Annotated in this window: 38 protein-coding genes and 1 tRNA gene (1 of these 39 cut by a window edge); 9 read left to right on the top strand and 30 right to left on the bottom strand. The window is 50.8% G+C overall.

The genetic code is table 11. The features are described 5' to 3' along the window. Window positions 1-87: 87 nt before the first annotated feature. From JK211_RS06045 to JK211_RS06005, 9 genes are read right to left on the bottom strand one after another with little or no spacing between them, the layout of a single operon-like run. The gene (locus tag JK211_RS06045; protein WP_212707773.1) at window positions 88-939 is read right to left on the bottom strand and encodes a type II secretion system F family protein; all 852 of its coding nucleotides are present in this window, start codon (window positions 937-939) and stop codon (window positions 88-90) included. A 2-nt stretch (window positions 940-941) separates the two neighbouring features. Further along, a complete protein-coding gene (locus JK211_RS06040; protein WP_212707772.1) occupies window positions 942-1,877 on the bottom strand; it encodes a type II secretion system F family protein in 936 nt (311 codons plus the stop codon). 3 nt (window positions 1,878-1,880) lie between these two features. Then, on the bottom strand, window positions 1,881-3,155 hold the full coding sequence (locus JK211_RS06035) for a CpaF family protein (RefSeq protein WP_212707771.1): 1,275 nt from the start codon (window positions 3,153-3,155) through the stop codon (window positions 1,881-1,883). Next, complete coding sequence (locus JK211_RS06030) at window positions 3,155-4,276, bottom strand: hypothetical protein (protein WP_212707770.1); 1,122 nt, start codon at window positions 4,274-4,276, stop codon at window positions 3,155-3,157. Before JK211_RS06030 ends, JK211_RS06035 begins: the two co-directional genes overlap by 1 nt. Window positions 4,277-4,292: 16 nt before the next feature. After that, complete coding sequence (locus JK211_RS06025; RefSeq protein ID WP_212707769.1) at window positions 4,293-4,733, bottom strand: hypothetical protein; 441 nt, start codon at window positions 4,731-4,733, stop codon at window positions 4,293-4,295. A gap of 10 nt (window positions 4,734-4,743) precedes the next feature. Continuing rightward, window positions 4,744-6,102 (bottom strand): type II and III secretion system protein family protein, encoded by a 1,359-nt coding sequence (locus JK211_RS06020; RefSeq protein ID WP_212707768.1) that lies wholly within the window; start codon window positions 6,100-6,102, stop codon window positions 4,744-4,746. Continuing rightward, window positions 6,099-6,866: a hypothetical protein gene (locus JK211_RS06015; RefSeq protein ID WP_212707767.1), complete on the bottom strand. Its 768-nt coding sequence runs from the start codon at window positions 6,864-6,866 to the stop codon at window positions 6,099-6,101. Before JK211_RS06015 ends, JK211_RS06020 begins: the two co-directional genes overlap by 4 nt. A gap of 12 nt (window positions 6,867-6,878) precedes the next feature. Then, window positions 6,879-7,298, bottom strand: a complete 420-nt coding sequence (locus JK211_RS06010) for a prepilin peptidase (RefSeq protein WP_212707766.1) — start codon at window positions 7,296-7,298, stop codon at window positions 6,879-6,881. A gap of 58 nt (window positions 7,299-7,356) precedes the next feature. After that, window positions 7,357-7,599, bottom strand: a complete 243-nt coding sequence (locus JK211_RS06005) for a Flp family type IVb pilin (protein ID WP_212707765.1) — start codon at window positions 7,597-7,599, stop codon at window positions 7,357-7,359. A 473-nt stretch (window positions 7,600-8,072) separates the two neighbouring features. Between JK211_RS06005 and JK211_RS06000 the strand changes: the two genes are divergently transcribed. After that, window positions 8,073-9,455, top strand: a complete 1,383-nt coding sequence (locus JK211_RS06000; RefSeq protein WP_212707764.1) for a PLP-dependent aminotransferase family protein — start codon at window positions 8,073-8,075, stop codon at window positions 9,453-9,455. 71 nt (window positions 9,456-9,526) lie between these two features. Here the strand turns inward: JK211_RS06000 and eno are convergent, their stop codons facing one another. The 9 genes from eno to syd all read right to left on the bottom strand — a co-directional run bounded on the left by eno (window position 9,527) and on the right by syd (window position 20,391). Further along, a complete protein-coding gene (gene eno / locus JK211_RS05995) occupies window positions 9,527-10,828 on the bottom strand; it encodes a phosphopyruvate hydratase (protein ID WP_212707763.1) in 1,302 nt (433 codons plus the stop codon). Window positions 10,829-10,915: 87 nt separating this feature from the next. Then, window positions 10,916-12,553 (bottom strand): glutamine hydrolyzing CTP synthase, encoded by a 1,638-nt coding sequence (gene pyrG, locus JK211_RS05990; protein ID WP_212707762.1) that lies wholly within the window; start codon window positions 12,551-12,553, stop codon window positions 10,916-10,918. Between the two features lie 494 nt (window positions 12,554-13,047). Further along, window positions 13,048-13,461: a MazG nucleotide pyrophosphohydrolase domain-containing protein gene (locus tag JK211_RS05985; protein WP_212707761.1), complete on the bottom strand. Its 414-nt coding sequence runs from the start codon at window positions 13,459-13,461 to the stop codon at window positions 13,048-13,050. A gap of 82 nt (window positions 13,462-13,543) precedes the next feature. Continuing rightward, the gene (gene relA / locus JK211_RS05980; RefSeq protein WP_212707760.1) at window positions 13,544-15,778 is read right to left on the bottom strand and encodes a GTP diphosphokinase; all 2,235 of its coding nucleotides are present in this window, start codon (window positions 15,776-15,778) and stop codon (window positions 13,544-13,546) included. Between the two features lie 32 nt (window positions 15,779-15,810). Beyond that, complete coding sequence (rlmD, locus tag JK211_RS05975; RefSeq protein ID WP_212707759.1) at window positions 15,811-17,127, bottom strand: 23S rRNA (uracil(1939)-C(5))-methyltransferase RlmD; 1,317 nt, start codon at window positions 17,125-17,127, stop codon at window positions 15,811-15,813. A 562-nt stretch (window positions 17,128-17,689) separates the two neighbouring features. Beyond that, window positions 17,690-18,136 carry a flavodoxin gene (locus JK211_RS05970; protein ID WP_212707758.1) on the bottom strand — a complete coding sequence of 149 codons (447 nt, stop codon included), beginning with the start codon at window positions 18,134-18,136 and terminating at the stop codon, window positions 17,690-17,692. Beyond that, the gene (truC, locus tag JK211_RS05965; RefSeq protein WP_212707757.1) at window positions 18,136-18,927 is read right to left on the bottom strand and encodes a tRNA pseudouridine(65) synthase TruC; all 792 of its coding nucleotides are present in this window, start codon (window positions 18,925-18,927) and stop codon (window positions 18,136-18,138) included. The genes JK211_RS05970 and truC overlap by 1 nt, the downstream gene beginning before the upstream one ends. After that, the gene (locus JK211_RS05960; RefSeq protein WP_343876688.1) at window positions 18,927-19,256 is read right to left on the bottom strand and encodes a YqcC family protein; all 330 of its coding nucleotides are present in this window, start codon (window positions 19,254-19,256) and stop codon (window positions 18,927-18,929) included. Before JK211_RS05960 ends, truC begins: the two co-directional genes overlap by 1 nt. A gap of 583 nt (window positions 19,257-19,839) precedes the next feature. Then, window positions 19,840-20,391, bottom strand: a complete 552-nt coding sequence (gene syd / locus JK211_RS05955; RefSeq protein WP_212707755.1) for a SecY-interacting protein — start codon at window positions 20,389-20,391, stop codon at window positions 19,840-19,842. Between the two features lie 61 nt (window positions 20,392-20,452). Between syd and queF the strand changes: the two genes are divergently transcribed. From queF to xni, 3 genes are all read left to right on the top strand, one after another. Beyond that, window positions 20,453-21,298 carry an NADPH-dependent 7-cyano-7-deazaguanine reductase QueF gene (queF, locus tag JK211_RS05950; RefSeq protein ID WP_212707754.1) on the top strand — a complete coding sequence of 282 codons (846 nt, stop codon included), beginning with the start codon at window positions 20,453-20,455 and terminating at the stop codon, window positions 21,296-21,298. A 240-nt stretch (window positions 21,299-21,538) separates the two neighbouring features. After that, window positions 21,539-22,903, top strand: coding sequence for a nucleotide 5'-monophosphate nucleosidase PpnN (gene ppnN, locus JK211_RS05945; protein WP_212707753.1), 1,365 nt, complete (start codon window positions 21,539-21,541; stop codon window positions 22,901-22,903). An 86-nt stretch (window positions 22,904-22,989) separates the two neighbouring features. Further along, window positions 22,990-23,766 carry a flap endonuclease Xni gene (gene xni, locus JK211_RS05940; protein ID WP_212707752.1) on the top strand — a complete coding sequence of 259 codons (777 nt, stop codon included), beginning with the start codon at window positions 22,990-22,992 and terminating at the stop codon, window positions 23,764-23,766. Here xni and rlmM read toward each other — a convergent pair. The 4 genes from rlmM to JK211_RS05920 all read right to left on the bottom strand — a co-directional run bounded on the left by rlmM (window position 23,760) and on the right by JK211_RS05920 (window position 27,026). Then, on the bottom strand, window positions 23,760-24,863 hold the full coding sequence (gene rlmM, locus JK211_RS05935) for a 23S rRNA (cytidine(2498)-2'-O)-methyltransferase RlmM (RefSeq protein ID WP_212707751.1): 1,104 nt from the start codon (window positions 24,861-24,863) through the stop codon (window positions 23,760-23,762). The two genes, xni and rlmM, sit on opposite strands and share 7 nt — an antisense overlap. Beyond that, a complete protein-coding gene (locus JK211_RS05930) occupies window positions 24,856-25,251 on the bottom strand; it encodes a DUF423 domain-containing protein (protein WP_212707750.1) in 396 nt (131 codons plus the stop codon). Before JK211_RS05930 ends, rlmM begins: the two co-directional genes overlap by 8 nt. Next, window positions 25,251-26,207 carry a transcriptional regulator GcvA gene (locus JK211_RS05925; RefSeq protein WP_212707749.1) on the bottom strand — a complete coding sequence of 319 codons (957 nt, stop codon included), beginning with the start codon at window positions 26,205-26,207 and terminating at the stop codon, window positions 25,251-25,253. The genes JK211_RS05930 and JK211_RS05925 overlap by 1 nt, the downstream gene beginning before the upstream one ends. A 591-nt stretch (window positions 26,208-26,798) precedes the next feature. After that, a complete protein-coding gene (locus JK211_RS05920; RefSeq protein ID WP_212707748.1) occupies window positions 26,799-27,026 on the bottom strand; it encodes a YgdI/YgdR family lipoprotein in 228 nt (75 codons plus the stop codon). Window positions 27,027-27,219: 193 nt separating this feature from the next. Here JK211_RS05920 and csdA point away from each other — a divergent pair, with 193 nt between their 5' ends. Next, window positions 27,220-28,422 (top strand): cysteine desulfurase CsdA, encoded by a 1,203-nt coding sequence (gene csdA, locus JK211_RS05915; RefSeq protein WP_212707747.1) that lies wholly within the window; start codon window positions 27,220-27,222, stop codon window positions 28,420-28,422. Between the two features lie 4 nt (window positions 28,423-28,426). Next, window positions 28,427-28,867 carry a cysteine desulfurase sulfur acceptor subunit CsdE gene (csdE, locus tag JK211_RS05910; protein ID WP_212707746.1) on the top strand — a complete coding sequence of 147 codons (441 nt, stop codon included), beginning with the start codon at window positions 28,427-28,429 and terminating at the stop codon, window positions 28,865-28,867. Between the two features lie 7 nt (window positions 28,868-28,874). Here the strand turns inward: csdE and tcdA are convergent, their stop codons facing one another. Beyond that, on the bottom strand, window positions 28,875-29,699 hold the full coding sequence (tcdA, locus tag JK211_RS05905) for a tRNA cyclic N6-threonylcarbamoyladenosine(37) synthase TcdA (protein WP_212707745.1): 825 nt from the start codon (window positions 29,697-29,699) through the stop codon (window positions 28,875-28,877). Between the two features lie 87 nt (window positions 29,700-29,786). Further along, complete coding sequence (gene mltA, locus JK211_RS05900) at window positions 29,787-30,887, bottom strand: murein transglycosylase A (RefSeq protein WP_212707744.1); 1,101 nt, start codon at window positions 30,885-30,887, stop codon at window positions 29,787-29,789. A gap of 200 nt (window positions 30,888-31,087) precedes the next feature. On the opposite strand from mltA, the gene JK211_RS05895 reads away from it, so the two are divergent. Next, window positions 31,088-31,164 (top strand) — tRNA-Met (locus JK211_RS05895). A gap of 84 nt (window positions 31,165-31,248) precedes the next feature. Here the strand turns inward: JK211_RS05895 and argS are convergent. The 3 genes from argS to adiA all read right to left on the bottom strand — a co-directional run bounded on the left by argS (window position 31,249) and on the right by adiA (window position 36,198). Next, window positions 31,249-32,994 (bottom strand): arginine--tRNA ligase, encoded by a 1,746-nt coding sequence (gene argS, locus JK211_RS05890; RefSeq protein WP_212707743.1) that lies wholly within the window; start codon window positions 32,992-32,994, stop codon window positions 31,249-31,251. Between the two features lie 75 nt (window positions 32,995-33,069). Continuing rightward, on the bottom strand, window positions 33,070-33,549 hold the full coding sequence (gene argR / locus JK211_RS05885) for a transcriptional regulator ArgR (protein ID WP_212707742.1): 480 nt from the start codon (window positions 33,547-33,549) through the stop codon (window positions 33,070-33,072). Window positions 33,550-33,912: 363 nt separating this feature from the next. After that, a complete protein-coding gene (gene adiA, locus JK211_RS05880; RefSeq protein ID WP_212707741.1) occupies window positions 33,913-36,198 on the bottom strand; it encodes an arginine decarboxylase in 2,286 nt (761 codons plus the stop codon). A gap of 490 nt (window positions 36,199-36,688) precedes the next feature. On the opposite strand from adiA, the gene potE reads away from it, so the two are divergent. Beyond that, window positions 36,689-38,014 (top strand): putrescine-ornithine antiporter, encoded by a 1,326-nt coding sequence (gene potE / locus JK211_RS05875; protein WP_212707740.1) that lies wholly within the window; start codon window positions 36,689-36,691, stop codon window positions 38,012-38,014. 45 nt (window positions 38,015-38,059) lie between these two features. Here potE and JK211_RS05870 read toward each other — a convergent pair whose 3' ends face one another. Next, the gene (locus JK211_RS05870; protein ID WP_212707739.1) at window positions 38,060-39,277 is read right to left on the bottom strand and encodes an N-acetylmuramoyl-L-alanine amidase; all 1,218 of its coding nucleotides are present in this window, start codon (window positions 39,275-39,277) and stop codon (window positions 38,060-38,062) included. A gap of 229 nt (window positions 39,278-39,506) precedes the next feature. On the opposite strand from JK211_RS05870, the gene argA reads away from it, so the two are divergent. Beyond that, entirely contained in the window at window positions 39,507-40,835 is a 1,329-nt protein-coding gene (gene argA, locus JK211_RS05865; protein WP_212707738.1) for an amino-acid N-acetyltransferase, read from the top strand. Between the two features lie 36 nt (window positions 40,836-40,871). Here argA and recD read toward each other — a convergent pair whose 3' ends face one another. Together recD and recB are read right to left on the bottom strand one after the other, a co-directional pair. Continuing rightward, window positions 40,872-42,728, bottom strand: a complete 1,857-nt coding sequence (gene recD, locus JK211_RS05860) for an exodeoxyribonuclease V subunit alpha (protein WP_212707737.1) — start codon at window positions 42,726-42,728, stop codon at window positions 40,872-40,874. Next, window positions 42,721-45,522 carry the 3' portion of an exodeoxyribonuclease V subunit beta gene (gene recB / locus JK211_RS05855; protein ID WP_212707777.1) on the bottom strand. It continues 783 nt past the right edge of the window, so 2,802 of the gene's 3,585 nt are visible here — the last part of the coding sequence; its start codon lies beyond the right edge, outside the window — the gene reads right to left on this strand; the stop codon is at window positions 42,721-42,723. Before recB ends, recD begins: the two co-directional genes overlap by 8 nt.

Genomic DNA, 45,522 nt, shown 5'->3' with positions numbered 1-45,522 from the left:
TGTTTGGCGATTGATCAGATCGCACAATCCGGGCTGAGTTCCCTTAAAGTGATCTACTATTTGGCGCAGCTATTTAGTTTCACGTTATTAATTCCCCATATTCCCCATCAACCTCATGATCCCCGGTGCTGCAACGATAATAATGACCGGAAACATAAAAAACAGAATCAGTGGCACACTCATCTTCGCTCCGAGCTGACCGATTTTTTCTTCGGTCGCCAGTAACTGAACCTCTCTGATTTCCCTGGCCAGCTCAACCAGCTGTTCATACATTGATGAGCCGTACTGAATACTTTGTTGCAGCATGGCGCAAAACATCCGGGTTTCTGCTGACGGTAATTCACGATAAAAATGCTCCAGAGCAACACTCAGTCCGCTGACCTCGGTACGTCGGACCAGACGACTGATAAAAGGAACAAAGTCAGGATTAATTCCGGACATCTTGTCAGATAAAAATTTGAATGCCTGCTCAATGGTCATACCGCACTGCACACCGATAGCCAGTAATTCGATCATCCAGGGTAGTTCAGCACTGAGTGTTTTGACCCTGCGTTTGACAAACACCGACCTCAGCATGCCCGGCAAAATAATCGTCGATACCAGACTTATCATCGCCGCCATCAGCAAGGATTGCCGGCTGAGAGGCTGTCCGGAAAAAAAGGCCCCGGCCACCACCAGCATAAACATCCCCATGGCCAGCAATCCTTTGTAAGCCATATTGGCATCAAGCTTGCGGTAAATATTCAGCAGCGGATTATTCTGTTCCAGCACTATTTCCGTATGATGGTGTTCTTTCAGTTGCTGAATTTTAAGTTTATGTACACTGGCATCAGCTACAGTTAACGCCTGCTGTAATTTCCGGTTCCGTATTTTTCTCAGTAACAGGTTCCCGGTAATTACCAGCACAATTACTATCATCATTACCAGCATCGGGTTCATGGTTATAATTTCCTCATCAGAAATTTAATGACCAGCAGTCCGGTGACTTCACTGCCTATCAGGTAATACAGCAATACGCGGCCCTGCTGGTCTTCAAGTACAAACTGGAAGTTCTCCGGGCTGATAAACTTGAGTAAAATCAGAAATACGAAGGGAATGGCCCCGGTGATCTTTGATGACATGCGCATTTCTGAGGTCATCGACAGCATTTTTTTCTCCATAGCAATGCCGTTAGAGATAGACCGCTGAAGTTTGCCCAGCACCTCACGCAACCGGCCACCGCTGTTGATATTCAGCAGGATAGCAACAATAAAAAAGTAATATTCGCGATAGGGGTAATTGCGCCACGACTCCATAAATACAACCTCCGCCTGCTCGCCAAAGTTAAGTCGCCGCGAAATAACCGAAAACTCACGTGACAGGCCGTTGTTCCGGCTCTGGCTGTAATCAGACATTGCCTGCAAAAATGTCCGTCCGGAGGTAATTGCTCCGCCAATCGTGGTCAGTGCTTCACTGAAATCGAGTGAAAACTGCTGGTAATGGCGTTTTTTAATAATTTTATAAAACACCAGGTAACAGGCAACCAGACTGGCGGCAGCAACCCAGCTCAGGGGCAGGCCGATATACAGAGCATTAAGCGCCAGTATCGCCATCGCTATTAATAACGGGATAGTCAGATTTTTAATCAGCGCACCGGTACTGCCGGCATAAAAAAGCCGGAAGATCGCGGATAACTTATCCGTAATACCGGTTTTCAGCCGCGAGATAATCGGGGTTTCCTCAGACACCCGGGCGGTTTTCTGGCTGATAATTGAGATCAGCATCTGCTTCCGCTGTCCGGAATAAGATAAGGATTTGCGGGTAAACTGATTACGTTGCAAAACAATCAGCAGACATAACCCCGCCATTATCAGCAGTAACATGAATAACAGATTCATTGCCTACCCAAATACAGTTTTTAGTAAATCATCGCAGCCATATGCTTTGGCCCGCCGATAAACACTGGAACGAACAGAAAATCCGGGGGTAGTAAAACGCCCCACAACTTTGCCCTGGACACTGTCATCCACGGCAAAGCTGAAAATATCCTGCATAACAATCGTGTCGCCTTCGAGGCCCATCACCTCAGTAATATGGGTAATTTTTCTCGACCCGTCGTACAGGCGGTTAGTCTGGACAATAAGATTAATTGCCGAAGTAATATTGCGTCGGATAGCATCCACCGGCAGGTTAAGGTTGGCCATCATTACCATGTTTTCCAGCCTGGCGAGCGCATCACGTGGCGAGTTAGCATGCAGGGTGGTCATAGAACCATCATGGCCGGTATTCATCGCCTGCAACATCTCAAAAGTTTCACCGCCACGGCACTCTCCGACAATAATCCGGTCTGGCCGCATACGCAGGGTGTTAATCATCAGATCACGCATTGTGATCTGGCCGCTATTTTCAGCCCCGGCCATACGAGTTTCCAGCCTCACCACATGCTGTTGTTGCAGTTTCAGTTCTGCCGCATCTTCGAGAGTAATAATTCGCTCATCACTATTGATATGCTGTGATAATGCGTTCAGTAAGGTGGTTTTCCCCGAACCGGTTCCGCCGGAGATAACGATATTGGTCTGACAGCGAACCGCGATCGACAGAAAATTCGCCATCTGTTCACTCATTGCTCCCCAGCTCACCAGATCCCGCAGGGTACGTGACACATTACTGAATTTACGGATGGAGATCGAAGTCCCGTCGAGAGCCACAGGGTTTATCACCACATTCAGCCTGCTGCCATCCGCCATCCTGGCATCGACCAGCGGCTGGGATTCATCAACCCGCCGTCCGACACGACCGACCAGCCGTTTGGCAATTTCCGTCAGCTGCTGGTTATCAATAAAGCGTTTACCGGTGAATACCAGCTTCCCGCTGCGTTCGACAAAAATATTGTCCGGGCCATTGACCAGAATATCGCTGACCGATTCATCTTCCATTAACTCCCGTAATGGTCCGACGCCCAGTATTTCATCAGCCATTGAAGATGCCAGCTCTCTGGTTTCCTCCGAAGGTAAATACTGGTTGTGCTCAACACTGGTGCGGTGGATCACCTGCGATATTTCGCGGATCAGCGCGGTGCGATCATCCCGTAATTTATCGATCAGATCGAGCTCCAGCCGGGGCAGTGCCAGGCTGCGTAACTGGCGGGACAACTCCGCATATTTCGGGTTCACCATTAGTCAGACCTCCCTGTAAGCCGCTGCTTTACTGCTGAAAATAATGATCCTGGTAACTCTTTTTTCTTGCCTAACAACAGGTAACTTATATTTTGTAAAACCCGCCGCTGCTTACCACTAAAGTCGATATTCAGTGACGGATCACCGGACTTCAGCATATAAGGCACCGTGACATCAGCAGGCTGGCCGACGAGGTCACCGGCCTCACGGGCATTCACCTCGCCACTGACTTTGGGGTGATGCTGATTAAAACAGAGGTAAAGGCGTTTAATGCCGTTATGACTGCTTTGCAGGTGGGCATTCGCTTCAAGGATTTTTTTAGCCACCCGTACTGAGGAGAGATTCCGGTCACAGACCAGCAAGACACAATCAGAATGGGTCAGAACATTTTCAATGTCTTCATCAGCAGCGTTATAAGCGCTGAAATCAAAAACCACACACTGGTGACGATCGTAGACCGAATTATTGAAACGCCAGGCATGACTTTTTTCTTCATACATGGCAAAGAAATTATTCTGCAACAACGTCACTTCATTACTGATCGATACCCGGGAAATCAGGTCCAGATTGCGGCTGCCGCCGCTGCCCTGTACCAGCAGAGTCGGTGACTGACGTAACCTGGCGATATCTTCTGCAATATGGTAACTGAGCAAGGAGGTCCCTATACCACCTTTACAGCCAAGAATAGCGATTTTGACGGCGCTGGTCATATCTCTGCCAGGCTGATTTTTTGCTGATATCAGCGAACCAATACGATTCAGCTGTGACGGATAGTGACAGTAAAAAATCCCCTGCTGCAGATAACTGTCTGCCAGTATCAGAGAGTCCTGGGCGCCGACCGCAATCTGTATTGCAGTGCGCGCAATATGTAACTCCATCAGCCGGGCAACAGATTCCGGTGAGTCCTGAGGGGTGACTTCAAAAATCACCACATCAACATTGGCTGATTCCGTGTAATGTTCAAGCTGTGGCACCGTCCCGGTAAAGCGGCGAACTTCGCCACTGTCCCTGATAGCCAGTTGTTCACAGACTTTCTCCATCACGGAAGGCGTGGCGGCGATCACCAGCACGCTTTCTGTCGGTGTATCCTGCCGTTTATCACTGGACGAAAATAACAACATCCGGCCTCCCTGCCAGTCAGTTTATGGTGGTTTCACGCCGCTGTGAGGCTTTAAGATTATTGTCTACTGCACAGCCAATATCCGGATAAGTATCAAAACGATAGGTGCTTTGCTGTGACTGACACAGCGAACCATTTTTTTCTGTATTCAGCATGATACTGACCAGCGCAGCAGTCTCTGCACTATTTTGTGTCGGTTGCTTCTGCAACTGTACATATTCAGGTGAAATTCCCGCACTGATCAGCCGCTGTTTAATCCGTTTCGCCAGTTGATCCGCATCACTGAGATACCACTGCACAGTCAGCCCGCCCCCGAGATACTGATGGAACGAGATAACCTCAGCCACCAGTATTTCCTGGTCAATATCACTGCGCCCTTTCAGGCTAAACTGGTACCCCTGAGCGGCAAGACCAAAGCCGCTCCATAATCCGATTAACAGCAGAATCCATTGCCGCATAACTGCCTCTCTAGTAAATAAAGCCGCCCTGTTCTATAAAACTGATTACACCTTTTTCTGCACTGCTGCCGGTCACATTACTGATATTAAAATAGCGCTCCAGCAGGCTGCTACGCTGCCATGCAGGCAAAGTGACCTGGCTTGAGGAGACAGGCCGGACCAGATTAATGGTCGCCACCACCACCAGCTCTGTTTTTTCCCGGCGCGCTGCTGTCGAACGGAAAAAGGCACCTAATACCGGAATATCACCAATAAAGGGGACTTTTTTCAGAATTTCCTGCTCAGATTCACTGAGTAATCCCGCCAGTACAAAGCTCTCTCCGTCAGCCAGTTCAACCGTCGTTCTGGCTTTACGGGATTTCAGGGCAGGTAAATAATAGGTGGAATCCGTCGAGGTACTTTGGTCATCGACGTTACTCACCTCCTGATAAATCATTAACTTAACTTTCTGACTGTTTTCAACTTTCGCCCCGATAGTCATCCTGACGCCAATCTCTTTATATTCGACACTGGTCCCATTGGAGGAGCTGGTCATAATGGGGATTTCTCCGCCGACCAGAAAATCAGCCGTCTCACCTGACAGTACCGATAAATTTGGTTCAGCAAGTACCCTTGCCACCGATTCATTGCCGAGGGCATGGATCATTGAGGTTAACTCACTGGCGTTAAAGCGGAGTTTATTCAGCACAAAGTTCCCGACATCCAGTGACTGCCCCCATTCAATGCCCAGGGTATCGCTGTAACTTTTATTCAGTTCAACGATGGATATTTTGACATTTACCTGATTGGCCTGCGGAAGTCGCATACGGTTCTGCAATTTTTTGTAGCTGATTTGGGTCAGAGACGGAATTTTGATATCGCCCATATTTTCGGTAGATATCCGCACCACTTCCGTATCGGCTTCCATTCCCAGGGCTTCGCCGACAATCTGATAAATACTGTCTCTGCTTTCTTCATCTACCGCGATACCCGCCAGGATATAGCTGTCCCCGACTTTTTTGAGTTCAATGGTTGAACCGGGAAACTGGTCCTGAATCTGTGCCGCCAGCTTACCGACCAGCGGATCGACCACCACCTGAATTTTGCGCGTCACATCATTCTGTACCAACAGGATCTCGCCAATACCATTCTGAATACCGTAGATCACCACTTCACGATCACTGATCAGGTTATAATCGACAATTTCCGGATCAGTGGTGAAAACCGTATCAATGACCGTATTCATTTTCAGGGTTCTGGCACCCCCTTTCGCCAGGTACAGAGTCTCTGCAGCGGCACTGGCGGACAGTAAGACACTGAGCAGCAGCAGGCCGCTCAGCCAGAAGTACAAACGGGGAATGGGGTTAATCAGTCTGACCAGAAAATTCATTTAGCTGCTCCTTGCTGTTCACTCAACGTCTTCCTCTGAACATTACCGGCCCCCCCGGGAAACAGAATAATGTCGTATTTCCGGGTCACCCTGTATAAACGTTTCAGGTCCGCAGGGCTCAGTTCAAGATCAAGGGACAGACTGCCGGTCACTTCTCCCTTATTACCGCTTTCTATCAATGATTTACGCTCCAGTAATGAAGGCGCTGCTTTTTCAGGGCGGCTGATCACCCTTCGCGATTCAAAAATGCGGAAAAAACTGAGTGATGATTCTCCGTATAACAGGCTTTCGCTGTTTTTACGCCGTGCTTTGGTATTTTCTGAGGAAAACCGCAAATATACATCGACGTAATCACCTGCACGCAGTTGCTGTAACGCACCGGTAAATTCCTCATTAACGACAATGTTGTAACGGATCATATTGGCCGCCGCGAGTTTGTTCTTTGGATCATCAACACTGACATCTGCCGGACTGATCCGCTCTCCTGGCGCTTTATCTGTTACCAGAAACATCCCGCGCAATGATTCAGGAGATTCTTCGGTGGCCTCCCGGCTATCGGCAGGCAGGAACTCGGTTTTAATCACGAAATCCTCATCCCGCAGCAGGCTGCCTGTGGGCAATATCTTTTCGCTGACAAAATAGCTGACCTGCATCAGCGGCTCCGGTGCAGAACTCTGCGGTGGCGGGCCGCTATTCATCAGCAAGCCAAAAGCCCCGACAATAAGTAATAAAACAGCCAGAATTACTAATAGTCTCTGGTTCACTGGTTGTCCTGTTTATCCCAAAAGGTGAAGTAAATAGCCGATACTTATTGCAACCCCGTAAGGCAGGGTCATCGTTTTTCTGGCCGGTAACACCAGCCGCAGTACAACGACAACCAGAATCAGTGGCACCCCGGATAAGGTTATCCATAATATAAATTCGGGTATCTGGCCTGCAGGAACAGAAAGACTGAGTGCCGCAATAAGCTTTATATCTCCCGCACCGATCACATTGACGAACACCAGTAAAAAACCGACGATTAACACTATTAACGGATAGAGTAAATTTAACGAGCCAGTACTGGTGACGGATAATAAAGCTGAAAACAAAGCCACCAGAAAGACAGCCTTGTTTTTTATTTTTCTGTTAGTGATATCTGTATAACAGACGGATAACAGCACTATCCCTAACAGCAAAAGAATAAATACCTTCATACGTATTTCAGAATAAGGAGGATAACTGCTCCTCCTTATAGACAGGTGATGTCATTTATCAAGGATTCGCTTGTTTGATATTATCTGCCAGCAGGGTAAATTTATCGGTAATCGCTTTCAGGAATGGCGCATCCTGAGAACCAAACAGCGTCAGCAACATACCGCTGACCGCCACAGCAATCACTGCATATTCAATGGCCGTCACGCCATCTTCCTTACGCATTACCTGAAATGCACGCCGGCCGCTTTCAGTCACGAAAAGCTGAGCTTTCAGAGATAACGAGGTCAGTTGGTTAATCATTTTCTTCATCCTTAAATATAATATTACCTATTAAATATAATTAATATTAATGCTCCAGACTCTGTGCCCCGGCATCCCGGGTCACCCTAAAATAATACGATCCGACCCCGAATATACAAGTAGCAGAAGTTAAATTAAAAAATGACACTGTTTATATATAAAATATAATCTGACACAAAGCAGTCATATAAACCAGCTATTAGATTTTAGTTATTCTCAAATAACGTAACATGAGCATACGCGACATTTAATTTCATAGGAAAAATTCATAACAAATGAAACTATATCCAGACTATGAATACCTTCCTCCTGATGGAAGGATAAATGAAATGATCAACACTAACAATGCATGGATATTTTAAAACAAAATGATAACAATAGTTTATTTATCTTGCGAAATACTTTCTCATCGTGCTATTTATATCTGCAAATAAAAATAATAACTAAGTGATATTCATAGGGAACATGTATCGATGCAAAGCAAACAAGCGATTAAAAAACAAATTATTGATGATATCAGCCAGATGATTTTTTCAGGTATCCTGAAACGGGGCGACTTTTTACCCTCCATACGGATCATGAGTGATCGATATAACGTCTCCCGCGGGACGGTGCTGGTGGTCTATAAAACTCTGGAGTCTCTTGGCTATATCCAGGGACATGAACGCAGCGGTTATCTGGTGATCAGCGCCCCGGAAGGCCGTGATCCTCAGCCACAAATCGGTAAGACGGCCGAAAAACAGCCACCGCACAGCGAAAAAAAGCCCCCGGTGACCGCAGCCTATCAATCGCTGGAACGCCATAACCGCACACAATTACCTAAGCATTTTATCCGCCGCTGGTGTCTGGGCAGCAGCTCTCCCCAGTTACAAACCGGCTGGAATCGCTGGGAAGTCAGCGATAAACGGCTGAAAAACAGTTTATGTCGCTTTATTCTGATCTCACGGGGTATCTCTCTGCTGCCAGAGAATATGGTGTTATCTTCCGGGATGCAGGAAGCACTGTTACTGATCGGCGCCAGTGTTGCCAGTACCCGCCAGCAACCCACCATTCTGGTAGAAGATCCCTGCCCGCTGCATGTTCGTGAACTGTTCCGCAGCCTCAATTTCCGCGTACTTCCGATAGCTGTCGATCAGCAAGGGATCTGTGTCGCAGATTTCCCTGCGGCTGGCGCTGACCTTATCTTTACCTCACCGGCGCGCCAGTTTCCGATGGGGGTCTCTCTCAGTGACAGCAGACGCCACACCCTGTATGAATGGGCATGTCATCATAATGCATTGATCATAGAAAATGACTGCTTTGCGATGCTGGGCTTTGGCCAGTCCGTGACCCCGGCCCTCAGGCATCAGTACCCTGACCCGCATATCATCTATCTTACCCATCTGGCTGAGCTGACCGGCAGCGGTATTAATGTCTGCTGTATCGCCGCATCTCCGCAATTTATACAGCTGATACGGCAATTTATCCCGTTACTGACCAGTGATACCAATCCGCTGACCAGTGCGCTGCTCAGTTCGTTCCTTGATTCTCCGCACTTTATGAAATACCTGACCGGCCGGTTGCAAGCCCGGCAACAGAAAGTGGCTCTGGCACAGGAAGGAATACAGCAACGATGGCCGGGTATGGATTATGATGGCAGCGAAAATAGTGGATTCCTGACTTTTCATACCGGGATCCGTCAGTTGCCCGAAGGGCTGATTAATCGTTACTTTTTTCCGGTAGATATCTTTCGCCTCGTCCCGCAGGAAAAACGGCAGGCACGGGCCGGGATTATTTATCCGTTTGATTTACTCAGTTTCGCGGAGATAGAGAAAATTAATCTGCAGTTACAGGATGCGTCAGACGTCTGTTATTAAAATCCGCACATAAAAAAGCCCCCGGGCCCTGAAGCGCCGGGGGCTGATAACCTTAGCAGGTGGCAGAAAATTTATGCCTGGCCTTTGATCTCTTTACGTCCGTTAAAGCGGGCTTTCTGGCCCAGTGCTTCTTCGATACGGATCAGCTGGTTATATTTTGCAACGCGGTCAGAACGGCTCATTGAACCGGTTTTGATTTGACCGGCTGCGGTACCTACCGCCAGATCAGCAATCGTGGCATCTTCTGTTTCACCGGAACGGTGAGAAATTACGGCGGTGTAACCGGCATCTTTCGCCATTTTGATCGCAGCCAGAGTTTCGGTCAGAGTACCGATCTGGTTGAACTTGATCAGAATAGAGTTAGCGATACCCTTCTCAATACCTTCTTTCAGGATTTTGGTATTAGTGACAAACAGGTCATCACCGACCAGCTGCAGTTTATCGCCAAGGACTTTCGTCTGGTAAGCAAAACCATCCCAGTCAGACTCGTTGAGACCATCTTCGATAGAAACGATCGGATACTGTTCGGTCAGCTGTTCCAGATAGTGGGTGAACTCCTGAGAAGTGAAGGTCTTACCTTCGCCTTTCAGCTCGTAGTTACCCGTTTCTTTGTTATAAAACTCAGAGGCGGCACAGTCCATCGCCAGAGTAATATCTTTGCCCAGCTCATAACCGGCAGCTTTTACCGCTTCGGCGATAACAGCCAGTGCTTCAGCATTAGAAGCCAGGTTAGGTGCATAGCCACCTTCATCACCGACTGCCGTATTCAGGCCTTTCGCCTTCAGTACTTTTGCCAGATGATGGAAAACTTCTGAACCAATACGGATAGCTTCTTTGACACTGGAAGCGCCAACCGGCTGGATCATAAATTCCTGAATATCTACGTTGTTGTCCGCATGCTCGCCGCCATTGATGATGTTCATCATCGGCAGTGGCATAGAGAACTTACCGGCAGTACCATTCAGTTCAGCAATATGGGCGTACAGAGGCAGACCTTTAGACGCTGCAGCTGCTTTTGCTGCCGCCAGAGAAACGGCCAGAATTGCGTTAGCACCGAACTTAGATTTATTTTCGGTACCATCCAGCTCGATCATGATCTTATCGATATTTGCCTGGTCTTTGGCATCTTTACCGGTTACCGCGTCAGCGATCGGGCCATTAACCGCCGCGACTGCTTTAGTCACGCCTTTACCCAGGAAACGAGATTTATCGCCATCACGCAGTTCCAGCGCTTCACGGGAACCCGTGGAAGCACCTGACGGTGCAGCTGCCAGTCCAACGAAACCACCTTCCAGATGTACTTCTGCTTCAACAGTCGGGTTACCACGTGAATCGATAATTTCACGACCGATGACTTTTACGATTTTGGACATTCGTTTTTCCTCAGTACAAGTTAAGCTGAAACTTCTCAATCTTAAGACAAGCAACGCGCGAAAAGTTCGCGCGTTGCCATGATAAGCTTACTTCGCCAGACTTTTCTGATAATCAACCGATGCTTTGACAAAACCGGCAAACAGCGGATGACCATCACGCGGTGTAGAGGTAAATTCCGGATGGAACTGGCAGGCCACAAACCACGGATGATTCGGGTTTTCGATAATTTCTACCAGCTGGTCATCTCCGGAACGACCCGCAATCCGTAAACCTGCAGCTTCAATAGGTTTCAGCAGCAGATTGTTCACTTCATAGCGGTGACGGTGACGTTCAACAATCGTCTGAGAGCCATACATCTGGCTGACCAGGCTGTCATCAGACAACTGGCAAGCCTGGCTTCCAAGACGCATCGTCCCGCCGAGGTCACTCTTCTCATCACGAACTTCAACATTACCTTCTTCGTCACGCCATTCGGTGATCAGCGCAACAACCGGATATTTACAGTCAGGTTCAAACTCTGTTGAACTGGCTCCGGTCATACCTGCCACATTACGGGCAAATTCGATCAGTGCAACCTGCATTCCCAGGCAAATGCCCAGATACGGAATGTTGTTTTCACGGGCATATTGTGCGGTGATGATTTTACCTTCAATACCACGGGAACCGAAGCCACCAGGGATCAGAATCGCATCCAGGCCACTCAGTAACTCAACACCACGGGTCTCAACATCCTGAGAATCAATCAGTTTAATGTTCACTGTCACGCGGTTTTTCAGTCCGGCATGTTTCAGGGCTTCAATAACTGATTTATAGGCGTCAGGTAATTCAACGTATTTACCGACCATCCCGATGGTTACTTCACCGCCCGGGTTGGCTTCTTCGTAAATAACCTGTTCCCATTCAGACAAATCAGCCTGCGGAGCATTCAGGTTAAAACGTTTACAGATAAAATCATCCAGACCCTGAGACTTCAGCATACCCGGAATTTTATAAATTGAATCAACATCTTTCAGCGAGATAACCGCTTTTTCTGCCACGTTACAGAACAGCGCAATTTTCGCCCGCTCATTGGCCGGTACCGCACGATCTGAACGACAGATTAAAACATCCGGCTGAATACCAATCGACAGCAACTCTTTTACCGAGTGCTGAGTCGGTTTGGTTTTCACTTCACCGGCGGCAGCCAGGTAAGGGACTAAGGTCAGGTGCATATACAGGGTATGTTCACGGCCAACGTCCACCGCCATCTGACGGATAGCTTCGAGGAATGGCAGTGATTCAATATCACCGACCGTACCACCAATTTCCACCAGCACCACATCGTGGCCTTCGCCGCCTTCAATAATGCGTTCTTTAATCGCATTAGTGATATGAGGAATAACCTGGATAGTCGCCCCCAGGTAGTCGCCACGACGTTCTTTACGCAACACTTCGGAGTAAATTCGTCCGGTGGTAAAGTTATTACGACGGGACATACGGGTGCGGATAAAACGCTCGTAGTGTCCTAAGTCAAGATCCGTTTCTGCACCATCATCAGTGACAAATACTTCACCATGTTGGGTTGGGCTCATGGTGCCTGGATCGACGTTAATATAAGGGTCAAGCTTCATAATGGTCACTTTCAGACCACGAGCTTCAAGAATAGCTGCCAGGGAGGCTGCAGCAATGCCTTTACCCAGAGAGGAAACGACCCCGCCGGTCACAAAAATATAGTTCGTTGTCATGCTGAACCTGAGAGTTAAGGTTTAAAGATGGTGGAATCACCAGGACGGGAACACAGTCTACCCGAAAGCCGCATCCGCCACAATTGATGATTCATTTACTCTTCACTCTGCGTAAGTCACACATTACGGCATATGATCAGCACCGGGATTGATTTTAATCACAATTTTATCCCTTTTACGCAAAAAGCTGAAACGAGTTAGCTACGGAATAAAAAGTGTTATTAATCATCTGAGTGGCTGAATCGACGGCCGGATGTACAAAAACACCGGTAATTATAGAACGGACAATCCGTTTCTGCCGGTATTATTCAGTAAAAAAACGTCACCTGATGGCAGGAAAGCATCTCCGGCCCGCTGGCTCCATCGGGGTGGCAGAAAGTTCTGCTGCAGGTGACGGGGCCGGAAACAGACGCTGTCGGGGATTGGAGAGTGACCCGTTTCAGCAGCCAGCCTGCCCGGCGGCAGAGCGGCACTGAAAAACAGATCCGTCGCTGTCAGTTATTCGTTCCCTGACCGTTTTTTTCCTGCTGTTTAACCTGCTGCCAGGCGGCCTCCATCTGCGATAATGTCGCCTCCGGCAGGCTCAGTCCTTGTCCGGCAATAATCTGTTCAACCTGACGAAACCGTTTTTCAAATTTATCATTGGCTTTTTGCAATGCTGTCTCTGCTTTACTGCCAAGATGACGTGACAGATTAACAGTGGCGAACAATAAATCACCGAGTTCTTCACGCAAATCATGGTGATCCTGACGGGAAATCGCATCCAGCACTTCATAAGTCTCTTCGAGGGTATAAGAGGCGATAGTCTCAAAGGTTTGCTGTTTATCCCACGGGCAACCCTGCTGCGGGTCTCGAAGCTGCTGCATAATATCCAGCAGACGTTGCAGTGCGGTATCTGATTGATTCATTGGTCAGTCCGGTAAAAAGAAAGGCTGGCCTGACAGTAACGGCATTCTCCCGCGACAGGCGAATGCCACTACCGCCAGTGGGTTAATGACGACGTTTGGCGTCGATAATATCAGGTACCTGATTCAGGCGGGCCAGAATCCGGCCCAGTACCTGCTGATTATAAATCTCAATATCCATATCAATGGTAGCCAGCTGCTTTTTGGTATCACTGTGGCTGGAGACCCCCAGTACATTCACTTTTTCGTTGGCCAGTATGGTGGTGATATCCCGCAGCAGGCCGCTGCGATCATTGGCAACCACCCGTACCACCAGCGAATAACCACTCGAGTAACTCTCTCCCCACACCGCATCCACAATACGTTCCGGCGCATGATTAATCAGCTCTGCCAGTTGATCACAGTCGGCACGGTGAATAGATATACCGCGCCCCTGGGTGATAAAGCCGACAATATCATCCCCCGGAATCGGCTGGCAGCAACGGGCAATATGATGCATCAGGTTTCCGACCCCTTCCACCACCACCCGGCCACTCTCTTTGCTGCTGTTTTGCTGGCTATGGCTTTTCTGGGTCAGCTGGCGTAACGCGATACGGTCTTCTTCCTCGGCTGTCGGCTTGTTCAGTTTCGCCTGCAGGAAATTAACCATCTGATTCAGACGAATATCGCCGCCCCCAATCGCCGCCAGAATCTCTTCGACAGACGTCATGTTATAGCGCGGCAACAACAGTTTTTCGGCCTCTTTCAGGCTGATATCCAGCTGACTCAATTCACTGTCCAGGATCTGACGTCCGGCCAGTATATTTTTATCCCTGTCCTGTTTGCGGAACCAGGCATGCACTTTCGCCCTGCCGCGGCTGGTAGTAATATAACCGAGGTTAGGATTCAGCCAGTCACGGCTTGGATTTGGCTGTTTCTGGGTTATCACTTCGACCTGATCGCCCATTTGCAGCTGATAGGTAAAAGGCACAATCCGGCCGCCAATTTTGGCACCGATACAGCGGTGACCAATATCACTATGAATATGGTAAGCAAAATCGAGGGGCGTTGATCCGGAAGGCAAGTCAATAACATCCCCTTTCGGGGTAAAGACGTACACCCGGTCATCAAACACCTGACTGCGGACTTCTTCCAGCATTTCGCCACTGTCTGCCATCTCTTCCTGCCAGGCAATCAGTTTGCGCAACCAGGCAATACGCTCTTCATGGCCAGCAGCACCACGGGCACTGGTGATCCCCGGCCCTTCTTTATATTTCCAGTGAGCAGCCACTCCAAGCTCAGCATCTTCATGCATCTGCCGGGTCCGGATCTGTATTTCGACAGTTTTGCCCTGCGGGCCGAGCACTACCGTATGGATTGACTGATAACCGTTCGGTTTCGGATTTGCCACATAGTCATCAAATTCACTGGGTAAATGACGATACAGGGTATGAACAATTCCCAGCGCACCGTAACAGTCCTGCAAACGTTCAGCGACAATCCTCACCGCACGCACATCAAACAGCTCATCGAAAGACAGAGATTTTTTCTGCATTTTTCGCCAGATACTGTAAATATGCTTTGGCCGGCCATACACTTCCGCCCTTACCCCTTCACGGGCAATTTCCTGTCGCAAGCCGTCTACAAAATTTTCGATATACTGTTCACGGTCAATACGCCGTTCATGTAACAGTCTGGCTATCCGCTTATATTCATCCGGATGCAGATAACGGAAACAGTAATCTTCCAGCTCCCATTTTAACTGACCAATACCCAGCCGGTTCGCCAGGGGAGCATATATATTGGTACTCTCTTTGGCCGCCAGTACCCGTTCATCTTCCGGGGCATCTTTCATTTCCCGTAAATGAGCAACCCGTTCGGCCAGTTTGATCACTACGCAGCGGAAATCTTCCACCATCGCCAGTAACATGCGACGAACATTATCCACCTGTTCTGATGCCATCGAATCATTATGTGTGGCTTTCAGCTGGCGAATGGCATCCATATCCCGGACACCATGTACCAGTGAAACAATGCCCGGGCCGAAGCGCTCTTCTAACTGCTCCTCAGTAACCACATTTTCATTTGCCAGCGGAAACAGTAATGCCGCCCGCAATGTGTCGTTATCCATACTGAGTTCAGTCAGAATTTCGACCATTTCAACACCGCGCCACAGTAACATCGGTTGAAGCGGATGGTGGCTGGTTTCCGTTTCGCAATAACGCCAGCAGTCCGCCAGTCGCTGACAGGACTGCTCATTGGCAATCCCCAGGCTGGCAATCCACTGTTCGAGGGCAAATTCTCCCTCCGTATTCATATGCGCACTTCGTACCGCAACCATAACTTCTCCTGCATGACGACCGGTCCGGTCGTTTAGGTTCTGCTAAACAGCACCATTGATTCCAAATGGCTGGTATGCGGGAACATATCCAGCATGGCGACCCGTTTCACGGAATAACCTGCCGCCAGTAAAGGTTCACTGTCGCGGGCAAGGGTTGCCGGATTACAAGACACATAAACAATTCTTTCAGGTGCCAGCGCAATAATATGCGACATAATGCCGGCAGCACCGGCTCTGGCAGGGTCGAGCAGTACTTTACTGAATCCCTGTGCCGCCCAGTGCTGTCCTGCCACATCCTGTTCTAAGTCATGCTGACAAAATGTGACATTCTGCAAATTATTATGCTGCGCATTATACGCTGCCTGACGAACTAATGCTGCAACCCCTTCAACACCCACTACATTTTCTGCCTGCTTACTCAGTGGCAGGGTGAAATTGCCCATGCCACAAAACAGGTCTAATACCCTGTCGTCGGGTTGTAATGCCAGCCAGTCAATCGCGGTAGTCACCATCTGCTGGTTAACCGTATCATTCACCTGAATAAAGTCCTGTGGACTGAAAGTCAGTTTCAGGTTATGCGACTGATAATAAGGCAGTTCTCCGCAAACATGCTGCAGAGTGTCATTCTCAGCAGCAAAAAACAATGTCAGCTGATGACTCTGCGAAAATCGTTCCAGTTTTGCAATATCGCCTGCAGAAAGTGGCTGCAGATGGCGTAACACCAGTACGGCAGTATTATCAGCCTGTACCAGTTCAATATGACCCAGCTGACGAACTGCCTGCAAACCGCCTAAACACTGCCTGAGTGCCGGCAGCAGTTCTGACAAAGATTGCACCAATACGGGGCATTGCCCGATATTGACGATCTCGCTACTGCCATTTTTACGGAACCCCATATCAAGCTGATGCTGCTGTTTATTCCACCGCAAACTCAGCCGGGCACGACGCCGGTAATGCCAGCTATCCCCCCGGATAATTTTCTGCACCTCAATATTACCTCCGGCTGACTGGCTGAGCATACGCTGTAAAGCACGGGCCTTGCTCTGCTGCTGCAGGTCTTCGGCAACATGCTGCTGCTGGCAGCCACCACATACCCCGAAGTGGGGACAAGCAGGTGTCACCCGCTGCGGGCTGCCTGTCAGTATGCGGGTTGCTTTACCGCGCGAGTACTGACGTTTATCTTCCAGTACCCTGACCTGTACTTTTTCACCCGGCAGTGCACCACTGACAAACAATGTTTTTCCCTGATAACGGGCAACCCCCTGACCAAAAGGGTCAAGGTCATCAATAGTAACCACCAGCTCTTTGCGGGGGCCGGGACGTTTCGCGGATGAGTAAAATTGCACCATCAGTTATTTATTCTCTTAATATTGCACATTGCCCGATGGCTGCCGGAAAATTGTCCGGCAAATGTCAGGGAACGAATGGAACCCGTCAGTCGTTTTTATTAAAACCGGGCACGCAGATATCGGTGCTGTCTGACGGCTGGCAGGTTCCTGATGTATAGTTTATGTTTACAATAAACGGTCATAATAGCGACTGCCCGCAACTGCCCCGTTCCCTGCCATTATTGTCAGTGACATCACGGTTTTCGACAATCAAAATCCGCTGTATATGCCCTCAGACAACAATCACACCTTCTGATGCTGAGTCGGCAGTGGCGGCAGATGACGCAGGTCCGCTTAGGATATGCTGTGCGGGACGATGATAACATCCGGCCCGCTGCTGCTTCTGAGATTAATGATACGTAAAAACACGCTAACGTGGCGTTAAAAAATACAAAAATATCTCCGGGCAAATGACAACTCTCCCGGCGTTCAGGCCACTTCCGGCCGGGGGCGGGGCAAAAAGTTCCGTCACCGGCAGCCGGATACAGCATGCCGGTAACCAAAACGGCAGAAAAAGACACGTTTACAACAAAGTAACCCACTGTTCAAGCCAGGGCAGAGCGGCCATTTCCGGCTCAGGATATTCACCGGCATCGATCATCAGAACATCACCGATACGCCGGGCCAGCTGCTGCTGTAATAACTGGTCAAATGCCAGCCCTGCGGCGCAAAAATCCGGGTAACTGCTGTCGCCGAGAGCAATCAGACCGTAACGCACCTCAGGCTGATAACCCTGCTGCTCTTTCATCGCTGAAAACAATCCGCCAATAGTGTCGGGAAAATCGCCCTGTCCGGTGGTCGAAGTAATAATCAGCCTGATTTGGATACTCTCATCCAGCCACTGGCTGAGGGTCGGTTCTTCAAATAACTGTACCCGGTGCCCTGCGGCTGCCAGTAAAGGCTCCGCCTGTTCGCCAATCAGCAAAGCATTCCCGTAGACGGTCCCGATATAAATTCCGATAGTTGCCATCAGCCCTCTCCCGTGTCTGTCGATCGACTGTCATCCCATTCTGCCAGTTCGGCAGCCAGCGGGAAGCGATTCAGTAACTCCTGCCAGCCAAAATGTACAAAGGCCTGTTGCCAGACCCTGTCCAGACCCGCCCGCAACTGTAAAGGCTGCCCGGTTAGCGGATGCGTCAGGGATAAACAGCTGGCATGCAGCATCAGCCGCCGGCAGCCAAAATGCTCGGCTGCCCCCCGGTTCTGCCGTAAATCGCCATGCCTGCTGTCACCGATAATCGGATGCCGTAAATGGGACATATGCCGTCGGAGCTGATGCTTACGCCCCGTATGGGGTGTCAGTTCCATCAGGGTATAACGACAACTGTCATAACGGCCAATCGGCACCGGCAGCCCGGCTTCTGCCAGCGGCTGGTAACCGGTCACGGCTGACTGCGCCTCTCGCGGGGCCTGAGAATGTTTATCGGCGATTTTGTCCAGCTCTTCCATCAGCGGATAGTCAAGGGTCCCGGCGTCTTTCAGCCAGCCACGCACCACCGCATGATAGGTTTTTTGTAACTGATGCTGTTCAAATTGCTGGGATAATAACCGGGCGACATCCGCGGACAATGCAAATAACAACACCCCGGACGTCGGGCGATCCAGCCGGTGAACCGTGAACACATGCTGTCCCAGCTGATCACGTAACGTTTGCATAACGAAGGTCTTTTCATGGCGATCCAGCCAGCTGCGGTGAACCAGCATCCCGGCGGGTTTATTCACCGCCACCAGCCATCGGTCCTGATAAATAATTTCAAGCATTACGGGGATTCTTGTGTGAAAAGGCCATCGAGTTTTCTCAAGGTCACTAACAAAACCGGACGAACACTGAGTTGCGGATCCAGTGCCATTTCAAAATAAGGCGCAATCGCCAGATTATCGGGTAACGGGCCGCCGCTATCGATCATGGCCGTCAGGCGCGGAATAAAAACCCATTGCAGCCATTCAAGGGGATGCAGGGTATCCAGGCAAAAAGGCTGATCACTTTGCATCGCCTGCGGATGAGGTGCATTCTGCTGCCACAGCTGATAGTCACGTAAAATCTGTTCCAGTTGCACGAGGCGCTGAAGGATAATGGGGTGCAAAGCCACAGCTTTTCTCCTTAATACTGATAAAAACCGCGCCAGCATACCATTGCAGAGCTGAAAAGTGATGGAGATAAAAAAGGGAGTACTGTAAAAACAGTACTCCCAATCTGTTTGCAGCAATCCGGCTACGTTGGTGCTCCCTGCGATTCAATGGATTTTTCAGTTGCTACCGTATCATCCTGACGGTCATCTGGTCCATTGAGGTGCCATATATCCACTACAGCTATATTCCCCTCCTGCGGAGGTGTATTTTGCTCTTTTATAAGAGCAGGTTACTTCTTCCTGAAATAACCTTGCGGTGTTCTACATCCTGTAAAAACACCACCATCCCTGGGTTGTTTTCTTCCTGAAAACCTGACTTCCCTGGCATCCTGTCCGTGGAAGCCATTCTGGCAGAGTTGTGGTTTTTCGCAACAAAATTTACACTGAAATAATCTTATTTTTTCATATAATTCAACGACTTTAAAAATAAACCACTTAATAAATAAGGATTTATAAACACTCTTCGTCGATAAATAAAGGGGGACTTTTCCCTGTACTCCGCTCTGTATCGGGGATCTCTCACCATCGAAAACAAACAAACTGCTTAATTTGTTACAACAACATCTAATTCACTAAGAAAATCATCGACAGTTTTCGACAAAACTTCACGTTTTTTAGTGCCGAGTGCTTCTCTGATCACTTCCCCGCTCAGGTTACAGACCGAAATAATCTCAGTGTCCTGATCGGTAGCAGCGATAAACAGTGTCGGCGTCTGTTTCAGACGGCGTTTCATCACCAGGTGACCAATCAGATTCTCCTGTACCCGACTGAAGTCATCTTCATTCCATGCCTGTAACAGGGTCAGAGGTGCTCCCTGCCATGCAGCATGCATATCGCCGGCAAACTGGCTGGTATACCAGCCGGTAACGGCAGGCTGAATCACAATCCCCAGCCCGCGTTCCACTGCATCCAGGGTGGCAGGTAAAGTAAATTCCCGCGGTTGCCAGTAAACACCATGCTGATCGCTGGCGGTAATACAGGGAGAGTCCATGCCATACAATGCTTCACTGTAGGGTAAATGGCCGGTTTGCTGCTGCCACTGGTCGCAATAACGGCGGGTAAAACCCGCCATCGCCTCTGAGATTTGCTGCATCATTCATTTTCTCACTTCTGATCGGGTACACTGAGCACAACTCTATTTTATCAGTGGTACTGTTATGAATCATTATGACCATCATCAGGCGCTCGACGGACTGACTCTGGGTAAACAAACATCCTATACGGAACATTACGCACCGCAGTTATTACAGGCGGTTCCCCGCAGCCTTAACCGTGATGCACTGAATCTGCGGGACGATAACCTGCCATTTCACGGCGAAGACTTGTGGACACTTTATGAACTGTCATGGCTGAATAATCAGGGTGTTCCGCAAGTCGCCATCGGTAATATGGCCCTCAGTGCCGACAGCCGGAATCTGATTGAGTCTAAAAGCTTTAAACTGTATCTCAATAGTTTCAACCAGACAAAATTCGCTGACCGTGACAGCGTAAGGCGTACCCTGGAACAGGATCTCGCCGCCTGTGCGCAAGGCACTGTCCGCATCACCCTGCATGGCCTGAGTGAATACGCCGGCCAGCCGATCGGTGCCTTTGACGGCGAATGTATCGATGACCTGCCGATTAGCGTCGACAATTACCATTTCGACAATACACTACTGGCTGAAGCTACGGACCAGCAACTGGTCGAAGAAACCCTGGTCAGCCATCTGTTAAAATCAAACTGTCTGATCACCTCCCAGCCGGACTGGGGCTCCGTTATGATTCGCTACCGTGGCCCGCGTATTCGTCGGGAAGCCTTGTTACGTTATCTGCTCTCTTTCCGTCAGCACAACGAGTTCCATGAACAATGTGCAGAGCGTATTTTTAATGATTTACTGCACTTCTGTCAGCCACAGGAACTGACGGTCTATGCCCGTTACACAAGGCGTGGCGGGCTGGATATCAACCCGTGGCGCAGTAATGTTCCCTTTGATGCCCCGGACGTACGGCTGGCCCGCCAGTAATACTGTCAGCAAACTGCCCGGTCATTACCGCAATACCCTGTCAGTGACCGGGAAACAGGCCGCAAATCCCTGGCTGCAAACAGAATAGGCACGTAAAAACCTTGTGAAAACTGAGACTACAGCGATACTTTGATAACCCGGTGATCCCTGTGATAACCGGACAGGGAGCCGGCGTCACGGCAAATCAATGTTCAGCCGCTGTGTGATGCAGCAGCCCCTCCGGGGGAGTAAGGAGTTCTCTTGATTACACATATCAGCCCGTTAGGGGCCATGGATCTGCTTTCACAAATGGAAGTCGATATGCTGAAAAGAACAGCCAGCAGCGATTTATATCAGCTGTTCCGTAACTGTTCGCTGGCGGTACTCAATTCAGGCAGTCAGACAGATAACAGCCAGCAATTACTTTCACGCTTCGGCGATTTTGATATTAATGTGTTGCGCCGCGAACGCGGGGTAAAACTGGAACTGATTAATCCGCCGGAAGATGCCTTTGTCGACGGGCAAATCATCCGTTCCTTACAAGCCAACTTATTTGCGGTACTGCGGGATATTCTGTTTGTTACCGGACAACTGAACAACTCCCGGCGCTTCCGTGACCCGCACAGTGAAGATTCAGCATTTATCACCAATATGGTGTTTTCCATTTTACGTAATGCCCGTGCGCTGCATATCGGTGAGTTACCGAATAACGTTGTGTGCTGGGGCGGACATTCGGTCAACCCGGTGGAATATCAGTACTGCCGCGATGTCGGGACTCAGCTTGGCCTGCGGGAACTGAATATCTGTACCGGCTGCGGCCCCGGGGTTATGGAAGCCCCGATGAAAGGTGCCGCCGTCGGCCATGCCCAGCAGCGTTACCGTGACGGTCGTTTTATCGGCCTGACAGAGCCTTCAATTATCGCTGCTGAGCCGCCAAATCCACTGGTCAATGAACTGATCATAATGCCGGATATCGAAAAACGTCTGGAGGCATTTGTCCGTATCGCCCACGGTATTATTATCTTCCCGGGCGGGGTCGGCACTGCCGAAGAATTGCTTTATCTGCTGGGTATTATGATGCACCCGGCTAACAGTCAACAGGTGCTGCCTCTGATCCTGACCGGCCCCGAAGAAAGTGCCGACTATTTCCGGATACTGGATGACTTTATTGTAAATACCCTCGGTAAAGAGGCGACCCGCCATTACAAAATCATTATCGGCGATGCACCGGCTGTAGCTAAAACTATCAGACAGGCAATGCCCGCCGTCAAAGAGTATCGCCGCGAAACCGGCGATGCTTACAGCTTTAACTGGTCATTACGGATTGAGCCGGATCTGCAACTGCCGTTTCAGCCGACCCATGCCAATATGGCAGCCCTGAACCTGTATAAAGATCAGCCCGGGGATAAACTGGCCGCTGACCTGCGGCGGATGTTTTCCGGTATCGTCGCCGGTAACGTAAAAGACAGCGGGATCCGCGAAATTAACGCCCACGGGCCGTTTAAAATTCATGGCGATGCAGATATCATGCAGCGGATGGATACCCTGTTGCAGGGCTTTATTGCACAGCACCGGATGAAATTACCGGGCAGTGCCTATATTCCCTGCTACGAAATTATCAAATAAGACAGCATGTTTGCCGGCCGGGGATCCCGCCGGCAGACTTTCCGCCACTGGCGGTTTTGGTCCCCTTTAGCGACTCTCCGGCGATTATGACACTCCATTTACTGATTATTGACGCATTAAATCTTATCCGCCGTATTCACGCGGTGCAGGCCGGAAGTTGTGCTGCCGGTACCCGCTCTGCCCTGCGCCAGCTTTTGCAGCATAGTCAGCCGACCCATGTGGTGGCGGTATTTGATAATCCTCACCAGCGCCGCGGCTGGCGTCATCAGCAACTCAGTGGCTATAAAGCCGGTCGCCCGGACATGCCGGATGACTTAAAACAACTGATGCCTTCTCTGCAACAGCTTTTCGAAGCCTCTGGTATTCACTGCTGGCAGGCCGGAGAGGATGAAGCCGATGATCTGGCCGCAACCCTGGCCAGCAAAATGTCTCAGGCCGGACATCAGACCACCATTGTCTCTACGGACAAAGGATACTGTCAGTTACTGGCTCCGGATATCCGGTTACGGGACTACTTTCAGAAACGCTGGCTGGATGTGCCCTTTATCCGCGAAACATACGGTGTCAGTCCGCAGCAGTTGCCTGATTACTGGGGATTATGCGGGATCAGTAGCAGTAAAATTCCGGGGGTTTCCGGTATAGGGCCGAAAAGTGCCAGCGAACTGATTAACCGGTTTAATACTCTTGAACAGCTGTATCAGCAACTCGATCAGGTACCGGAGAAGTGGCAGAAAAAACTGCAGGGGACAGAACAAATCGCCCTGCTGTCACGCCGGGTGGCACGTTTATCCACCGGCCTGAACCTGCAGGGCAATTTAAAAAGTTTACGTTATCTGCCCGCCGGCAGCGACGCTGATCAGTGACGCTCGTCGAGCCGTCCCGGGGTTGCGCTCCAGATACGGCGGATATGCACAGTCACTTCTTCCCTGTCATGATAAAGCTGGCGCGCCTGAATCTGTGCGTTAACCCCGTTTGAAGTCAGCACCTGTTCGATCATCTGCAGATTACTGGTCACTTCTTCATAACGTTTTTTCATCGGTAATTTCAGGTTAAAGATAGCTTCCCGGCACCAGCCGTTTACCAGCCATTCGGTCATCAGTGTCGCTACCCTGACCGGCTTCTCTACCATATCGCAGACCAGCCAGCTGATATTCGATCCTGGTGGCCTGAATTTAAATCCGTCTTCCCGGTGATGCATCACCTGCCCGGTATCCATCAGGGAAGGTGCCATCGGACCATTATCCACGGCGTATACCATCATGCTGCGTTTCACCAGCTGATATGTCCAGCCACCGGGACAGGCACCGAGATCCACCGCGTACATCCCGCTGCCCAGCCGTTCATCCCATTCATCCGCAGGGATAAACACATGAAATGCCTCTTCCAGTTTCAGGGTCGAACGGCTCGGGGCATCAGACGGAAATTTCAGCCGCGGGATCCCCATAAATAATGCCGAGTTATTATCAGGGTAAGAATAACCGACATAACAGGTTCCGGGCGCAATAAAGAACACATGCACCACCGGCCGTTTATTGCTTTCATATTTCAGCAAAATACCGTTCTGCCGTAATGCCGCGCGTAACGGTACGGTAAATTTACGGCAGAACTTCAGTAACTCTTTAGCTTCGTTAGTATCCGGAACTTCAACCCGCAGTTCACCGCCTTTCTCTGTCACACCGGTCAGCATACCGCTGATCGGCGAAATACGGTCTTCCGGCGGTAAATCACGCAGCAGTTCACCGGCGACAATCATCTGCCGGGCAAAAATCAGCGACCGGAAGGGAATTTCGCGGATCAGTTTATCGGCATCTTCATACTGATAACATTCATAGATAACATAACCGGAGTTATCTTTAACTCTGGCAAAACCGTACACTTCTAATGCCGTGGCACGGGCAGTGATTTCAGCCGCACATTCTTTTTCAAAACCGGACCGGCAATATAATAAAACTTTATTCATGGCTGCTCGCCTTTCGTTTCAGACGCAGGGCGCCAATCAACATCAAAAACCATCCTGCCAGGAAGCAAAGACCTCCGACAGGCGTTACAAATACAAAAATTTTCAGGTGAGACAGCGCCAGGCAGTACAGACTGCCGCTGAATAACACCGTGCCCAGAGCCAGCATCGCTGAACTCCAGTAGAACCAGATATTGGCCCGGCGCAGCATCGCCGCCGCCAGACCCAGTATTGCCAGGGTGTGGTACGCCTGATATTCCAGCCCGGTGTGGATCCAGGCCATTTCATTATTTCCCAGAGTGTTACTTAATACATGGGCGCCAAATGCCCCGAATGCCACCAGCAGAAACCCACTGATAGCGACAAAAATAAACATTGTACGGCTGGACATTACCTGTTCCTCATCGTGCCAGCGGGCCACTGCGGGGAGTGTTCATCATACCGGAAACGAAACTTTTCCTGCTCACTGGCGGCTCTTGCCAGAATCCATTGCCGGAAAGCGGCTATTTTACCCAGATCTGCCTGACTGTCATGACAAACCAGATAAAAAGCATTCTGACTGGCTAAAACATCATTAAACGGGCTGATCAGTCGCCCGCTCTCAAGTTCGCTCTGCACCATAACATTATTCGCCAGTGCGATCCCCTGTCCGTGGATCGCGGCCTGTAAAACCATCGATGAATGACTGAAAATTGGCCCCTGCTGCACATTCACCTGTGACAACCCCAGCTGCCGGGTATAAGCCTGCCAGTCGCGCCGTGACGCATCATGTAACAGGGTAAAGTGAATTAAATCAGCGGGACTTTTCAGGGAATGTTCCCCGGTCAGTAACGCCGGAGAGCAGACCGGCAGCAGATATTCTGCATATAATTTCTCCACCCGCAATCCCGGCCAGTTGCCCCGGCCATAAAAAATAGCCACATCCACATCATCCGCCAGTTTATCTTCTTCACGATCGACAGCCTGGATACGGACATCAATCCCCGGACAATCCTGATTGAAGCTGGACAGGCGGGGAACCAGCCACTGAATGGCGAAGCTGGGTAACAGACTGACGGTTAAGGCCCCTTTGGCACTGCGGGCCTGCAACTTACGGGTTGCATCATTCAGGGAAGAAAAAATGTCTTTAATATCCAGCGAGTAACTCTGCCCTTCTTCGGTAAGCAGCAGCGAACGATTGCGGCGGCGAAACAGTTTCAATCCGAGAAAATCCTCCAGCGACTTAATCTGGTGGCTGACAGCGGCCTGAGTCACAAACAGCTCTTCGGCAGCACGGGTGAAACTCAGGTGCCGTGCTGCGGCGTCGAACACTTTCAGGGCATTTAGCGGAGGCAGTCGTTTTGACATAACAATATTCAGACCCAAAGACTAAAGAGACACCCGGGGCAGCAAAGCACCAGGCATTAGTTTTTTTTATCCGAAGCATTATAAATTGTCCATTGAGGAAGCTCCAGCAAATACCTATAGTTGCCGCACTTTCCTGAGCCGGAACGGAAAGCATTCAGTCTCTGTCAGACCGCTTGCTTTTGGCTTTGGGTGGTGATGTTGTGTTTGCATTTGGTCTGTTTTTCAGACCTGTTTATTTCCTGTGATATACCCTGTCTGTCCATAGTTTATATTTTTTACAGCACCGCTTTATGCGGTGTTTTTTTTTGCCTGAAATTCCCCTGGCGGCATATCCCACTGGCAGGCAATAAAAATTCAGTATTTTTGATTGGCCAATCACACAACGACAGATAACAATCGTTTGCGCGGCATGTAAACGCATTTTTGGATAGATTTATTTAATGAATATCCGGACAGTGATTGCTGAAAAAGAGGGGCTGCGCCGGTAATATTCCGAGGAAAAATTCGCGGATAAAAAAGACCGGCGGGGGGAGCGACAGTCTCAGAAAAACAGAGCAGCCGCCGGTGACACCACGGCTGCGACCACCAGGGTTACTGGCCGACCCTGCTCATCTCTTTTACATCAGCACGGTTAATCTGTTGCTGATGACCATTACTGTCTTTATAAACCATCATACCGGTATCATCATCAAGCACCGGTTTCCCCTGAGCCACCAGGGTACGGCCATCACTGGTATGCATAATGTAATTAGAAGAACAACCGGCCAGAGTGAACACAAGCGCTGAAATAACGAAAACTGCTGCGACTGGCTTTTTCATTTATTATCTCCTTAAGAGTATCTTACACTGTCAGCCATTATTTCATGGTACGACCTGACTGTTGATCGCGATCAGCACTGTCATCCTGTAGTGACAACAGTCGGCTACATAAAGCATATGACAAACCGGGCAACTTGCCAGTCAGCGGCCCGGTTTTCAGCCTTATCTTAAATTTATCGGACAAGAGTACGTTATGAATGGTTTTAACCCTGCGGACTTCCGCCGCCAGTTCCCGGCGCTGGACAAAGATGAAATTTATCTGGACAGTGCTGCGACAGCCCTGAAACCACTGGCAATGATCAACGCCAGTACCGCATTTTACCAGAGTGCCGGTACCGTCCATCGCAGCCAGCACAGCGGAGCCCGCAGGATGACCAGGCGCTATGAAAATACCCGCCAGCAGGTTGCAGAGTGGCTGAATGCCGGAGCGACACAACAAATCATCTGGACCCGTGGCACCACAGAATCCATTAATCTGGTCGCAAATAGCTGGCTGGCCGGGCAATTGCAGCCCGGCGACGAAATACTGGTCAGTGAAATGGAACATCACGCGAACCTTATTCCGTGGCTGATGGTGGCCGCAGCCCGCGGCGCAAAAGTGGTCAAATGGCCGGTCACCTCTGCCGGTTTACCCCGTTATGACCTGCTGCCGGCACTGCTGAATGCACGCACCCGGTTACTGGCCGTCAGCCAGATGTCAAATGTCACCGGTGTTATGCCGGATCTGGAAAAAATCACCCGGCTGGCGCAGGCGGCCGGCGTAAAAGTACTGGTTGATGGTGCCCAGGGCGTGGTACATCAGCCCCCTGACTTACAGGCATTGCCGATTGATTTCTATGTTTTTTCTGCCCATAAAATGTACGGCCCGACCGGGCTGGGCGTCCTGTTTGCCAGAGAACAGCGGCTGCAGGAGATGACCCCTTCGGTCGGCGGGGGAAAAATGATCGAGCAGGTCAGTTTTGACGGCTTCACCGCGCGACCGGCCCCCTGGGGCTTCGAAGCAGGCACCCCCAATATTGCGGGGGTGTATGCCTTCGCTGCAACCCTCGATTTCTTATCCGCACTCGACCATCAGGCTGCCGAACACTGGAGCCGTGCACTGGCAGAGGCGGCAGAAACACAGCTGGCAGCGCTGCCGGGATTCCGCAGTTTCCGCCAGCATAACGCACCGCTGCTCTCCTTTACGGTGCAGGGGATCCATGCATCTGATCTGGTCACCTTACTGGCCGAGCAGCAGATTGCCCTGCGTGCCGGCCAGCATTGTGCCGCACCGCTGATGACCGCGCTGCATACTGAAGGTACCGTACGCGCGTCATTTGCCCCTTATAATAATCAGCAGGATGTCAGCGCGCTGGTTCGTGCAGTCAGTACTGCTGTTCAGCTACTAAGTGAGTAACTTTATGTCCCCTGTGATTGCCCCGCATCCGTTTGCCACAGAAATCACCGCCGCACAGTTAGCTGAGCAGTTTTCTGCATTCAGCCACTGGGAAGAACGTTACCGGCAGTTGATCCTGCTGAGTAAAAAATTACCCGCACTACCGGAAGAGCTGAAACAACCTGAGATTGAAATTTCCGGCTGTGAAAACCGTGTCTGGCTCGGCAGCCAGTTACTGGATAATGGCCGCTTTCATTTTTACGGTGACAGTGAGGGGCGGATCGTCAAAGGACTGCTGGCCGTGTTACTGACGGAGTGCGAAGGGAAAACAGCCAGTGAACTGGCTGTGCTTGATCCGTTACAGATATTTGAGCGGCTGGGCCTGAAAAACCAGCTAAGTGCCAGCCGCAGCAGCGGACTGGATGCTCTGGCCGCCGCCATCCGTCTGAGGGCTGCCACCGCCTGATACCCGCTTATTCCTGTGCTGCCACGGCAGCCAGCTGACGCTGTTTACGGGCAATATACTTTTTCAGGGCATGGGAAACAGCAATAAAACCAAAGCTGGCAGTAACCATGGTTGCTGCCCCGAAACCCGAGGCACAATCCATGCGCTTCGGGCCTTCCGCTGTACTGCGCGAGGCACATACGCTGCCGTCCGGTTGCGGGTAGACCAGCGCTTCGGTGGAAAACACACAGTCTATTCCCAGCTTACCCTTGCTGTTTTTGACTATTGAGAAATCAGATTTCAGCCGTTCACGCAGTTTGGCTGCCAGCGGATCCTGAATGGTTTTCGCCAGGTCAGCCACCGCAATCTGTGTCGGGTCAGTCTGGCCGCCCGCACCACCGGTGGTGATCAGCGGTATTTTGTGACGACGGCAATAGGCCAGTAAGGCAGCCTTTGGTCTGACACTGTCAATCGCATCAATGACATAATCAAACCCGTCACCGATTAACTGTGCAACATTGTCCGGCGTCACAAAATCATCCACACACACAACCTCACACTGCGGGTTAATCTGCCGGATACGCTCCGCCATCACCTCCGTTTTAGACTGACCGGTATTACCGCGCAATGCATGAATTTGCCGGTTGGTATTTGTCACACACACATCATCCATATCGATCAATGTCAGGCTGCCGATACCCGTGCGGGCTAATGCCTCAGCCGCCCATGACCCGACGCCACCAATACCGATAACGCAAAAACGAGCCTCAGCAAAAAAATTCAGCGCCTGCTCACCATACAGGCGGCCAGTACCGCCAAAACGCTGGCGCCAGGCCTCGGTAACTTCCGGCATAGATCCTCTTTCTGTTCATTTTACTTTCTGCCGCCGGGCAACACCGCCCGGCGGATAATCGGCTGACCGGCCCCGCAGCGGGATCCGTTACCGGGTCAGCACACCTGTCCCCGGGGCTGATTTTAACACCCAGACGCGGCCATAGTGATTATAAAAACCGGCAAGATGTGCCGCTTCCGGCCCAATCCCCTGATAAATATCGAAATGCTGTCCTTTTATCGCTCCGCCGACATCCAGCGCCACCATCAGCCGCATCTGGTAAGTGCCGTTAAATTTCCCTTTATCATTCAGTTGCGGGATCTCCGCCAGTAACACAGTACCGGGCGGGATAAGGGAGCGGTCGGAAGCCACCGAGGCTTTAGCAATCAACGGTACCGCGCTGGCGCCCCGCACCGGGGTATATTCTTCGGGTTTAAAAAACACAAACGACGGATTTGTTTCAAGCAAAGCACGCACTTGCGGGTAGGAATGGTTCTGAGCCCACTCGCGGATCGCCTGCATCGACATATCTTCACGCTTTACTTCGCCGCGATCGATCAGTTCTTTACCGATACTGTGGTAGCCCCAGCCATTTTTACCGGCATAGCCGAAAAAGGTCAGTGGCCGGCCATCACCGTAATCGACGTAACCACTGCCCTGCACATCCATCATAAAGTTATCAATTAATGAATTACTCCACGCAATCACGTAACGTGAACTGATAGCTCCGTTATAAATTTCAGCACGGCTGGGTAATTTATATCCGCGTTTCCGCGGCGGCATACGATAGATCGGGTACTGGAATTCACCCTGTCGGGTATAACGGGCTTCGATCACTGGCGTATAGTAGCCCGTAAACTGCACGTTACCGTAATTATCCATCCCCTCCATCTGCCAGGCATTTACCCCGAACTGACGTAATTGCCGGGTATTTCCTCCGGCCGCCAGCCAGTTCTCAATCGCCTGGTAAGTCCCGAGATTACGGTTAAATAATCCGCCGGATGCCAGCTGGATCTGCCGGACCTGCTCGGCAAAATCACGGGCATTGACCGGTATCCCTTTGGCATTAGGCTGATTCACTAATGCAAACGGCTGTTCCAGTATTCCGTCTTTATACTGCTGACCTCGATCAGTGGGTTTTGAAGAACATCCGGCTAATATGGCCAGAAATGCCCCTGTCACTGCATATTTCGCCCAGTTTCCTTTCATTACGCTGCCTTCAATAGATAATCTGAGGCGAAGATAGCAGAGGGATGATAATAATTAAATCATCCGTCCGGCCGGTGCCGGGGATTTACATAAAAAAACAAAAAGTGCCGGAAAATTCAGCAGCCCGCGGTTTTTTTTACGGTTTTTCTGCAAAATGGGTTGCATCAGAGGCCATGAAGAGTATAGTGCGCATCCACGGACGCGGGGTGGAGCAGCCTGGTAGCTCGTCGGGCTCATAACCCGAAGGTCGTCGGTTCAAATCCGGCCCCCGCAACCAATACTAAGAAAGCTTATCAAATCATATTTGATAAGCTTTTTTTTGGTCTGCAATATAGCAGGCCTGACGGCCTGCGGTTAAACATTACATTCTTTGCGGCGCTTTTAACCCCAGGGTATCCATCCCCTGACGTAATACCCGCCCGGTAAGCGCGGCCAGCGCCAGACGGCTTTGCCGTTCCGCCGGATGATCATGGCTGAGGATCGGTGAACTGGCATAAAAACCAGAGAACAGCGACGCCAGTTCATACAGGTAATTACACATAATATTCGGCATCCCCTCTTTCGCCACCGCCAGCAGCGCCTCTTCAAACTGCAGCAGTTTCACTGTCAGGGAACGTTCAGTTGCCGAGCTGAACAGCAGATCGCCTGATAAAGTCGTGGCCAGCGGATGACTGCTTTCCGCTTTGCGCAATATCGAACTGATACGTGCACAGGCATACTGAATATAAGGGGCCGTATTTCCTTCAAAGCTGAGCATGGTATCCCAGTCAAACACATAGTCGGTGATACGGTTTTTCGACAGATCAGCGTATTTTACCGCCCCAATTCCAATCACTTCTGAAAGCTCCGTCAGCTCTGCAGCCGATAAATCGGGGGATTTTTCGCTGACCAGTTTATGAGCACGCACCACCGCTTCTTCCAGCAACTCTGCCAGCCGTATGGTTCCCCCTTCACGGGTTTTAAAGGGTTTACCCTCTTTGTCCAGCATCATACCGAACTTATGGTGCTCCAGGCTGACCTGCGGGGGAACATAACCGGCACGGCGCACAATTTCCCAGGCCATCATTAAATGCTGGTGTTGCCGGGCATCAATATAGTAAAGGATCCGGTCAGTGTGCAGGGCCTGATAACGGTATTTGGCACAGGCAATATCCGTGGTGGTGTACAGGTATCCGCCATCCTGCTTACGGACAATAACCCCCATCGGTTCTCCCTGCTTATTACGGTAACTGTCCAGAAAAACCATAACCGTCTCTTGTTCGGCGGTGGCAATCCCCCGCTCCAGCAGATCATCCACAATCTCCGGCAGCATATCGTTATAAGCACTTTCGCCGCGGATATCTTTGCGCTGTAACGATACCCCTAACCGGTCATAGTTCTTCTGGTTCTGGGCCATGGAGATATCCACCAGCTTATGCCACATCCGGCGGCAATATTCATCGCCCTGCTGTAATTTCACCACATAACTGCGGGCTTTCAGGGCAAAGGCCGGATCCTCATCGTAGCGTTTTTTCGCCGCACGATAAAAACCCTCCAGATCAGACAGCGAAATATTTCCGTCGTTTTCGGCCAGTTCCAGATAAGTGATCAGCATCCCGAACTGGGTTCCCCAGTCACCAATATGATTAACCCGGGTCACCTTATGACCGAGAAATTCCAGAGTTCTGACACTGGCATCACCGATAATGGTCGAACGTAAATGCCCGACGTGCATCTCTTTAGCGACATTCGGTGAAGAATAATCCACCACCACATGTTGTGCCGGTTGTCTGGCCACCCCTGAACGCGGATCATTAAATGCCAGCTCTGCCTGCTCCAGTAACCAGCGATCATTAAGAAACAGATTAATAAACCCGGGGTGAACGGCCTCTGCCCGGGCAATAATATGCCGGTACTGTGAATTATTCATCAGCTCGCCGGCAACCCGTTGCGCTAATTTCAGCGGGTCCGTTGCCTGTGATTTGGCAATTGCCATCATACTGTCTATCTGATAATCACCATATTCTGGCCTGGCTGAAGGACGGGCTGAAACCGGCTTATCTGTGGTTATATGACATTGTGTCATTGCCTGTCTGACTTTTTCAGCCAGAATATATTTTATATCCATAAATCACCTTCATATAAGTTGACCACAGAAAATATAATCCATTATTTATTCACTGAATACGGATAGTTATTTCCATTATCCGTCGGAATTAAGAATACTGACCACTGACTGATGTAACTGCTGAGAATTAATACCAATTACAGGAACGACAAAAATAGTATCATCACCGGCAACTGTACCTAATATTCCATCAGATTTACCACAGGAATCAAGTAACCGGGCAATCAGGGGAGCCGCTCCGGGCACCGTATGGGCAACGACCATCCAGTCATTGGTTTCAACACTCAGAACTGAGCTTTTCAGGGTAGTTTTTGCCGTGGGAATACCCCGTTCGGCGGGCAGACAATAAACCATTTCCATCCGCGCATTACGGGTGCGTACCGCGCCATAGCTGGTCAGCATACGGGAAACTTTGGACTGGTTAATATGTTCAAAGCCATTGGCAGTCAGATAATCGACAAATTCGGCCTGAGAGCCAAATCGTTCCTCTCTTAATAGCTGCTGAAATGCTTTATCGAGGTCTAAATGTTTAATGTTTTTTATGATATCGGCCATGGTGTTTCTCTGAATTAATTAATACATAGGGAACATTATTGTTGTGCGCACAGAAATACCATTTCCGGCCAGAATATTCCCGATAAATATTCATATACTAATCATTCATTGACTTTAATCATGTATCTCAGCGGCTATAGCATTATATGTACAGAAGCCGCACAAATAAATACATCCGATAACTTTTAATGACAAACATACTGATCTAAGAAGTTCTTATATAAATAACCCTGAACATTTATAAATGAATAATTATTTTTACGTCCTGAGAATAAAAAGGCAGCAAAGTTTCCCCTGCTGCCCGATGCTAAGTACAGATAATATCGCTGTACTTATAAATACTGAATGCTCAGAACCGTAGCGTTATACTGCCTTGACGCACATGACGTGATAAACACCCTGCTCTTTTTCGGCACCTTCCGTTTCATGTTCAAAGCCCGGGAAGGCATCATCCCATGCCTGTAACGCCTGCAGGTAAGCGATCTGCGGACTGTTTTTATCACCGAAGTTTTCACCGGACATCAGCATCGGAATTCCTGGCGGATAAGGGATTACCGAGTTCGCGGCAGTACGGCCCGCCAGATCATAGATGGATACCAGTTCAGTATTGTCTCTGACCAGCTGGGTATAAGCATCACGTGGCAGCATATCCATCTGCGGCAGAGTTGAATAGGCTTTATTCAGCTGTTCGCTCGGATTATGGGTTTTCAGGAAACTAATCATCCGCTGACCCAGTTGCTGCATGGTCATCGTGCCATACAATTCAGGATCTGTTTCGACCAGTCCCGGTAAAACTTCAGATAACAATGCATCAGCATCATAATGTTTTTTGAACGAAATCAGGCTGTTCATCAGAGTTGCCCATTTACCTTTGGTCACCCCCATAGAGAACAGGAACATGACCTGGAAATCGGTGGTCCGGGTAGGCACAATCCCGAGACTGGACAGATAAGCAGTAACCAGCGCGGCCGGGACACCATTATCCTGCAGGCTGCCATCGCCGTTCAGGCCCGGTGTCAGCAGACTGACTTTCACCGGATCCAGCATCACCCAGTTTTCATCCAGATCATTAAACCCGTGCCAGCTGTCCTGCGGATCCAGGGTCCAGCACGACTGCTCTTTCACCAGTAACTCTTCCGGTGCATCCGCAAACGCATAGCGGTTGCCGGTCCGCGGACAGGTTACCGTCTCAGCGTTCCACGGTTTAAAGAACCAGTCATTATTCTGCTCTGCGTCACGGTAAGCACGGGCCACTGCCTGACGGAACTCAACGGCTTCTTCAATAACTTCGGTGGTTAAATTAACCCCCTGATTACCTTCCATCATCGCTGCTGCCACATCGTTAGACGCCGCAATAGAATACAGCGGTGAGGTGGTGGCATGCATCATATACGCCTGGCTGAACTGAGCCGGTTTCACATTACCGCGCCCTTCACGGATATGAATATAAGACGCCTGAGAAAGTGCATTCAGTAATTTATGGGTCGAGTGAGTGGCAAAAATTGTTGGCTGATCGGCCGTATGTGCCGCTTTATCACCACGCATTGCATGGAAGCTTTTATAAATCGGGTTAAAGCGGGAATAACCGAACCAGGCTTCATCATAGTGAATACGGTCACAGCTCTGCCCCAGCAGGTGCTGAATAGTATCACCGTTATAGATAAGACCGTCGTAGGTACAGTTAGTCACCACACTGTACACCGGACGCGGGTTAGCCGCGTGACTGGCAAACCGGTTCTGTTTAATTTGTGCCTGTAATGCTTGCGGCTGCATCTGTGCTTTCGGGATAGGTCCGATAATGCCGTAAGCATTCCGGGTCGGTGTCATATATACCGGATGAACACCGGTTAACATTAATCCCTGTTCAATGGACTTATGGCTGTTACGGTCACAGATAGCAATATCCTGATCGGTACAGCAAGCCTGCATTATGGTACGGTTAGCCCCGGACGTCCCGACGACCAGTGAATAAGAGCGGTCGGCACCAAATACACCGGCAATATATTTTTCACTGTCACCAAAAGCCCCCGTATGATCCAGCATCGAGCCAAGACACGCCCTTTCAATACCCATATCGGTACGGAAGATATTCTCACCGTAGAAATCAAAGAATTTACGGCCCACCGGCGTTTTACAGAAGCCAATACCGCCCTGATGTCCCGGCGCTGACCATGAATATTCTTTCTCTTTGGCATATTTCATCATTGCCGCCATCAGTGGCGGCATAATGACTTTTTCATAGCGGGCGACGGCGGACTGTAAACGGCCGACAATAAAGTCAGTGGTATCGTCCAGAACCAGGAACGTTTCGCTGACATCACCCATCACTTCCGCTGTGACTGATGCATTATCCTGGTGAGAATTAATCAGCAGAAATGCGGGGGCTTTTTCGTGACGGATACGTAACTGTTTTAAAAATGCAGTAATTTCTGCACTTTTCTCCGGAGCCCACTCCAGCATCACGCAGTCGACCGGGGCGGTGGAGCTGACATAGTTAGTGGCTTCAGCATAGTTGGCAGAGAATCTGACCTGCTCCCCTTTGCTAAACAACGACGTGGTGATTTTTTCGACAGTTTGCTCTATCGGCGTCAGTGGTGTTGTGGTGCTTATAGCCTTATTCACAACCACTAAATAGTTTTTATCACACATAAGATCCTCATTATTATACTTTGTATAAATGATCAGGGCGGATATTACTTATTATAAAAGTAAGCAATAAATGTTCAGATACCTGGTGAAAGAGAGATTATCAATAAACTCACTGACCTGATGAAGAGGAAATTAAACTATAGACTTTATTTTTTCCAGCCTATTTTTTGCCGAAAAAAAATATTTAAATAGTCATTCAAATGGTCTGTTTTTTAATATCAATGATTCGCAGAAGATAGAACAAAAAACACAATAAAAACAAACCATTAGAATATATATTTATCAAAAGATGATATCTGAATATTTATATAAAAATAATTTTTTAGGGTTATTTCTTGATATTGATCAATTTTAATTTCCGGTAATTACCTTTACTTTATAGCCAGCAAAAAGCTAATTAATAAAACAACCATCAATATTTAAATTCACAATAAATGAATTTAAATATTGATAATAAATCTGCCGGATTACATTAAACCAGGAGAATGTTATGGCTTCAAATTCCAGGAAAATGGGGGTCGTTGACCTGACCGTTCTCGTGGCCGTAAATATGATGGGCTCAGGTATTATCATGCTGCCCGCCAGCCTTGCGGAAACGGGTGCAATTTCCATTTTATCGTGGGCAGTTACTGTCGTCGGTGCGATGTGTATCGCCTATACCTTCGCCAAATGTGGTGCACTGTGCCGCCGCTCAGGCGGGATGTCCGCTTATGCCGCAGAAGCCCACGGAAAATCGGCCTTCTTTATTGCCTCTTATACCTACTATATTTGTCTGGTTATCAGTTGTGTGGCTATTGCTGTCTCCGCTGCGGGTTATATGGCTCCGTTTGCCCCCTGGATCAAAAGTTCACCGGTGCATACCTTCCTGACAGTTGTCGCCATCCTGGTCGTCACTATGGTTGCTAACTTTAAAGGGCCTAAAATCACCGGTAAAATCTCGAACATTACTATCTGGGGTATCATTATTCCGGTTGCCGGGCTGTCTGTACTCGGCTGGTTCTGGTTCGATCCGGCTATCTTCAGTGCGGCCTGGAACCCTCATTCCATGTCTACCGGTGGTGCTATCTCTTCAGGTATCTCACTGACTCTGTGGGCTTTCCTCGGTGTTGAATCGGCAGGGGCTAACTCTGATGCGGTAGAAAATCCGGAACGTAATGTCCCGCTGGCATGTCTGTTTGGTACCGGGTTTGCCGCTATTGTTTATATCGCCTCCACCACAGTTATTCAGGGGATTGTCCCGAATGCACAACTGGTAACCTCCGATGCTCCTTTCGGGCTGGTATTCTCAATGATGTTTACCCCGCTGGTAGGTCAGATTATTACCGCACTGGCGGTTATTGCCTGTATCGGTTCCCTGCTGGGCTGGCAGTTCACCAATGCGCAGGTATCGAAATCTGCGGCCGATGATAAATTATTCCCGCAGGTATTCGCTAAAGTCAGCAAAAGCGATGCGCCTGTTGCCGGTATGCTGATTATGCTGGTACTGGAGTTGTTACTGGCTTCCATGACTATTTCGCCTAACCTGCTGAAACAGTTCAACATGCTGTTAAACCTGGCGGTATTTATTAATATGGTGCCTTACGTATTATCCATGACCGGTTTGCAGGTAATGATGCAGAAAAACCATGTGACGAAATCTCAGTACCGGGTTGCCTCCATCGTCAGTACTTTCGCCGTGCTGTACAGTATCTACGGTGTGTATTCCTGCGGTGTGGAAGCCGTTTTCGGCGGCACTATTATCACCCTGCTGGGCTATATCTTTTACGGATTCCTCGCCGGACGGGATGCCGGAGATAAGGTGAAATCCGCCGTCTGATTGTGCCCTTCATATTTTCCTCTGCCACTGGCAGAGGAAAATGCCTTAAACGTTCCGCCTCTCTGCCAGATAATATTTAATTCCCCCGACAATCGCCTCTGCCACCTGCTGCTGATAACCAGCTGTGCGCAGTTTTTTCTCTTCCTGCGGATGGCTGATAAATGCCGTTTCTACCAGTACAGACGGAATATCCGGTGCTTTTAATACGGCAAACCCGGCCTGATCGACCTGTTGTTTATGCAGACGGGTTATTTTCCCCATATGCCGCAGCATATGCTGCCCCAGTTTAAGGCTGTCGCTGATGGTCCGGCGTTGCAGCATATCGAACAGGGTACGATCCAGGTAAAGGTCACCACTGAGATTAACCCCGCCAATACTGTCCGAGGCATTCTGACTGTCCGCCAGAAAGCGGGCAGCGGCCGAAGTGGCCCCGCGGGTTGATAAGGCAAATACGGAAGCGCCGTTGGCGGCAGGACGGGTAAAAGAATCAGCATGAATGGATATCAACATATCGGCTTTCAGGCGCTGAGCTTTGGCCACACGGACCTGCAGCGGAATAAAAACATCATCACTGCGGGTCATAAAGGCGGTCATCAGTGGCTGTTTATCTATCAGTTTTTTCAGACGGCGGCTGATACTCAGTACAATATCTTTCTCACGGGTGCCCGCTTTGCCACGCGCGCCCGGATCCTCCCCGCCATGGCCGGGATCGATCATCACGATCAGCGGACGATCGCGGCCAGCTTTACCCGGCGCTGGCGGCGTCACGGCTTCGCCGGCGGAATAACGGGCAAGAAAGGCGGTCAGCGGGTCACCGTCGGTATTGAGGCCGGAATAAAGATCGACCACCAGCCGGTGCTTAAAATCAGCAACCGGGGTAAGGGCAAATATTTTCGGCGTGACCTGCTGCTTCAGCACCAGCACAATGCGTAGCGTCGTGGCCGTAAACTGTCCGGCCCTCACTTCACGCAGATACGGGTCGGTACTGCTGACGCTGCCGGCCGCCTGTTTCACCACCTGGTTCAGTTGCACATCTTCAATATCCACCACCAGACGTTCAGGATCATTCAGCCTGAACTGGCGATAACGTAATGGCCCGCTCGATTCAAGGGTAACCCGTGTATAGGCTGATGACGGCCAGATACGCACCGCAATCATCACCGGCCCTGCCGCACCGCGGGTACGGGTAACTGCCAGTAAGGCTGATACGGCAGTGGCCTGTAATAACCGGCGACGGCTGAAAAACGGATATTCTGCTGACATAGACATCCTGTCCATAGGGTTAAAAAGAGAACAAACAGTGGCTGGTGAAAGAAAACAATTTTGCTTAACGGCCGGTACAATATTTACGGAACTCCATGATAATGAAGTTTATTACCTGGTTTGGCACGATTAAATTGGTAAAAAAACGTCAGTTTCAGCCCTTGCAAATCCCTCCGGAAAAGAATAAAAATACATAAAAACAGAATAACAATTCACTCCGGAGTGTGCCGTGAAGGAACGTAGTACCGAATTAGTGCAGGGGTTTCGTCATACGGTCCCGTATATTAATGCCCATCGTGGCAAGACCTTTGTCATTATGCTGGGTGGTGAAGCCATCGAGCATGACAACTTTTCCGGTATTGTGAACGATATCGGCTTACTGCATAGCCTGGGTATTCGCCTGGTGCTGGTCTACGGCGCACGTCCGCAAATTGATGCCAACCTGGCCGACCATCAGATAGCCCCCCGGTATCACAAACACACCCGTGTCACCGATGCTGCCTCCCTGGAACTGGTAAAACAGGCCGCAGGCCGGCTGCAACTGGAAATCACTGCCCGCCTTTCCATGAGTCTCGGTAATACGCCTTTGCAGGGCGCCCATATTAATGTTGTCAGCGGCAATTTTGTGATTGCTCAGCCGCTGGGCGTCGATGACGGGGTCGACTACTGCCATTCAGGACGTATCCGCCGCATTGATCATCAGGCGATTCACCGTCAGCTGGATAACGATGCCATTGTGTTAATCGGCCCAGTCGCCGTGTCGGTCACCGGAGAAAGTTTTAACCTGCCATCAGAAGAAATTGCCACTCAGGTGGCGATAAAGCTGAAAGCCGAAAAAATGATCGGTTTCTGCTCCGGACAGGGGGTCGCCGACGAGGCAGGTAACATTGTCTCTGAAATGTTCCCGAATCAGGCACAGCAACGGATTGATGCTTTTGAACAGCAGGGCAACTATCTGTCCGGTACCGTACGTTTTTTACGGGGGGCAGTACAGGCCTGCCGCAGTGGTATTCGCCGCAGTCATCTGATCAGCTATCAGGAAGACGGTGCCCTGTTACAGGAGCTGTTCTCACGCGATGGGATCGGGACTCAGGTTGTTATGGAATCTGCTGAACAGATCCGTAAAGCGACGATCGATGATATCGGTGGCATCCTGGATCTGATCCAGCCGCTTGAGCAGCAAGGGATCCTCGTGCGCCGCTCACGGGAACAACTGGAAATGGAGATTAATAAATTCACCGTCGTGGTACGCGATAATCTGACCATCGCCTGTGCGGCACTCTATCCTTTCGCCGATGAAATGATTGGTGAAATGGCCTGTGTGGCGGTGCATCCGGAATACCGCAGTTCTTCGCGCGGCGACCTGCTGTTACAGCACATCTGCCTGCAGGCAAGAATGGCGGGGCTCCGGAAAATTTTTGTCCTGACCACCCGCAGCATCCACTGGTTCCAGGAGCGGGGTTTTGTGCCGGTCGATATCGACTCTTTACCGGAAACCAAAAAGAAAATGTACAACTATCAGCGCCGCTCCAAAGTACTGATGCTGAGCCTGACCTGATACCTTAACTCCCCCGCCTGCGGGCAAGGGGAGATATTATGCTGCCGGGTCGCGGGAAAGCTGATCGGTCAGCCCGCTGCGCCGCTGCGTCCGTGATTGTATCGCCCGGAGAAACAGCAGTTCATCACTGTAAATGGTCAGTTGCCTGCGGGCGCGGGTAATGGCCGTATATACCAGCTCACGGGTCAGTACCGGGCTGAACTGTGGCGGCAGTACCAGTGCCGTATGGTCAAACTCGGACCCCTGAGATTTATGGACGGTCATCGCCCATGCCGTATCATGGGGAGGTAAACGACTGGGTTGCACCGCTTTGACGTTACCATCAGGCAGCATAAAGTGGACTTTCAGCTGACCGCTGTTATCGGCCATCGTAATACCAATATCACCGTTAAATAACCCCAGCGCACTGTCATTACGGGTGATCATTACCGGCCGTCCCCTGTACCAGTGGCTGTTTCCTGCACTGGTTGCCAGCCGCTGCTGCTGACGGAGCCGTTGTTCAATGCGCTGGTTGAGGCCGCTGACCCCAAAAGGCCCTTCACGTAATGCACATAACAGCTGATAACGGCTGAACGCCTGCAATACCTCTGCGGCCGGTGCCTGACGCCGGATCATTTCCAGTACCGGCCCGTAGCCATCACTGATATCGTTGAGCATAGTTACCCAGTGTTCAGCACACTCCAGAGGCTGTAATGCGATATCCTGGTAGCCCTCCTGCCGCACCCGGTTAAACCGGGCGGTATCGCCCTGATTCACCGCTGCAGCCAGTTGCCCAATCCCTGATCCGGCAGCAAACCGGTAGCTCTGTTGTAACAGACACAGACTATCACGGACCCGTGGCGCATCCGGTATCTCCTGCCCGGTGAGCTGCGCCCCCGTCAGTTGTGCCAGTTCTCTGGCCCGTTGCGGGCTGTAACCATACTCTGCACAACGACAGATATCTCCCAGTACCGCCCCGGCTTCCACCGAGGCCAGCTGATCGCGGTCACCGAGAAAAATCACCCGCGCAGTGGCCGGTAAGGCGCTGATCAGCGATGCCATCATCGATAAATCAACCATCGACGCTTCATCCACCACCAGGACATCCAGGTGCAGCGGGTTACCCGCATGGTAACGTAACCGGCGGGTCCCCGGCCGTGCCCCCAGCAGCCGGTGCAGGGTTGTCGCCTCATCCGGAAAACGTGCTTTCAGGGTATCATCCACCGGCAAAGCCTGCAGGGCCTTGCCCAGTGACTCAGTCAGCCTGGCCGCGGCTTTACCGGTCGGGGCCGCCATACGGATACGTAAGCGCCGCGGTTCAAGCAGCAATAAGGCCGCCAGCAGTCGTGCCACGGTGGTCGTTTTGCCGGTTCCCGGCCCGCCGGAAATCACGGCATGCTGTCTGGTCAGGGCTACCGCGGCCGCCACTTTTTGCCAGTTATCGCCGGCCTCACCAAACAGCTGATCCAGCACCTGCCGTATTTGCCGGCTGTCCGGAGGATCGGCACGAAAATCAGCCGAGAAAAATCCGGCCACCTGTCGCTCATAGTGCCACATGCGGTGCAGATACAGCCGCTGACCGGATAACACCAGCGGCGTCGCCAGTGAGCCCTCACTGACCGCCTGCCACTCACTGAGCAGCTGTTGCCATTGGCTGACCGTCTGCGGCGCACCAGCTGCCTGCCACAGGGCCTGCGCCAGCGTCAGCTGACGCCCGCTGTATAACGCCTCCGGACGCAGCAAGGCTAACGGCAGGCAGACATGCCCTTCGCCGGTACTGGCACTGAGGCAGGCGGCGGCCAGCAGGCGCGGCGCAGAACCGCTGTTCTCCGTCAGCTGTGCAAAACGCACATCCAGCGGACGGAACATCTGCGCTTCCTGCGCCTGTTTCAGTAACTGTTCAAATTCAGTCATCGCTGACTCCTTCCTGTCCGGCAAACAGACTGTCCAGCTGTTGTATAAACGCTTCCGCCGGGCGGGTAAAAAACACGCCGTTCTCCGGCTGTTCACCGCCCATCCCGCGCAGGAAAAGATAGAATACCCCGCCGAAATGCTGCCGGTAGCCATAGTCAGGGATACGGTGGGCCAGATAACGGTGCAGCGCCAGGCTATAGAGCTGATACTGCAGATCATAACGGTGGTCAGTCATCGCCTGTTGCATCGCCTGAGGTGTATAGGCACTGCTGTCAGCCCCCAGCCAGTTAGATTTATAGTCCAGCAAATAATATTTACCCTGCCAGCGGAACACCAGGTCAATAAAACCTTTCAGCATCCCCTGTACCTGATAAAAATCCACCGGAGCCGCCTGTTGTGACAGAGGATCATAGCGCCGCATCAGGGCATCCAGCGCCTGCGGCTGTAACAGCCCCTTAATCGGCAGATAAAACTCCATCTCCGCCAGCCGGTCACCCGCCGGCAGCGCCGACAGGGACAGGCCTTCATCCAGTAACGGGGTGGTCAGCAAAGTCTCCAGCCACTGCTGCAATACCGGCACCAAGTGGGGCGGATAGCCATGGGCAGCGACCTGTTCAGCCAGCCAGGGCTCAGGGACCGGCTGGCTGAAATCCAGCTGTTCAAACAGGCTGTGTAAAAAGGTTCCCGGCCCCGCGCCACGGGGAAAATGGTGGGCCGTCAGCTGCGGCGGTTGCTCTGTCTGTTGCTCTCCGGCCGCATCAATATCAAATCCCGGCATAACATCCAGTAAACGTGCACTGCCGTGACGCTGCAGGCCGGAATAACTGGTCACCCGCCAGAAATCATTCAGTGAACGGGTCAGGCGACGGCTGGCCAGTTGCGGATCTGCCGCAACATTGTCCTGCCAGCGGGCGGCCGGCGGGTTATCCGCCACGCTAATGGCAATATTGTCATCGGCCAGTTGTGTTAACCGCGCCGATAATTCAGTGGCACTGGCAGGCTGCCCCTGTTGCAATAAATAACCAATCGCACTGTGGTGCAGGTCGGTTTCACCCTGTGGTTTGCGGTTACCACGGAATAACGGGGCCACCCCGATGCTGCAATGCCAGACTGACCGGGTCAGTGCCACGTACAACAGACGTAAATCTTCGGCCAGTCGTTCCTGTTCGGCCAGTTGCATACTCTGTGGTTCCTGCTGTAAATCCAGAACCGCGGCTAAACTGTCCCGGTCATGATACAGGGCCGCATCTGCAGGCCGCCAGCTGGCGGCAAACGGCAGCCAGACTAACGGATACTCCAGCCCTTTCGATTTATGGATCGTGACTATCTGTACCAGATGACGGTCACTTTCGAGGCGTAACTGCTGACTGCTGCCATTAATGTCCGGGTGCAATATCTGACGGCTGAGAAAACGCACCAGCGCGTGCGGACTGTCGAGCTGTACTGCCGCTTCCTGCAATAGTTCGCCCAGATGCATAATATCCGTCAGCCGCCGCTCGCCGCCCTCACTGGCCAGCAGATTTTCTGCCAGTTGCTGTTTTATCATCACATCCCGCAGCATCGGCAGCACCCCCGACTGACGCCACAGCTGCTGCCAGCCGGCAAACAGATCGGTCATCGCATCCCAGCCTTCACTGTGCTGGCTTATCTGTTCCAGTGCCGCGGCATCCAGCCCCATCACCGAGGTTGCCAGGGCGGTACGCAGGGTACGTTCCTGTTCCGGGGCCAGCACCGCCTGTAAAATCCACAACAGTTCCCGCGCTTCAGCAGTCTGATAGACACTGTCGCGGCTGGAAAGGTACACCGACGCAATCCCGTTAGCCTGTAAGGCCTCGCGTATCAGGCCGGCCTCCTGGCGGCTGCGGACCAGTACGGTAATATCGGCAGCGGTCACGGGCATCTCACGTTGCTGGCTGTCAACAAAACAGGCGGTTCCCTGCTGCCCGGCGATCAGCCAGCGGGCAATATCATTTGCCGCCTGGCTGGCCATAAATTGCTGGTACTCACTTACCCCCATACCTTCACCGGGAGCCAGCCACAGGCGCATTGCCGGCTGGCTGACCCCGTCCAGCCGCAGGCTCAGGGCATGGTTCTTCGGGCTGGCAGCCACCGGCTGAAACGGAATTTCGTCGAAAATAAACGGCTGTGCGGTTGCCGAAAACAGGCGATTAACACTGGTAATCATCCCCGGCGACGAGCGCCAGTTAGTCCCCAGGGTATAGTGAGCACTGACTTCTTTTCTGGCAGAGATATAAGTAAAAATATCCGCCCCGCGGAATGCATAAATCGCCTGTTTCGGGTCACCGATCAGTAACATGGCATGCTGTGGCTGACCGCCATACAGGGTGCTGAAAATCCGGTATTGCAGCGGGTCTGTGTCCTGGAATTCATCAATCATCGCCACCGGATAACGCTGACGCACCGATTCTGCCAGTGCCGGTCCGCTGTCATGTTGCAGGGCATAATCCAGACGACTCAGTAAGTCATCGAAACTCAGCAGGGCATGCTGACGTTTTTGCAATCCCACGGAGGCACGGATTTCCCGCAGGGCATGGCTGACCAGGCAGTCATACAGGGTGACAGGCTGCTGCAGAAAGTCCCCGACCTGGCTAAACAGCGGATGCTGCGGAACCTCACCCTTTTTGGTTTTTTCGGCCAGTACCTGCTGACTGAAACGCGCCAGCTCTTTAGGGATCTGATAATCGCGGGTCGGGGTAGCCGCCCACTGTTTCAGTTTATCCAGCCATACAGGTAAGTGCTTACTACTGTAACTGCGCTTATCAACACCGGACTG

This window comes from Tatumella sp. JGM130 (assembly GCF_018257525.1).
GTDB classification, from domain to species: domain Bacteria; phylum Pseudomonadota; class Gammaproteobacteria; order Enterobacterales; family Enterobacteriaceae; genus Tatumella; species Tatumella punctata.
The sequence above is the reverse complement of the archived record's forward strand: the minus strand, read 5'-3'. Positions and strand labels throughout refer to the sequence as shown.

Bases quoted from the DNA above. Each gene is read 5' to 3' on its own strand.
- JK211_RS06045 (WP_212707773.1), bottom strand. From the start codon at position 939: ATGAACCCGATGCTGGTAATGATGATAGTAATTGTGCTGGTAATTACC.
- JK211_RS06040 (WP_212707772.1), bottom strand. From the start codon at position 1,877: ATGAATCTGTTATTCATGTTACTGCTGATAATGGCGGGGTTATGTCTG.
- JK211_RS06035 (WP_212707771.1), bottom strand. From the start codon at position 3,155: ATGGTGAACCCGAAATATGCGGAGTTGTCCCGCCAGTTACGCAGCCTG.
- JK211_RS06030 (WP_212707770.1), bottom strand. From the start codon at position 4,276: ATGTTGTTATTTTCGTCCAGTGATAAACGGCAGGATACACCGACAGAA.
- JK211_RS06025 (WP_212707769.1), bottom strand. From the start codon at position 4,733: ATGCGGCAATGGATTCTGCTGTTAATCGGATTATGGAGCGGCTTTGGT.
- JK211_RS06020 (WP_212707768.1), bottom strand. From the start codon at position 6,102: ATGAATTTTCTGGTCAGACTGATTAACCCCATTCCCCGTTTGTACTTC.
- JK211_RS06010 (WP_212707766.1), bottom strand. From the start codon at position 7,298: ATGAAGGTATTTATTCTTTTGCTGTTAGGGATAGTGCTGTTATCCGTC.
- JK211_RS06005 (WP_212707765.1), bottom strand. From the start codon at position 7,599: ATGATTAACCAACTGACCTCGTTATCTCTGAAAGCTCAGCTTTTCGTG.
- JK211_RS06000 (WP_212707764.1), top strand. From the start codon at position 8,073: ATGCAAAGCAAACAAGCGATTAAAAAACAAATTATTGATGATATCAGC.
- eno (WP_212707763.1), bottom strand. From the start codon at position 10,828: ATGTCCAAAATCGTAAAAGTCATCGGTCGTGAAATTATCGATTCACGT.
- pyrG (WP_212707762.1), bottom strand. From the start codon at position 12,553: ATGACAACGAACTATATTTTTGTGACCGGCGGGGTCGTTTCCTCTCTG.
- JK211_RS05985 (WP_212707761.1), bottom strand. From the start codon at position 13,461: ATGAATCAATCAGATACCGCACTGCAACGTCTGCTGGATATTATGCAG.
- relA (WP_212707760.1), bottom strand. From the start codon at position 15,778: ATGGTTGCGGTACGAAGTGCGCATATGAATACGGAGGGAGAATTTGCC.
- rlmD (WP_212707759.1), bottom strand. From the start codon at position 17,127: ATGGTGCAATTTTACTCATCCGCGAAACGTCCCGGCCCCCGCAAAGAG.
- JK211_RS05970 (WP_212707758.1), bottom strand. From the start codon at position 18,136: ATGGCAACTATCGGAATTTATATCGGGACCGTCTACGGGAATGCTTTG.
- truC (WP_212707757.1), bottom strand. From the start codon at position 18,927: ATGCTTGAAATTATTTATCAGGACCGATGGCTGGTGGCGGTGAATAAA.
- syd (WP_212707755.1), bottom strand. From the start codon at position 20,391: ATGATGCAGCAAATCTCAGAGGCGATGGCGGGTTTTACCCGCCGTTAT.
- queF (WP_212707754.1), top strand. From the start codon at position 20,453: ATGAATCATTATGACCATCATCAGGCGCTCGACGGACTGACTCTGGGT.
- xni (WP_212707752.1), top strand. From the start codon at position 22,990: ATGACACTCCATTTACTGATTATTGACGCATTAAATCTTATCCGCCGT.
- rlmM (WP_212707751.1), bottom strand. From the start codon at position 24,863: ATGAATAAAGTTTTATTATATTGCCGGTCCGGTTTTGAAAAAGAATGT.
- JK211_RS05930 (WP_212707750.1), bottom strand. From the start codon at position 25,251: ATGTCCAGCCGTACAATGTTTATTTTTGTCGCTATCAGTGGGTTTCTG.
- JK211_RS05925 (WP_212707749.1), bottom strand. From the start codon at position 26,207: ATGTCAAAACGACTGCCTCCGCTAAATGCCCTGAAAGTGTTCGACGCC.
- JK211_RS05920 (WP_212707748.1), bottom strand. From the start codon at position 27,026: ATGAAAAAGCCAGTCGCAGCAGTTTTCGTTATTTCAGCGCTTGTGTTC.
- csdA (WP_212707747.1), top strand. From the start codon at position 27,220: ATGAATGGTTTTAACCCTGCGGACTTCCGCCGCCAGTTCCCGGCGCTG.
- csdE (WP_212707746.1), top strand. From the start codon at position 28,427: ATGTCCCCTGTGATTGCCCCGCATCCGTTTGCCACAGAAATCACCGCC.
- tcdA (WP_212707745.1), bottom strand. From the start codon at position 29,699: ATGCCGGAAGTTACCGAGGCCTGGCGCCAGCGTTTTGGCGGTACTGGC.
- mltA (WP_212707744.1), bottom strand. From the start codon at position 30,887: ATGAAAGGAAACTGGGCGAAATATGCAGTGACAGGGGCATTTCTGGCC.
- argS (WP_212707743.1), bottom strand. From the start codon at position 32,994: ATGGATATAAAATATATTCTGGCTGAAAAAGTCAGACAGGCAATGACA.
- argR (WP_212707742.1), bottom strand. From the start codon at position 33,549: ATGGCCGATATCATAAAAAACATTAAACATTTAGACCTCGATAAAGCA.
- adiA (WP_212707741.1), bottom strand. From the start codon at position 36,198: ATGTGTGATAAAAACTATTTAGTGGTTGTGAATAAGGCTATAAGCACC.
- potE (WP_212707740.1), top strand. From the start codon at position 36,689: ATGGCTTCAAATTCCAGGAAAATGGGGGTCGTTGACCTGACCGTTCTC.
- JK211_RS05870 (WP_212707739.1), bottom strand. From the start codon at position 39,277: ATGTCAGCAGAATATCCGTTTTTCAGCCGTCGCCGGTTATTACAGGCC.
- recD (WP_212707737.1), bottom strand. From the start codon at position 42,728: ATGACTGAATTTGAACAGTTACTGAAACAGGCGCAGGAAGCGCAGATG.